This is a genomic window from Nonomuraea sp. NPDC049486 (assembly GCF_040676925.1).
Taxonomy (GTDB): domain Bacteria; phylum Actinomycetota; class Actinomycetes; order Streptosporangiales; family Streptosporangiaceae; genus Nonomuraea; species Nonomuraea ferruginea.
This window is the reverse complement of sequence record NZ_JBFAPV010000007.1, coordinates 56,504-113,206: the sequence shown is the minus strand read 5'-3', so window position 1 is coordinate 113,206 and position 56,703 is coordinate 56,504. Positions and strand designations below refer to the sequence as shown.

Annotated in this window: 49 protein-coding genes (2 of these 49 only partly in view); 21 read left to right on the top strand and 28 right to left on the bottom strand. The window is 71.4% G+C overall.

What is annotated here, in order from left to right; all coding sequences use genetic code 11:
• A protein-coding gene (locus AB0K05_RS21405) for a M3 family metallopeptidase (protein ID WP_364231052.1) crosses the window boundary here: on the top strand, window positions 1–1,832 show its 3' portion. Its footprint begins 136 nt before the window's first position; 1,832 of the gene's 1,968 nt are visible here — the last part of the coding sequence; its start codon lies off the left edge, out of view; its stop codon occupies window positions 1,830–1,832.
• 4 nt (window positions 1,833–1,836) lie between these two features.
• Here the strand turns inward: AB0K05_RS21405 and AB0K05_RS21400 are convergent, their stop codons facing one another.
• Window positions 1,837–2,652: an NAD(P)H-binding protein gene (locus AB0K05_RS21400; RefSeq protein WP_364231049.1), complete on the bottom strand. Its 816-nt coding sequence runs from the start codon at window positions 2,650–2,652 to the stop codon at window positions 1,837–1,839.
• A gap of 59 nt (window positions 2,653–2,711) precedes the next feature.
• Window positions 2,712–4,343, bottom strand: a complete 1,632-nt coding sequence (locus AB0K05_RS21395) for a heparinase II/III family protein (protein ID WP_364231046.1) — start codon at window positions 4,341–4,343, stop codon at window positions 2,712–2,714.
• Between the two features lie 129 nt (window positions 4,344–4,472).
• On the opposite strand from AB0K05_RS21395, the gene AB0K05_RS21390 reads away from it, so the two are divergent.
• A complete protein-coding gene (locus AB0K05_RS21390) occupies window positions 4,473–5,072 on the top strand; it encodes an HD domain-containing protein (RefSeq protein WP_148029498.1) in 600 nt (199 codons plus the stop codon).
• Window positions 5,073–5,082: 10 nt separating this feature from the next.
• Here AB0K05_RS21390 and AB0K05_RS21385 read toward each other — a convergent pair whose 3' ends face one another.
• On the bottom strand, window positions 5,083–5,445 hold the full coding sequence (locus tag AB0K05_RS21385) for an antibiotic biosynthesis monooxygenase (RefSeq protein ID WP_271277435.1): 363 nt from the start codon (window positions 5,443–5,445) through the stop codon (window positions 5,083–5,085).
• 124 nt (window positions 5,446–5,569) lie between these two features.
• Here AB0K05_RS21385 and AB0K05_RS21380 point away from each other — a divergent pair, with 124 nt between their 5' ends.
• Window positions 5,570–6,346 carry a fumarylacetoacetate hydrolase family protein gene (locus AB0K05_RS21380; RefSeq protein WP_219552330.1) on the top strand — a complete coding sequence of 259 codons (777 nt, stop codon included), beginning with the start codon at window positions 5,570–5,572 and terminating at the stop codon, window positions 6,344–6,346.
• Complete coding sequence (gene gltX, locus AB0K05_RS21375) at window positions 6,339–7,712, top strand: glutamate--tRNA ligase (protein WP_271277434.1); 1,374 nt, start codon at window positions 6,339–6,341, stop codon at window positions 7,710–7,712. Before AB0K05_RS21380 ends, gltX begins: the two co-directional genes overlap by 8 nt.
• 84 nt (window positions 7,713–7,796) lie before the next feature.
• Here gltX and cimA read toward each other — a convergent pair whose 3' ends face one another.
• Entirely contained in the window at window positions 7,797–9,371 is a 1,575-nt protein-coding gene (gene cimA, locus AB0K05_RS21370; RefSeq protein WP_271277433.1) for a citramalate synthase, read from the bottom strand.
• 192 nt (window positions 9,372–9,563) lie between these two features.
• A complete protein-coding gene (locus AB0K05_RS21365) occupies window positions 9,564–10,211 on the bottom strand; it encodes a thioredoxin domain-containing protein (protein WP_148029493.1) in 648 nt (215 codons plus the stop codon).
• A gap of 90 nt (window positions 10,212–10,301) precedes the next feature.
• On the opposite strand from AB0K05_RS21365, the gene AB0K05_RS21360 reads away from it, so the two are divergent.
• The 4 genes from AB0K05_RS21360 to AB0K05_RS21345 all read left to right on the top strand — a co-directional run bounded on the left by AB0K05_RS21360 (window position 10,302) and on the right by AB0K05_RS21345 (window position 13,256).
• A complete protein-coding gene (locus AB0K05_RS21360; protein ID WP_271277432.1) occupies window positions 10,302–10,958 on the top strand; it encodes an O-methyltransferase in 657 nt (218 codons plus the stop codon).
• Window positions 10,959–11,040: 82 nt separating this feature from the next.
• A complete protein-coding gene (locus AB0K05_RS21355) occupies window positions 11,041–11,391 on the top strand; it encodes a YciI family protein (protein WP_148029491.1) in 351 nt (116 codons plus the stop codon).
• Window positions 11,392–11,396: 5 nt separating this feature from the next.
• The gene (locus AB0K05_RS21350; protein WP_271277431.1) at window positions 11,397–12,635 is read left to right on the top strand and encodes a DUF6596 domain-containing protein; all 1,239 of its coding nucleotides are present in this window, start codon (window positions 11,397–11,399) and stop codon (window positions 12,633–12,635) included.
• Between the two features lie 75 nt (window positions 12,636–12,710).
• On the top strand, window positions 12,711–13,256 hold the full coding sequence (locus AB0K05_RS21345) for a Uma2 family endonuclease (protein ID WP_271277430.1): 546 nt from the start codon (window positions 12,711–12,713) through the stop codon (window positions 13,254–13,256).
• A 3-nt stretch (window positions 13,257–13,259) separates the two neighbouring features.
• Here the strand turns inward: AB0K05_RS21345 and AB0K05_RS21340 are convergent, their stop codons facing one another.
• Complete coding sequence (locus tag AB0K05_RS21340) at window positions 13,260–14,438, bottom strand: DUF418 domain-containing protein (protein WP_271277429.1); 1,179 nt, start codon at window positions 14,436–14,438, stop codon at window positions 13,260–13,262.
• Between the two features lie 81 nt (window positions 14,439–14,519).
• Between AB0K05_RS21340 and AB0K05_RS21335 the strand changes: the two genes are divergently transcribed.
• Window positions 14,520–15,143: a TetR-like C-terminal domain-containing protein gene (locus AB0K05_RS21335; protein ID WP_219552343.1), complete on the top strand. Its 624-nt coding sequence runs from the start codon at window positions 14,520–14,522 to the stop codon at window positions 15,141–15,143.
• A gap of 13 nt (window positions 15,144–15,156) precedes the next feature.
• On the opposite strand, the gene AB0K05_RS21330 is transcribed toward AB0K05_RS21335, so the two are convergent.
• Entirely contained in the window at window positions 15,157–16,254 is a 1,098-nt protein-coding gene (locus tag AB0K05_RS21330) for a branched-chain amino acid aminotransferase (protein WP_271277428.1), read from the bottom strand.
• Window positions 16,255–16,429: 175 nt separating this feature from the next.
• Entirely contained in the window at window positions 16,430–17,476 is a 1,047-nt protein-coding gene (locus AB0K05_RS21325; RefSeq protein ID WP_148029485.1) for a 3-isopropylmalate dehydrogenase, read from the bottom strand.
• 107 nt (window positions 17,477–17,583) lie between these two features.
• Here AB0K05_RS21325 and AB0K05_RS21320 point away from each other — a divergent pair, with 107 nt between their 5' ends.
• Window positions 17,584–18,399 carry a class I SAM-dependent methyltransferase gene (locus AB0K05_RS21320; protein WP_271277427.1) on the top strand — a complete coding sequence of 272 codons (816 nt, stop codon included), beginning with the start codon at window positions 17,584–17,586 and terminating at the stop codon, window positions 18,397–18,399.
• Window positions 18,400–18,804: 405 nt separating this feature from the next.
• Here the strand turns inward: AB0K05_RS21320 and serA are convergent, their stop codons facing one another.
• The gene (gene serA / locus AB0K05_RS21315) at window positions 18,805–20,394 is read right to left on the bottom strand and encodes a phosphoglycerate dehydrogenase (protein ID WP_148029483.1); all 1,590 of its coding nucleotides are present in this window, start codon (window positions 20,392–20,394) and stop codon (window positions 18,805–18,807) included.
• A gap of 238 nt (window positions 20,395–20,632) precedes the next feature.
• On the opposite strand from serA, the gene AB0K05_RS21310 reads away from it, so the two are divergent.
• Entirely contained in the window at window positions 20,633–21,487 is an 855-nt protein-coding gene (locus tag AB0K05_RS21310; RefSeq protein WP_219548453.1) for a hypothetical protein, read from the top strand.
• Window positions 21,488–21,537: 50 nt separating this feature from the next.
• Window positions 21,538–22,920, top strand: coding sequence for an MFS transporter (locus tag AB0K05_RS21305; protein WP_148029481.1), 1,383 nt, complete (start codon window positions 21,538–21,540; stop codon window positions 22,918–22,920).
• On the opposite strand, the gene AB0K05_RS21300 is transcribed toward AB0K05_RS21305, so the two are convergent.
• From AB0K05_RS21300 to AB0K05_RS21290, 3 genes are read right to left on the bottom strand one after another with little or no spacing between them, the layout of a single operon-like run.
• On the bottom strand, window positions 22,877–25,531 hold the full coding sequence (locus AB0K05_RS21300) for an FtsX-like permease family protein (RefSeq protein WP_271280018.1): 2,655 nt from the start codon (window positions 25,529–25,531) through the stop codon (window positions 22,877–22,879). The genes AB0K05_RS21305 and AB0K05_RS21300 overlap by 44 nt on opposite strands.
• Window positions 25,528–26,208 carry an ABC transporter ATP-binding protein gene (locus tag AB0K05_RS21295; protein ID WP_271280017.1) on the bottom strand — a complete coding sequence of 227 codons (681 nt, stop codon included), beginning with the start codon at window positions 26,206–26,208 and terminating at the stop codon, window positions 25,528–25,530. The genes AB0K05_RS21300 and AB0K05_RS21295 overlap by 4 nt, the downstream gene beginning before the upstream one ends.
• Window positions 26,205–26,717: a PadR family transcriptional regulator gene (locus AB0K05_RS21290; protein ID WP_148029478.1), complete on the bottom strand. Its 513-nt coding sequence runs from the start codon at window positions 26,715–26,717 to the stop codon at window positions 26,205–26,207. The genes AB0K05_RS21295 and AB0K05_RS21290 overlap by 4 nt, the downstream gene beginning before the upstream one ends.
• 89 nt (window positions 26,718–26,806) lie before the next feature.
• On the opposite strand from AB0K05_RS21290, the gene AB0K05_RS21285 reads away from it, so the two are divergent.
• From AB0K05_RS21285 to AB0K05_RS21275, 3 genes are all read left to right on the top strand, one after another.
• Window positions 26,807–27,364, top strand: a complete 558-nt coding sequence (locus AB0K05_RS21285) for a DUF1707 and FHA domain-containing protein (protein ID WP_271280016.1) — start codon at window positions 26,807–26,809, stop codon at window positions 27,362–27,364.
• Between the two features lie 94 nt (window positions 27,365–27,458).
• Window positions 27,459–29,000 carry a D-alanyl-D-alanine carboxypeptidase/D-alanyl-D-alanine-endopeptidase gene (dacB, locus tag AB0K05_RS21280; RefSeq protein WP_364231036.1) on the top strand — a complete coding sequence of 514 codons (1,542 nt, stop codon included), beginning with the start codon at window positions 27,459–27,461 and terminating at the stop codon, window positions 28,998–29,000.
• 213 nt (window positions 29,001–29,213) lie between these two features.
• Window positions 29,214–30,044 carry a CAP domain-containing protein gene (locus tag AB0K05_RS21275; RefSeq protein WP_271280014.1) on the top strand — a complete coding sequence of 277 codons (831 nt, stop codon included), beginning with the start codon at window positions 29,214–29,216 and terminating at the stop codon, window positions 30,042–30,044.
• A gap of 140 nt (window positions 30,045–30,184) precedes the next feature.
• Here AB0K05_RS21275 and AB0K05_RS21270 read toward each other — a convergent pair whose 3' ends face one another.
• Entirely contained in the window at window positions 30,185–31,024 is an 840-nt protein-coding gene (locus AB0K05_RS21270) for a LysR substrate-binding domain-containing protein (RefSeq protein ID WP_364231034.1), read from the bottom strand.
• Between the two features lie 108 nt (window positions 31,025–31,132).
• On the opposite strand from AB0K05_RS21270, the gene AB0K05_RS21265 reads away from it, so the two are divergent.
• The gene (locus tag AB0K05_RS21265) at window positions 31,133–31,645 is read left to right on the top strand and encodes a nuclear transport factor 2 family protein (protein ID WP_364231032.1); all 513 of its coding nucleotides are present in this window, start codon (window positions 31,133–31,135) and stop codon (window positions 31,643–31,645) included.
• A gap of 90 nt (window positions 31,646–31,735) precedes the next feature.
• On the opposite strand, the gene AB0K05_RS21260 is transcribed toward AB0K05_RS21265, so the two are convergent.
• The 6 genes from AB0K05_RS21260 to AB0K05_RS21235 all read right to left on the bottom strand — a co-directional run bounded on the left by AB0K05_RS21260 (window position 31,736) and on the right by AB0K05_RS21235 (window position 39,560).
• Window positions 31,736–31,987: a hypothetical protein gene (locus tag AB0K05_RS21260; RefSeq protein ID WP_219548433.1), complete on the bottom strand. Its 252-nt coding sequence runs from the start codon at window positions 31,985–31,987 to the stop codon at window positions 31,736–31,738.
• Between the two features lie 314 nt (window positions 31,988–32,301).
• A complete protein-coding gene (ilvC, locus tag AB0K05_RS21255) occupies window positions 32,302–33,285 on the bottom strand; it encodes a ketol-acid reductoisomerase (protein WP_219548465.1) in 984 nt (327 codons plus the stop codon).
• A 23-nt stretch (window positions 33,286–33,308) separates the two neighbouring features.
• The gene (gene ilvN / locus AB0K05_RS21250; RefSeq protein ID WP_148029472.1) at window positions 33,309–33,833 is read right to left on the bottom strand and encodes an acetolactate synthase small subunit; all 525 of its coding nucleotides are present in this window, start codon (window positions 33,831–33,833) and stop codon (window positions 33,309–33,311) included.
• A complete protein-coding gene (locus AB0K05_RS21245; RefSeq protein ID WP_148029471.1) occupies window positions 33,830–35,566 on the bottom strand; it encodes an acetolactate synthase large subunit in 1,737 nt (578 codons plus the stop codon). The genes ilvN and AB0K05_RS21245 overlap by 4 nt, the downstream gene beginning before the upstream one ends.
• A 215-nt stretch (window positions 35,567–35,781) precedes the next feature.
• The gene (locus tag AB0K05_RS21240) at window positions 35,782–38,400 is read right to left on the bottom strand and encodes an EAL domain-containing protein (RefSeq protein WP_271276417.1); all 2,619 of its coding nucleotides are present in this window, start codon (window positions 38,398–38,400) and stop codon (window positions 35,782–35,784) included.
• A 239-nt stretch (window positions 38,401–38,639) separates the two neighbouring features.
• Window positions 38,640–39,560: a 2-hydroxyacid dehydrogenase gene (locus AB0K05_RS21235; RefSeq protein WP_148029470.1), complete on the bottom strand. Its 921-nt coding sequence runs from the start codon at window positions 39,558–39,560 to the stop codon at window positions 38,640–38,642.
• 38 nt (window positions 39,561–39,598) lie between these two features.
• On the opposite strand from AB0K05_RS21235, the gene AB0K05_RS21230 reads away from it, so the two are divergent.
• Complete coding sequence (locus tag AB0K05_RS21230) at window positions 39,599–40,648, top strand: PQQ-dependent sugar dehydrogenase (protein WP_364231027.1); 1,050 nt, start codon at window positions 39,599–39,601, stop codon at window positions 40,646–40,648.
• A 3-nt stretch (window positions 40,649–40,651) separates the two neighbouring features.
• Here AB0K05_RS21230 and AB0K05_RS21225 read toward each other — a convergent pair whose 3' ends face one another.
• From AB0K05_RS21225 to AB0K05_RS21215, 3 genes are all read right to left on the bottom strand, one after another.
• Entirely contained in the window at window positions 40,652–42,535 is a 1,884-nt protein-coding gene (locus AB0K05_RS21225) for a VanW family protein (RefSeq protein WP_364231024.1), read from the bottom strand.
• A gap of 179 nt (window positions 42,536–42,714) precedes the next feature.
• On the bottom strand, window positions 42,715–43,377 hold the full coding sequence (locus tag AB0K05_RS21220) for a response regulator (protein ID WP_148029467.1): 663 nt from the start codon (window positions 43,375–43,377) through the stop codon (window positions 42,715–42,717).
• Entirely contained in the window at window positions 43,374–44,921 is a 1,548-nt protein-coding gene (locus AB0K05_RS21215) for a sensor histidine kinase (protein WP_261808327.1), read from the bottom strand. The genes AB0K05_RS21220 and AB0K05_RS21215 overlap by 4 nt, the downstream gene beginning before the upstream one ends.
• A 142-nt stretch (window positions 44,922–45,063) precedes the next feature.
• Here AB0K05_RS21215 and AB0K05_RS21210 point away from each other — a divergent pair, with 142 nt between their 5' ends.
• Genes AB0K05_RS21210 through AB0K05_RS21195 form a run of 4 tightly spaced genes read left to right on the top strand, consistent with a single transcriptional unit; the run spans window position 45,064 to window position 48,070 of the window.
• Window positions 45,064–45,219: a hypothetical protein gene (locus tag AB0K05_RS21210; protein WP_364231472.1), complete on the top strand. Its 156-nt coding sequence runs from the start codon at window positions 45,064–45,066 to the stop codon at window positions 45,217–45,219.
• Window positions 45,186–46,022 carry a tripartite tricarboxylate transporter substrate-binding protein gene (locus AB0K05_RS21205; protein ID WP_364231457.1) on the top strand — a complete coding sequence of 279 codons (837 nt, stop codon included), beginning with the start codon at window positions 45,186–45,188 and terminating at the stop codon, window positions 46,020–46,022. Before AB0K05_RS21210 ends, AB0K05_RS21205 begins: the two co-directional genes overlap by 34 nt.
• Window positions 46,022–46,549, top strand: a complete 528-nt coding sequence (locus AB0K05_RS21200; RefSeq protein ID WP_148029464.1) for a tripartite tricarboxylate transporter TctB family protein — start codon at window positions 46,022–46,024, stop codon at window positions 46,547–46,549. Before AB0K05_RS21205 ends, AB0K05_RS21200 begins: the two co-directional genes overlap by 1 nt.
• Window positions 46,550–48,070 carry a tripartite tricarboxylate transporter permease gene (locus AB0K05_RS21195; protein WP_364231020.1) on the top strand — a complete coding sequence of 507 codons (1,521 nt, stop codon included), beginning with the start codon at window positions 46,550–46,552 and terminating at the stop codon, window positions 48,068–48,070.
• Window positions 48,071–48,109: 39 nt separating this feature from the next.
• Here AB0K05_RS21195 and AB0K05_RS21190 read toward each other — a convergent pair whose 3' ends face one another.
• From AB0K05_RS21190 to ligA, 6 genes are all read right to left on the bottom strand, one after another.
• Complete coding sequence (locus AB0K05_RS21190; RefSeq protein ID WP_261808326.1) at window positions 48,110–49,429, bottom strand: MFS transporter; 1,320 nt, start codon at window positions 49,427–49,429, stop codon at window positions 48,110–48,112.
• A 112-nt stretch (window positions 49,430–49,541) separates the two neighbouring features.
• Window positions 49,542–51,047 (bottom strand): Asp-tRNA(Asn)/Glu-tRNA(Gln) amidotransferase subunit GatB, encoded by a 1,506-nt coding sequence (gene gatB, locus AB0K05_RS21185; RefSeq protein ID WP_364231017.1) that lies wholly within the window; start codon window positions 51,045–51,047, stop codon window positions 49,542–49,544.
• Between the two features lie 38 nt (window positions 51,048–51,085).
• Window positions 51,086–52,579 (bottom strand): Asp-tRNA(Asn)/Glu-tRNA(Gln) amidotransferase subunit GatA, encoded by a 1,494-nt coding sequence (gene gatA, locus AB0K05_RS21180; RefSeq protein WP_148029461.1) that lies wholly within the window; start codon window positions 52,577–52,579, stop codon window positions 51,086–51,088.
• Window positions 52,576–52,875: an Asp-tRNA(Asn)/Glu-tRNA(Gln) amidotransferase subunit GatC gene (gatC, locus tag AB0K05_RS21175; RefSeq protein ID WP_049556801.1), complete on the bottom strand. Its 300-nt coding sequence runs from the start codon at window positions 52,873–52,875 to the stop codon at window positions 52,576–52,578. The genes gatA and gatC overlap by 4 nt, the downstream gene beginning before the upstream one ends.
• A gap of 109 nt (window positions 52,876–52,984) precedes the next feature.
• The gene (locus tag AB0K05_RS21170; protein ID WP_364231014.1) at window positions 52,985–55,045 is read right to left on the bottom strand and encodes an EAL domain-containing protein; all 2,061 of its coding nucleotides are present in this window, start codon (window positions 55,043–55,045) and stop codon (window positions 52,985–52,987) included.
• Window positions 55,046–55,206: 161 nt separating this feature from the next.
• Window positions 55,207–56,703, bottom strand: the 3' portion of a protein-coding gene (gene ligA / locus AB0K05_RS21165) for an NAD-dependent DNA ligase LigA (protein ID WP_364231454.1). 666 nt of this gene lie beyond the right edge of the window; only the last 1,497 of its 2,163 coding nucleotides appear in the window; the start codon falls outside the window, past its right edge; its stop codon occupies window positions 55,207–55,209.

Genomic DNA, 56,703 nt, shown 5'->3' with positions numbered 1-56,703 from the left:
CCGGCAGCGACGAGCCGCCCACGTTCGACAACACGATCGCCGCTCTGGAGCGCTCCGGCCGGATCCTCGACCGCACGGCCACGGTGTTCTTCAGCGTGGCCGCGTCCAACACCTCCGACACCCTCATGGAGATCGAGAAGCGCGTCTCCCCCGAGCTGACCCGCCACAGTGACGCGATCCGGCTCAACCGGGCGCTGTGGGCCCGCATCAAGCGGGTGACGACGGACGACCCCGAGCAGGCGTGGCTGCTGGAGAAGTACCGCGAGGACTTCATCAGGGCCGGCGCCGACCTGACCGAGCCCGAGCAGGAGCGGCTGCGCGGGCTCAACGAGGAGCTGTCCAGGCTGTCGACCGAGTTCTCGCAGAACCTGCTGAAGGCGTCGACCGAGTCGGCGCTGGTGGTCGACGACGCCGCGGAGCTCGACGGGCTGGACGAGGCCGCGATCAGGTCGCTGGAGAAGGACGGCCGCTACGTGCTGCCGCTGCTCAACATCACCAACCAGCCCGCCCTGGCCCAGCTCACCGACCGCGACGTGCGCAGGAGGCTGTTCGAGCTGAGCGTCGGCCGCGCGCCGGTCAACTTCGGGCTCGCCGTCCGCATGGCCACCCTGCGCGCCGAGCGCGCCGCGCTGCTCGGCTTCCCCGACCACGCCTCGTACGTGGTCGCCGACCAGACGGCCAAGACCGTGGCGGCGGTCGAGGAGATGCTGGGCCAGCTCGTCGGCCCGGCCGTGCGCAACGCCAAGGCGGAGGCCGAGGCGCTGGCCGGGCAGGCCGGGTTCCCGATCGAGCCGTGGGACTGGTCCTACTACGCGGAGAAGGTGCGGCGGGCCCGCTACGACTTCGACGCCGACGCCATGCGCCCCTACTTCGAGCTGGGCCGGGTCTTCCGCGACGGGGTGTTCGAGGCGGCGACGCGGCTCTACGGGGTGACGTTCACCGAGCGGCCCGACCTGTCGGGCTACCACGAGGACGTGCGGGTCTTCGAGGTGTTCGACGAGGACGGCTCCGCCCTCGGCCTGTTCCTGCTCGACCCGTACGCCAGACCGGGCAAGCGCGGCGGGGCGTGGATGAACAACCTGGTCGACCAGTCGTTCCTGTTCGGCGAGAAGCCGGTGGTGATGAACAACCTCAACATCACCAAGCCGACCGAGGGGCCGACGCTGCTGTCGTACGACGAGGTGAACACGGCCTTCCACGAGTTCGGGCACGCGCTGCACGGGCTGTTCAGCGCGGTGCGCTTCCCCCGGGTGTCCGGCACGAGCGTGCCGCGCGACTTCGTGGAGTATCCGTCGCAGGTCAACGAGATGTGGGTGACCTGGCCGGAGATCCTGGCCAGCTACGCCCGCCACCACGAGACCGGCGAGCCGATGCCGGCCGAGCTGGTGGAGAAGCTGAAGGCGGCGGAGAGGTTCAACCAGGGCTTCAGGACGGTCGAGTATCTCGCGGCCACGCTGCTCGACTGGGCCTGGCACAGGCTGGCGCCGGGCCAGGAGGTCACCGACGCCGAGGCGTTCGAGCAGGCGGCGCTGGAGGCCGCCGGGATCGCCTTCCCGCCCGTCCCGCCGCGCTACCGGACCAGCTACTTCATGCACATCTTCTCGGGCGGCTACAGCGCCGGCTACTACTCCTACATCTGGAGCGAGGTGCTGGACGCCGAGAGCGTGGAGTGGTTCAAGGAGAACGGCGGGCTCAAGCGGGCGAACGGCGACCACTTCCGGCGGGAGTTGCTGTCGCGGGGCGGCAGCGTCGACCCGCTGGCGTCCTTCCGCGCCTTCCGCGGCCGCGAGCCGGGCATCGGCCCGCTGCTGGAGCGGCGCGGCCTGATCTAGGGCCTCACAGGAACGCCTCGGCGTGCTCGGCCGCCCACTGCGCGAACGTGCGCGGCGGGCGGCCGGTGACCGCCTGGACGGTGTCGGTGACCTGGTAGACGCCGTCGGGCACGTCGAACGCCTCGACCTGGAAGGCGATCAGCTCCTCCGGCACGCCCCGCGCCCGGTAGCGTTCGCACATCTCCGCCACGCCGAGCTCCACGTACGCGATCTCGCGTCCGATGGCCTCGCCCAGGATGCGCACCTTGGCGGGCATGTCCAGCAGCTCCGGCCCGGTGAGCCCGTAGGAGTGGCCGGCGTGCCCGTCGCCGGTGAGCACGGTCGCGATCACCGCGCCGATGTCGGCCTCGTGGACCATCGCCGTCTTCGTGGCCCCGAACGGCTCCTCGACCACGCCTGCCGCCCGCACCGAATCGGCCCAGGCCATGGCGTTGACCATGAACTCGGTCGGCTGCACGTACGTCCAGTCGAGGTCGCTGCCGGTCACCGCGGCCTCCAGGGTGCCGGTGGACCACCCGCTGAGCAGGGTGACCTTGCGCACCCCGGCCTCGCGGACGAGCTCCACAACCTCCTTGCCGTGCGGCTGCGGCGCGTAGTCGGGCCCGCCGACGTCGATGAGGTGCACGCCGGTCACCCCGCGCAGCGCGGGGACGAGCGTCTCGGGGCGCGCGAGGTCGCCGCGGACGACCTGCACGCCCGCGGGCAGGCCGACCCCGGCGGGGTCGCGGGTGAGCGCCCGCACGGGCGCTCCCATCCTGAGCAGCTCGTCGACGACGTGCCGGCCGACGGACCCGGTGGCTCCGGTGATGAGGAAGGTCATGGGAGCGACCGTACGGATCAATGCGGAAGGTTCGGTTCCGCGATGCGCCGGCGGAGCGGTCAGAGCACCTTCGCCGGGAAGGTCACGCCGTTGACCTTGACCTTCCCGCCCGTGCAGGACACCTTCGGGTCGTCGGTGCCGGGCACCACGATCGTCAGCAGCTCCTTCGCCGCGGGCGAGACCACGACGTTGGTGCGCTGCTTGGACAGGTAGGTCGGCGACATCCAGCCGAGCCTGCCGCCCCGCTCCACCTTCTGCCCGCCCACCGGCCGGCAGGAGGAGAGCTGCACCAGCGTGACCTTGAACGAGCCGTCGCCGAGCACGACCCGGCCTCCCTTGTTCGAGATCAGCTTCAGCTCGTCGTCGAACCGCCACAGGTTGCGGATCTTCTTGCCGCCGGACGCCGTGTCGTGCACCGCCATCACGTCCTCGCCGTGGTTGACGAACACGGACCGGGTGCGGGTGACGCCGTAGGCCTGGTCGGACAGCCTGAACGACTGGCGGTCCTTGCCGTAGCTGGTCTTGACGAGCTTGCTGGCGGTGCGCGGCCGGAACCGCTGGCCCACCACGGTCGGCACGTTGTGCGCCTCGGGGGAGAGCGTCCAGTAGCGGTACGAGGTCTTCTCGTAGGAGTGGAAGCCGGCGTCGACGAGCACGTCGCGGCCCTGGGCGTAATAGGTGACGCCCAGGTGGTCCTCGTGGCCGTGGTACTTCATGCCGGGGCCGTACCTGATCGAGTAGTACGCCGAGTCGCGCTTGTCCCAGTCGGTGCGGCCGTAGGCGTAACCGGCCCGGTAGGTGCGGACCTTCTCCTTCGGCGTGCCCGTCTCCATCTTGGGCTCGGTCTCGGCGCTGCCGTCGCCGATGGGCACCATGAAGCCGTTCGGCTGGGTGGAATGGGCGATGAAGTCCTTCAGCGCCTCGGCCCGCTTGCCGATCTCGCCGGGCACCTTGCGGCCGCACGCGCGCATGTTCGTCATCGCGACCTGGAGTCGCCCGTACACGTAGACGGCGTAGCGGGGGGCCTGCTCCATCAGCGCGCCCTGGGAGTCGACGTCCAGCTTCACGGTGCCGGTCAGCCGCCTGGAGGCCAGGTCGGACCAGTCCTTGCGGTTGTAGCGGCAGCCGATGGCCATGAGCGCGATGTCCTGATCGATGCCGTGGTTGTGGCCCTTCTTGTAGAGCCGGGGGTTGGACAGCAGCCTGGCGTGGACGGTCAGGCTCTCCTTCAGCCAGCTCTCGTTCACGTGCCTGCTCAGGCAGACGAGCGGCTGGGTGCGCAGCGAGACCGGGTGGTCGGTCCACACGTAGGACTTGGTGCCCCGGGCGCCGTGCTTGTTGCGGGCCACCCAGTCCTTGGTGATCTCCTTGGCGCGGTCCAGGTAGCGCTTCTCGCCGGTGTTCTCGTACTCGACGACGAGGGTGCCCATCCAGCGCAGCGAGTGGTAGACGTACTCCCACGAGCGGTTCCGGTACGGGCTCGCGTTCCAGTCGATCTTCTTGCCCAGCTTGTAGGCGGGCAGGCCGACCAGGGAGATCTCGCCCTGCATCACGTCCGCGGCCGTCGGCGTGCCGGGCAACCAGTCACCCTGGCACTCGGCGGTGCGCTTGACGGGGGTGTCCGCCTGCGCCGGGCTCCCAGCAGCGCCGAGGACGAGCGTGAGAGCAAGAGGGATCGCGAGGCGGCGCACGCCGATTCCTTTCGGGCCAAAGAGGTGAGGGTGAAACATGCTGGCCGAATCCGGATAACAAGGTCAAGTCGGGTGCGCGATCGTTAGCCGCCCGATGCGCTCCCCATCCGGGTCGGCCATGCTGATCTCATGAGATATGACGACATCGTGCTTCCCGACACCCCCGTGTGCCACGCCGCCCGCGAGATCGCCGCCAAGTACCACACGCCTTCCCTGATGAACCACTCGATCAGGGCCTACCTGTTCGCCGCCGCCTACGGGCAGGCGAACGGCATCGCGTTCGACGCCGAACTCCTGTACGTGTCCGCGATGCTGCACGACATGGGCCTGACGCCGGAGTTCGACAGTCACGCGGTGCCGTTCGAGGAGGCGGGCGGCCATCTGGCCTGGGCGGTCACGGCGGGCGCCGGATGGCCCGAGGAGCGGCGGGTGCGCGCCGCCGAGGTGATCGTCCGCCACATGTGGGACGAGGTGCCGGTGGACAGCGACCCGGAGGGTCACCTGCTGGAGCTGTCGACCGGCATGGACATCTCAGGCCGACGCACCGACGACATCCCGCCGGGCGTGCGCGAGGAGGTGCTGCGCCGCCATCCGAGGCTGGACCTGGCCCAGGAGTTCGCCGGGTGCATCGCCGAGCAGGGGCGGCGCAAGCCGTCGAGCATCGCGGGGGCCTTCCTGCGCGGCGGCGTGCTCGACCGGATCGCCGCCAACCCGCTGGACCGCCTCTGAGACGCGGGCGTCAGGACGCCGGCGCCGCGTGCTGGATCACCTCGAACGTCCACACCTGGGAACCGGACGCGGCCGGGCCCTGCCCGTGCCCGTGTCCCTGTCCGTGGCCGTGTCCCTGGCCGCCGCGCTCGGCGGCGGCCTCGGCGTGGCCGCGCTGGAAGGCCTGGCTCTCCTGCCAGCGCTGGAAGTCCTCCTCGCTGCGCCAGCGGGTGTAGACGAGGTACTGGTCGGTGCCCTCGACCGGGCGGAGCAGCTCGAACCACTCGAACCCGTCGGCCGACTCCACCAGCCCGGCCCGGTTGGAGAAACGCTTCTCCAGCGTCTCGCGCATCTCGGCGGGGACGGTCAGCACATTGATCTTCACCACGGACACGGGAGCTCCTCCAAGACGTTCCGGTGCTTGCCCGACAAGCAAATCACGGCGGCGGCCCGCTCGCCGGGCGGGCCCCGCCGGTTAATCGTCCGGACCCCGCCGGTGTCGGCGATAGCCTTGTCAGGTGCGTATAGCGAGGTTCTCCGCAGGCGAAGGCGTGGCGTTCGGCGTGGTCGAGGGCGGCCCCGGTGAGGAGATGGTGTCCGCCGTCGCCGGTCATCCGTTCAACCAGGTCCAGTTCACCGGCGAGCGGTTCCCCCTGTCGCAGGTGAAGCTGCTCGCCCCGATGCTGCCGAGCAAGGTCGTGGCGATCGGCCGCAACTACGCCGAGCACGCCCGCGAGATGGGCAACGAGGTGCCCGACGAGCCGCTGATCTTCATCAAGCCGTCCACCTCCGTGATCGGCCACGGCGAGTCGATCGCCTACCCGACGTCGCTGTCCCACCGCGTCGACTACGAGGGCGAACTGGCCGTGGTGATCGGCAGGCTGTGCCGCGAGGTGCCGGTCGAGCGGGCCAAGGACGTCATCTTCGGCTACACGTGCGCCAACGACGTCACCGCCCGCGACCTGCAGAAGAAGGACGTGCAGTTCACCCGGGCCAAGGGCTTCGACACCTTCTGCCCGCTCGGCCCGTGGATCCAGACCGACCTCGACGCGTCCGACCTGGCGCTCACCACGTCGGTCAACGGCGACATCCGGCAGAGCGGCCGCACCAGCCAGCTCATCCATGACATCCCTGCGCTCGTCGCCTACGTCAGCGCCGTCATGACACTGATCCCCGGCGACGTCATCCTGACCGGCACGCCCGCGGGCGTGGGCCCGCTGGAGATAGACGACGAGGTCAGCGTCGGCATCGAAGGCATCGGCACTCTGACGAACAAGGTGGTTGCTCGTGACTGATCTACGGGTGCGCTTCGCCCCGTCCCCGACCGGCATGTTCCACGTGGGCGGCGCCCGCACGGCCCTGTACAACTGGGCGCTGGCCCAGCAGTCCGGCGGCCGGTTCGTGCTGCGCGTCGAAGACACCGACGCGTCGCGCAACCGGCCCGAGTGGACCGAGGGCATCATCTCCGCCCTCGACTGGATCGGCGTCAACGGCACCAACCCGGCGTTCGAGGGCCCCTACTTCCAGTCGGCGTTCGAGCCGCAGCACCGCGAGGCGGTGGCCAAGCTGCTGGCCGACGGCAAGGCCTACTACTGCGACTGCACCCGCGAGCGGCTCGTCGCCCGCACCGGCTCCGAGCACCGCGGCTACGACGGTCACTGCCGCGAGCGCGGGCTGACCGCGGGCGCCGTCCGCTTCCGCACCCCCGACGAGGGGGTGACCGTGGTCGCAGACCTGATCAGGGGCAACGTGGAGTTCCCCAACGAGGCGCAGGAAGACTTCGTCATCGCCCGCACCGACGGCTCGCCTCTTTACGTGCTGGCCAACGCGGTCGACGACATCACCCAGGGCATCACCCACGTGGTGCGCGGCGAGGAGCATCTCGGCAACGCCGCCAAGCAGGAGCTGCTGTGGCCGGCGCTGGGCGCCACCCCGCCGGTCTGGGCCCACCTGCCGGTGATCGTCAACGAGCAGCGCAAGAAGCTGTCCAAGCGCCGCGACAAGGTCGCGCTGGAGGACTACCGCGCCGAGGGCTACCTCGCCGAGGCCATGGTCAACTACCTCATGCTGCTCGGCTGGGGTCCGGGGGACGACCGCGAGATCATGCCGTGGTCGGAGATGGTGCCGCTGTTCCGGCTTGAGGACGTCAACTCCTCCAGCGCGTTCTTCGACGAGAAGAAGCTGCGTGCCTTCAACGGCGAGTACATCAGGGCGCTGCCGCTGGAGACGTTCGAGGAGCGCTGCCTGCCCTACCTGGAGCCGTCCTGGGACCGCGAGCTGTTCAGCAAGGTCGCCCCGCTGGCGCAGACCCGGGTCGGGGTGCTGTCGGAGATCCGGCAGAACGTCGACTTCCTGTTCCTGGAGGAGCCGGTGTTCGACCAGGCCTCCTGGGACAAGGCGATGAAGAACTCCCCCGAGGAGATCCTGAGCGGCTACCTCGACCGGCTCGACACCGTGAGCTGGGACCCGGAGTCGCTCAAGGAGGCGCTGGAGGAGGTCGGCGCCGCCAACGGCCTCAAGCTGGGCAAGGCGCAGGCCCCGGTGCGGGTGGCGGTCACCGGCCGGACGGTCGGTCTGCCGCTGTTCGAGTCGATCGAGGTGCTCGGCCGCGAGCGCGCCAAGGAACGCGTCCGCGCGGCGCTGGCGCGCCTGCGAGGCTGAGTGCTGGTGTAACCGCCGCGCTCTGGGGCTTCTCCTCGAGGGTTGGAGGGGCGCCGCGGGACGCCCCTCCAACGGTTCAGCCGCTCAGCACTCGTGTCCGGCGCGGAGCAGGCCGTACGTGACCGCCTGCTCCAGCGCCTGCCAGGAGGCGTCGATGATGTTCTGGCCGACGCCGACCGTGGACCACCCGGTGGTGTCGTCGCTGGAGGTGATGAGCACGCGGGTGATGGCGCCGGTGCCGTGGGTGCCTTCGAGGATGCGCACCTTGTAGTCGACCAGCTCCACCTTGGCCAGGTCGGGGTAGAGCTTCTCCAGCGCCAGCCGGACCGCCTTGTCGAGGGCGTTGACCGGGCCGTTGCCCTCGCCGGTGGCGACGATCCGCTCGCCCTTGGCGTGCAGCTTGACCGTGGCCTCGCTGACCAGCTCACCGCCCTTGGTGTGCTCGACGATGACGCGCCAGGACTCGACCTCGAAGTGGCGCCTGCGCTCGCCGTGGACGGTGTCGCGCAGCAGCAGCTCGAACGAGGCGTCGGCGGCCTCGAAGGTGAAGCCCTTGGACTCCAGGTCCTTGACCCGGTCGACCAGCTCCTTGGTGTTGCCGGGGGTGAGCTCGTAGCCCAGCTCGCGGCCCTTCAGCTCGACGGACGCGCGCCCCGCCATGTCGGAGACCAGCATGCGCATGTCGTTGCCGACCTCGGCGGGGTCGATGTGCTGGTAGAGGTTCGGGTCGACCTTGATGGCGCTGGCGTGCAGGCCGGCCTTGTGGGCGAACGCCGAGGCGCCGACGTACGGGGCGTGCGAGTTGGGGGTGACGTTGGTGACCTCGGTGATCGCGTGCGCGATGCGGGTCATGTCGGCCAGCGCCTGCGGCGGCACCAGCTCGAACCCGCGCTTGAGCTGCAGGTTGGCGACCACCGTGAACAGGTTGGCGTTGCCGGAGCGCTCGCCGTAGCCGTTGGCGCAGCCCTGCACGTGGGTGACGCCGGCCTTCACCGCGGCCAGCGTGTTGGCGACCGCGCAGCCGGTGTCGTCGTGGCAGTGGATGCCGACCCTGGCGCTGGTCTGGACGGCGCCGTGGACGATCTCGGCCAGTTCGTCGGGGAGCATGCCGCCGTTGGTGTCGCACAGGGCGATCACGTCCGCCCCGGCCTCGGCGGCGGTCCTGACGACCTCCAGCGCGTAGGCTGGGTTGGACTTGTAGCCGTCGAAGAAGTGCTCGGCGTCAAGGAAGACGCGCTGACCCTCCGCACGAAGGTGAGAGACCGTGTCGCGGATCATCGCGAGGTTCTCCTGGAGAGTCGTGCGGAGGGCCAGCTCCACGTGCCGGTCGTGACTCTTGGCGACAAGGGTCACGACCGGCGCGCCGGATTCGCGCAGAGCGGCGACCAGGGGGTCGTCGGCCGCCTTCACACCTGCCCGGCGGGTCGCGCCGAACGCGGCTAGCTGCGCGTGCCTCAGGTCGAGCTCTGTTCGAGCGCGCCTGAAGAACTCGGTGTCCTTGGGGTTGGCGCCGGGCCACCCTCCTTCGATGAAGCCGACGCCCAGCCCGTCCAGGTGGCGCGCGACAGCGAGCTTGTCGGCCACCGTGAGGTTGAGGCCTTCCTGCTGTGCGCCGTCACGCAGCGTCGTGTCATAGACGTGGAACCGGTCGTCGGCCATGGATTCTCTTTCTGAGAGTGGAGGAAAACAAAAAGACCCCTCACGGACGTGAGAGGTCTGCGCGCTGGCGGTGTCCCTGCGTTAGCCAGCGCGCCTGCCGATAATGAGCAGACCGTAGAACATGGTGCTCCCGAGTCTGCCATACGAATCCAGTGCCCGGGACATCGATCTCACAGTACGGACGAGATCTGGTCAGACGGTTACCCCGTCACCGCCCGTGATGGCCTTCTCCAGCGCGGCCGGGTCGAACGCCTCGTTGCCCATCACCCGGCCGTCGAGCACCAGGGTCGGCGTGCCCTCGACGCGGATGCCTGCGGTGTCGCGCAGGTGCGCCTCCGCGTACGCCTGGGAGTTGACGCACGACTCGGCGGAGGCGGCGCCGGCCTTGCGCGCGGCGGCCACCAGCTCCTCCACGGTGAACCCGGTGGCCACGCCGTGCGGCACCGGCTGCATCGCGTACAGCTCGTCCCGGAAGGCCAGCCAGCTCGACTCGGGGACGCACCGGGCGGCCGCGGCGGCCCTGATGGAGTTCGACCGCGACGGCTCGTCCCGGAAGATCGTGACGGGGTGGTAGACGACCTTGACCTTGCCCTCCCTGGCCAGGCGTTCGATCGTGTCGTCGACCCGGGAGTGCAGCTCTCTGCAGACGGGGCATTCGAAGTCCTCGTACAGGACCAGCACCGGCGCCTGCCCGCCGCGGTCGGCCAGCACCATGGACCCGTCGGCCTGCCGCATCAGCCGCACGCCGTCGGAGGACGGCCCCGACTGGACCAGCGTCACGAATCCCATCACGGCCAGCACCGCAACGGCGGCCACGATGGCCGCCACCCTCTTGTTCATCCCCGCCCGCTCTCGTCCGCCGATCGCCGCGACCCTATCGGAACTGGGAACATAGGTGTTATCCGGCCACACCAGGCCAGAATCACCCTCATGAAGGCATTTCTCCTCGACCAGGCCATGGCCCGGTACATCCTCGACCTCTCCACACCGCCCGACCCGCTGCTGGAGGAGCTGGCCGCGGAGACCGTCGCGGCCACCGGCGACCACGCGGGCATGCAGATCTCGGCCGACCAGGGCACGTTCCTGACGATGATCACCCAGCTCGTGGCGCCTGAGGTGGCCGTGGAGGTGGGCACGTTCACCGGGTACTCCTCGCTCTGCATCGCCCGCGGGCTGTCCGGCGGCACGCTGCACTGCTTCGACGTGAGCGAGGAGTGGACGGCCGTCGCCCGCCGGTACTGGGAGAAGGGCGGGGTCGCCGACCGGGTCACGCTCACGCTGGGGCCGGCGCTGGAGTCGCTGCGGGACTTCACCGAGCCGATCGACCTGGCGTTCCTGGACGCCGACAAACCGCGGTATCCCGCGTACTACGAACTGCTCGTCGGCAAGCTGCGGCCGGGCGGGCTGATCATGGTGGACAACACGCTGTGGTCGGGGCACGTGGCCGACCCCGGTAAAAATGACCCGGCTACGGTGAACATGCGCGAGTTCAACGCGCTGGTGCGCGAGGACCCCCGGGTGACCGTGGTCATCCTGCCGGTCGCGGACGGGCTGACCCTGATCCGCAAGCGGGTCACGCCGGCCTGAGGAAAATCCTGCCGGCCTCGTGTCCATCGGGCGGGGTCCCGTTCGTAGACATGGCACAAGCACGGCAGAAGGAGCCAGAACCATGAAGTACATGCTGCTGATCAACAGCGCCGGGACCGACCAGGCGCAGGAGGGCTGTGAGGCGTCCTTCGAGGACTGGATGGCCTACGACAAGGCCGTTCAGGAGGCGGGGATCTTCGTGGCCGGCCACTCGCTGGCCGACCTGACCACCGCGACCACCGTGCGGGTCGACGCCAAGGGCGAGCGGGCCATCACCGACGGGCCGTTCGCGGAGACCCGCGAGGTCCTCGGCGGCTACTACGTGATCGACGTCCCCGACCTGGACGTGGCGCTCGACTGGGCGGCCCGCTGCCCGGGCGCCACCGGCGGCGGCTCGGTGGTGGTGCGGCCGATCGCCGACTTCGAGGGCTGACCGTCATGACCGGCCCGTGCGCGGAGAACGTGGAGGCGGTCTTCCGGGAGGAGCGCGGCCGGCTGCTCGCCGCCCTGGTGCGCCGCTTCGGCGACCTGGATCTGGCCGAGGAGGTCACGTCGGATGCCATCGAGGCGGCGCTGGTGCGCTGGCCGGTCGACGGCGTGCCGCCCAAGCCGGGCGCGTGGCTGATGACCACCGCCCGGCGCCGGGCGGTCGACCGGCTGCGGCGCGACAGGACGTACGCCTCCCGGCTGGCCCTGCTGCAGGTGGAGGCCGACCGGGCGGCGCCCTCGCCCACCGGCGCGGGCGACGAGCTGCCCGACGAGCGGCTGCAGCTGTTCTTCACCTGCGCACACCCGGCGCTGAACGCCGACGACCGCGGGGCGCTGACGCTGCGCTGTCTCGGCGGACTGGCCACGCCGGAGGTCGCGCGCGCCTTCCTGGTGCCGGAGGCCACGATGGCCAAGCGGATCGTACGGGCCAAGAAGAAGATCCGTGAGGCCCGCATCCCGTTCCGCGCCCCCGGCCCCGACGAGCTGCCCGCGCGGCTTCCCGGGGTGCTCCAGGTCATCTACTCGATCTTCACCGAGGGGTACGCGGCCAGCGCCGGACCCGACCTGCAACGGCTCGACCTCGCCGAGGAGGCCATCCGGCTGGCGCGGATCCTGCGCCGTCTGCTGCCCGCGGAGCGGGAGGTCGCGGGCCTGCTCGGGCTGATGCTGCTGATCCACGCCCGGCGCGACGCCCGCACCGGGCCCGGCGGCGAGCTCGTCCTGCTGGACGAGCAGGACCGGGGCCGCTGGGACCGCGCGATGATCGAGGAGGGCCTGCGGCTGGTGCCCGCCGCGCTGGCCGGCGGCCCGCCCGGCCCGTACGGGGTGCAGGCCGCGATAGCCGCGCTGCACGACGAGGCCGCGGACGTCGCGACCACCGACTGGCCGCAGATCGTCGCGCTCTACGACGTCCTGCTCGCGCTCGCGCCCTCACCGGTCGTCGAGCTGAACAGGGCCGCGGCGGTGGCGCTGCGCGACGGCCCCGAGGCCGGCCTGGCGCTGCTCGACGCGCTGGCCGGCGAGCCCCGGCTGCGCGCCTACGCGCCCTATCCGATGGCCAGGGCCGACCTGCTGCAGCGCCTCGGCCGGCTCCCCGAGGCCGCGGCCGCCTACCGTGAGGCGCTCGACCTGGCGGGCACCGAGCCCGAACGCGCCCACCTGCGCCGCCGCCTGGCCGCCGTCACTTGACCTGCTCTTTGCCGTTCCCGCGCCCTGGTATTACGCTCTGTCGCGCATCGATCACCCAGAGTCGGGAGCGGAGACATGATCAGGCCTGTCGAAGAGCGCTACCGCACCGTGCGGGACGTCTTCCCGGAGCTCCGCGTCGAGCTGGTCAACGGCCGCATCGTGGTCAACGAGCCCGGCACCTGGCAGCACAACACCATCATCGCCCAGCTGATCGCCCAGCTCGCGCCCGTGGTCGCCGGGCGGGGCTGGGAGATCTGGCCGAACATCACCGTCCACCTCGGCGACGAGGCCGACCGGTACGTCCCCGACCTGACGATCGTCCCGCAGGAGCCGGTCATGGAGACCGACGAGGCCGTCCACGGCGCCAGCACCCTGCTCCTGGTCGACGTGGTCTCGGCCGGCAACGCCTACGACGACCATGTGATCAAACCGATGGGCTACGCCCCGGCCGGGGTGCCGCTCTACCTGGTGGTCGACCCGTTCCAGCGCCTGCTCAAGCTCCACAGCGACCCGGCGCCGAGCGGCTACGGACGCGAGACGGTGGAGCCCGCCGGCGCTCCCCTGACGCTGCCCCACCCGTGGGACTGCGCGATCGACACGACCTGCCTGCTGAACCTCTGATCCTCAGCCCGCGCGGCGGTAGGTCAGGCGGCGCAGCAACGTCTCGGCCGGTCCGCGCCGGCCCGTACGGGACAGCGACGCCGCCAGCACCACGGTGGCCAGCCAGGTGATCACGGCCACGGCGGAGGCGGCCGCGTCGCCGACACGGGTGCCGAGCCCGCCCAGGTACGGCACGAAGACCACGGTGAAGACCACGGACTGGAGCAGGTAGCACGTCAGCGACCATTGACCGCACGCGGCCAGCGCCCTGGCCACCGGGCCCGGCGCGGCGCGGCGGGCTCCACCGGCCACGGCGAGTCCTATCAGCGCGGCGTACGCGAGACCGCCGGCGATGCCGCTGACGCTGTGCAGGGCGTACGCGGACACGCCGATCGCGTCCGAGGGCGCCCAGAGCCGGGTGTCGACGAGCATGAGCGGCACGCCACCGGCGACCGCGATCGCGGTGCCCACGACGCCGGTCCGGAGGAGCAGCGTCCGGTGCGCCCACGGCTCCTCCAGCACGCGGCGGCGGGCCGCCCAGATCCCGAACAGGAAAGCGGGCACGACGCTCGCGGCGAAGTACGTGGGCGTCATCCCGGACCAGCCGACGACCCGCATCATGAGGGCCTCCGCCGGGTCGCCCATGCCGGCGATCGAGTCGCCCTTGTCGGCGCTCACGGTGAGCAGCCCGAACAGGGCGAGGACGGCGACGTGCAGAACAGTCGTGAGGCCGGCGGCCCACAGCAGGGCGCGGTCGCCGCGCCGGATGAAGCCCACGAGCACCAGGCCGACCAGGCCGTACGCGCCCAGGATGTCGCCGAAGAACAGCAGGAGGGCGTGGCAGAACCCGAACGCCAGGAGCCACAGGCTGCGGGCGCGCAGCACCCGCCGCACGTCCGGCCATGCGCGACCGGCGGCGAGCTGCCGGCTCGCGAGCTGCACCAGGCCGTAGCCGAAGAGGGCGGCGAACATCGGCAGCGCCCGCCCGTCCACGAGGAGGATCTGGATCCCGGCCACCAGCCGGTCGAGGGCGCTTCCGTCCAGCGTGTAGCCGCGGAACCCGACCGGGTGACCGGACAGGTACATGTGTGCGTGCGCCACCGCGATGAGCAGGAGCATGAGACCTCGGGCGAGGTCGGGGGCCAGGGACCGGCGGGCGAGCGGCACGGCCCTTCGGTCGGCGGGCATGGTGGTGGTAGACATGACTATCCCCAGGATTAGATACACGAGTGTAGCTTAGGATGAAGGTAAGATACACCGCTGTAGCCAACCAAGGGAACAGCCGTGAACAACAGCCGAACGCGGCGGCGGGGCGAGGAGCTGATCGCGGCCATCCACGCCGCGGTGATCGAAGAGGTGATGGAGGTCGGCGTCGGACGGCTGACCATGGACGGCATCGGCAAACGGGCGGCGACCGCCCGCACGACCCTCTACCGTCGCTGGTCAGATCCGATCGAGGTGCTGCTGGACGCGCTCTACCACGCGCATCCGGTCGAGGAGCCGAGCCCGGGGGCGGACGACCTGCGCGGTGACCTCATCAGGGCGCTCCGGCTCATGCGCGACTGGATGCTCAGCCCCGCGGGCCACGCCGTCGCCTCGATCCTGACCGACCCGGTGAGCGCGTCCAAGATCTCCGAGGAGCTCGTCGACCGGGTCTTCGCCGTACGGGGCGGCACGTTCACCAACACCGTGCTGCGCCACTACGCGGAGCGCGGCCACTTCCCCGCCGAGCTCCTCACCCCGGTCGTGGCCGACATCGGGGAGGCGCTCGTCACCAAGCGGCTGATCGACACCAGGACGCCGCCCAGCGACGCCGACCTGGCGGACATGGTGGACCAGGCGATACTGCCGGCGATCGGGCTGGGCCCGGACGTGCGGGGAAGGCGCCGTCCGGACCCTGAGGCGTGATGCCGGCGGGCGGCTAGGCGATCTTGTGGATCCAGTCGCGGGTGTCGGGGCGCGAACCGTACTGGATGCCGATGAGCTCCTCGCGGATGCGCATCGTCACGGCGCCGGCGTTCCCGTCGCCGACGGTCCAGGCGCGGTCGGCGCCCTTGACCGAGCCGACGGGGGTGACGACCGCGGCGGTGCCGCAGGCGAACACCTCCGTCAGCTCGCCGGACTCGCACCCGGCCTGCCACTCCTCGACGGTGATGAGCCGCTCCTCCGTCTCAAGACCGAGGTCGGCGGCGAGGGCGAGGATGGAGTCGCGGGTGATGCCGGGCAGCAGGGTGCCGGTCAGCGACGGGGTGACGAGCTTGCCGCCGATGACGAAGAACAGGTTCATCCCGCCCATCTCCTCGACGTAGCGGTGCTCGGCGGCGTCCAGCCAGACCACCTGGTCGCAGCCGTTCTCGACGGCCTGCCGCTGGGCGACGAACGCGGCCGCGTAGTTGCCGCCGCACTTGGCGAAGCCGGTGCCGCCGGGGGCGGCGCGGGTGTACTCGGTGGACAGCCAGACCGAGACGGGCTTGACGCCGCCGGAGAAGTAGGACGCCGCGGGCGAGGCGATGGCGAGGTAGCGGTACGTCTTGGAGGGCCAGTTCACGCCCAGCCCGACCTGGGTGGCGATCATGAAGGGCCGCAGGTAGAGGCTGTGGCCCTCGGTGGTGGGCACCCAGTCCCTGTCGGTCTGGACGAGGAGTTCGAGCGACTCGACGAAGGCGTCCTCGGGGAGCTCGGGCATGGCCATGCGGGTGGCCGAGCGGTTGAACCGGGCGGCGTTGGCGTACGGGCGGAACATCACCACCGAGCCGTTGACCTGCCGGTAGGCCTTGAGCCCTTCGAAGAGCTCCTGCGCGTAGTGGAAGACGGAGGTGGCGGGGTCGAGGGTGAGCGGCGCGTACGGCTCCAGGCGGGCGTCGTGCCAGCCCTCGCCCTCGGTGTAGTCGACGGAGACCATGTGGTCGGTGAAGACCTGCCCGAATCCGGGGTTCGCCAGTACCTGCTCGCGCTCGGCCGCGGTGCGAGCGTGGCCGGAGAGCTGCACGTCGAAGCTGAGCTTCTGAGCGATGGTCATGACGCTGGGTCCTTCTCTCTGCGATTTCGGGCGGCACTGCCACAAACAGGGGCAGTCCGTACTTCCTATTGTCTCGCCATTTGGAATGGCAAGGGGAGGGCGGGGGTGGACACGAAAAAGCGCCCGGCGGGTCCTGGGGGAACCGCCGGGCGCTGCTCGTCGAGCTGGGGGCGGCCTAGCTCGATACTCGCTCGGTGATGTCGTCGCCGATCTCGCGGGTGGTGCGGCTGCTCCACCCGGTCAGGCGCTCGACGATGTCGTCGGCGACGGCCTGCTCGACCTTGGCGGCCTCGGCGGACAGGCCGAGGTGGTCGAGCATCATGGCGACGGACAGGATGGTGGCGGTCGGGTCGGCCTTGCCCTGCCCGGCGATGTCGGGGGCGCTGCCGTGGACCGGCTCGAACATGCTCGGCGCGGTGCCCTCGGGGTTGATGTTGCCGCTGGCGGCCAGGCCGATGCCGCCCGCGATGGCGGCGCCGAGGTCGGTGATGATGTCGCCGAAGAGGTTGTCGGTGACCACGACGTCGAACCGCTCGGGCTGGCTGACGAAGAACATCGAGGCCGCGTCGATGTGGCTGTAGTCGGTCGTGACGTCGGAGTATTCCTCCGCGACGCGGTCGACGGTGCGCTGCCAGAGGTCGCCGGCGTAGGTGAGCACGTTGGTCTTGTGGACCAGCGTGAGCTTCTTGCGCGGGCGGGAGCGGGCCTTCTCGAACGCGTAGCGCACGACCCGCTCGACGCCGTGGGCGGTGTTGAGCGACTCCTGGGTGGCGATCTCGTACGGGGTGCCGCGGCGCATGACGCCACCGGTGCCGGCGTAGAGGCCTTCGGTGCCCTCACGGACGACGATCATGTCGATGTTCTCGACGGGGGTGTCGGCCAGCGGCGTCTCGACGCCCGGGAAGAGCTTGACCGGACGCAGGTTGACGTAGTGGTCGAAGGCGAACCGGATCTTGAGCAGCAGGTCGCGCTCCAGCACGCCGGGCGGGACGCTGGGGTCGCCGACGGCGCCGAGCAGGATGGCGTCGTAGCCGCGCAGCTCCTCGAGAACGGCATCGGGCAGCGTTTCGCCGGTGCGGTGGTAGCGGGCGGCGCCCAGGTCGTAATGGGTGGCATCGATCTTGGTGCCGACGGCCTCCAGGACCTTCAGACCTTCGGCCACCACCTCGGTGCCGATGCCGTCTCCAGGGATGACGGCCAGGCGGATGTTGCGCGACTCCATGGGCGTACCTTACCGGCTCGTCTCGGCTGACGAACACTTGATCTCATTGTGTGGACAGGTGGTGCTGCTGACCCAAATCTTTCACACCGCGGGGGTACCGTGGCGTCATGGCTGCCGAGAAGGTGTGTCTCGACGGCGAGAAGGCCACGCTCCTCGCCACCCTGTACGGCCGGGCGCTGGACGCCCGCTCCCCCGAGCCGATCCTGAACGACACGATGGCCGCGCGGGCGGTCGAGCGGATCGACCACGACTTCACCAAGATAGGCATGAGCCCCCGCAACGCCGGAGCGGTGGCGTTCCGGGCCAGATTCCTGGACCGGTGGGCGGCCGAGTTCCTCGCCGCCCATCCCGGTGCCACCGTGCTGCACCTAGGGTGCGGCCTCGACACCCGGGTCCACCGGATGGACCCGCCGCCGGAGGTCGCCTGGTTCGACGTCGACTTCCCGGAGGTCGTCGAGCTGCGCGACAGGCTGTTCCCGGGGCGTCCCGGATACACGACGATCGGCTCGTCCGTCACCGAGACCAGCTGGCTGGACCGCGTCCCCGCCGACAGGCCGGTGCTCGTGCTCGCCGAAGGGCTGGTCTACTACCTCGACGAGGCGGGCGGCCGGGAGCTCTTCCGGCGGATCGTGGACCGCTTCCCGCACGGCGAGTTCGTCTTCGACGCCCTGAGCCCGTTCGGGCTGCGGCTCCAGGTGCTCAACAGCCCGGTGCGCAAGGCCGGGGCGCGGATGCACTGGGCCGTCGGAGGCCCGGGGGACCTCGAGTCGATCCACCCGCGCCTGCGCTGCCGCGACGCGATCAGCGCGCTCGACCTGCCGGGCTACGACCGGCTGGCCAGAGGACTGCGCCTGGCCACCCGGCTGATGAGAGCGGTGCCCGCGATGCGGCGGGCGGCCGTCTTCTACCGGCTGGAGTTCTGAGGCGCGCCGCCGTTGTCGCGGCGGTCCAGGGCGGTCTGCAGGGCCTCGGCGGCCTCGTCACGGTGCTCGTCGGCGGCGTACTCGCGCATGGCAATCATCTCGTTTCGCGGGGTGTGTGCTTGCAGTGAGTCGGAACCCCGGTCGCGGACCCGACCGGGCCTGATCTCGCCAGTCCGGGTCACGGACTGGGCGATGGGGCTTACCGGCCGACGCGACGCCGCTCACCGCGGCGGGTCGTCGACCTGCCCTAACAGGCCCCGCCGCGGCAGGCAATGAGTACGAGCACCTGACGCATCACCAGCCAGGTTACCCGAGCATCTCGTTGGATGTCCTAGCATCTCGCATCGTGAGACAACGAAACGGCCGCCGCCGGAAGCCCGGCGGCGGCCGTCGTCACTGGAGCCGTCAGTCCTCCAGGTCGACCGAGCGCCCGGTGTCGGCGCCGATCTCCTGGCCGATCTGCTCGACCACCTCGGCCGGGATGGCCGTGTCGACGGTCAGCGCGATGAGCGCCTTGCCGCCCTTGGCGTGGCGGGAGACCTGCATGGAGGCGATGTTGATGCCCTGCTCGCCGAGGATGCGGCCGACCACGCCGACGATCCCCGGACGGTCGGTGTAGGTGAAGAACGACAGGTGGGCGGTCGGCTCGATCTCCATCTCGTAGCCGTTGACCTCGACGATCTTGGTGATCTGCCGGGGGCCGGACAGCGTGCCGGAGACCGAGACCTGGCGGCCGTCGGCCAGCACGCCGCGCACGGTCACCACGTTGCGCCAGTCAGGGCTGTCGGAGCTGGTGACCAGGTCGACGCCGACGCCCCGGTCCTTGGCCAGCAGCGGCGCGTTGACGTACGTGACCTGCTCCTCGACGACGTCGGAGAAGACGCCCTTGAGCGCGGCCAGCTCGATGACCCGCACGTCCTGCGCGGCGATCTCGCCGCGCACCTCGATGTCGAGCTTGGTGGCCACCTCGCCGGCCAGGGCGGTGAAGACCCGGCCCAGCTTCTCGGCCAGGGGCAGGCCCGGCTTGACGTCCTCGGCGACCGCGCCGCCCTGGACGTTGACCGCGTCGGGCACGAACTCGCCGGCCAGCGCCAGCTTCACGCTCCTGGCGACCTGGGTGCCGGCCTTCTCCTGGGCCTCATGCGTGGAGGCGCCCAGGTGGGGCGTGACGACGACCTGGTCGAGCTCGAAGAGCGGGCTGTCGGTGCAGGGCTCCTTGGCGAACACGTCGAGGCCGGCGCCGGCGACGCGGCCTTCCTTGATCGCGGCGTAGAGTGCGGCCTCGTCGACGATGCCGCCGCGGGCCACGTTGACGATGCGCACCGACGGCTTGACCTCGTGGAGCTCGCGGTCGCCGATGAGGCCGACGGTCTCCTTGGTCTTGGGCAGGTGGACGGTGAGGAAGTCGGCCTGCTTGAGCACCTCTTCGAGGCTCAGGAGCTGGACGCCCATCTGCGCGGCGCGGGCCGGCGGCAGGTAGGGGTCGTAGGCGATCAGCTCGACGCCGAACGGCTGCAGCCGCTGCGCCACGAGCTGGCCGATCTTGCCCAGGCCGAGGATGCCGACGACCTTCTCGTCGAGCTCGACGCCGGTGTACTTGGACCGCTTCCACTCGCCGTTCTTCAGCGCGGCGTGGGCCTGCGCGGTGTTGCGGGCGCTGGCCAGGATGAGCGCGACGGTCTGCTCGGCGGCGCTGGTGATGTTGGAGGTGGGCGCGTTGACCACCATGACGCCGGCCTTGGTGGCCGCCTCGACGTCGACGTTGTCGAGGCCGACGCCGGCCCTGGCCACGACGCGCAGCTTGGGCGCCGCGGCGATCGCCTCGGCGTCCACCTTGGTGGCGGATCGGACGATGAGCGCGTCCACGTCGGCGAGGGCGGGCAGCAGCTGGGACCGATCGGCGCCGTCGGTGTGGCGGACCTCGAAATCGGCACCGAGCACGGCCAGGCCGGCCTCGGAGAGCTCCTCTGCGACCAGTACGACGGGCTTGTTCACGAGCGTGAGTCCTTAGTAGCGTGCGGCGGGCGTCAGGGACACGTCGATGGGTCCCCCGGTCACCTGAGAGTCTATCGGTGGCTTGTGAACGCTTTCACGAAGGATCAGCATCTGAGATGACGCGGTGCGTACCCCTGGACGGGACAAGTCATCCACACCGCAGCCATCTTCATCTTGATCCGGAGAATTATTCGCCATTAGCCTGATAAGCCGTGGCCGACTACCTATGGTTCGTCATATGAGCATCGGGAATCCTGCGCTTGCCGACGTGCTCGCCCAGCATGGTGCTCCGCACCGGTTGCTGGCGGCTCTCGCTGACGGTGGAGTCCTGGTGGCCGTGCGACCGGATCGATCCGTCGTCCTGGGCACGACCCAGGCCGGTGACCGCGTGCTGCTCGGATACACCAGCGCGGCGACCTACGCCAGACACCACGGCAGCCATTCGCTCTCGGCCTGTGACGCCGACACCATCCTCGACATCGAGCGTGTCACCGGCGTCCGGGAGATCGTGATCGACGCCGCAGGCCCGGCCGCGGCCGCCGTTCCCATCGACGACCTGCAGCGTTTCCTCACCTCGACCCGCACCGGGCCCACCCCCGTCCTGTCCGGGGCCGCCCCCGCCGCCTACGCGACGGGCGCGATGGCCACGGTGTCGCGGAGCGGCGCGATCGCCCAGGCCGCGCCGCGGTCGCAGGAGGCGCCCCCGCTCCCGTGGATCCCGGCGCCCAGACCGCATCTGTCGGGTCCGATGCAGCAGGTCGACCCCGGCTACCGCCGGTGCGCGCACCCGATCCTGCCCGCGCTGCGCCAGGCCGTCGCGCAACTGCTCATGGACTTCCCGCTGGTCCACCACGTGTGGATCTCCGAGGCCCGCACCGCCTCCGGCGCTCCCGGCATCATGCTGCACGTGAAGGTCCACATGACGGCCGCCGAGGACGTGGTGCGCGACCTCCACCGGGGCGTGCGCGCCCGGCTGCCGCAGCTCGCGGCGAGCGGGGCGCCGATCCTCATGGCCAGGGTGGCCGACTCGCTCAGCGAGCGCCGCATGGTGGAGATCGGCGCGCATGTGGTATGCGCCAACGTGAACGAATAGCGTGGATCCGTCGAACTAGGCCCTACCGAACGGTCTTCCGCTCGGCTTCAATGAGTTCCGTGATCGCACCCGCCGTGGCCGCCCCCACGGTCCCCAGAGGCGTGCGGCTGGGCTACGGTGTCGGCTCCTTCTGCACCGCCACCTTCGGTTCCGTGCCCGGACTGCTGCTGCTGTTCTACATGACCAACTTCCTGGCGGTGCCCGCGTGGCTGGCCGGGATCGTGGTGACCGCGCCCAAGGTGTGGGACCTGCTGATCAACCCGCTGGTGGGCCGCTGGTCCGACCGGACCGTGTCGCGGCTCGGGCCGCGCCGGCCGTGGCTGCTGGCCGGCGCCTGCACGCTGCCGGTCGCCTTCTTCCTGGTGTTCGCCGGCCCGCCGCTCACGGGCATCCCCGCCGCCTTGTACGTGGGAGCCTGCTTCATGGCGGCGGCCACGGCCTACGCGCTGTTCGAGGTGCCGTACAAGGCGATGCCCGCGGAGATGACCGACGACTACCACGAGCGGACGTCGCTGCTGCAGTGGCGGATGGTGTTCGTCGGCGCGGCGACGGCGATCGCCGGCGTCGCGGCCCCCGCGATCGTCAACAGCCAAGGCGAGAGCGGCACGCTGGCGAGCTACCGCCTCATGGGCGTGGTGATCGCCGTGGTGCTGTTCGCCGCCATGCTGGGATCCTTCTTCGGTACGGCACGCGCCCCCATGACGGGTGCGCCAGAGGCCGACACCGGCAGCCTGATCAAGCAGTTCGCGGTGGTCAGGGGCAACAAGGCGTTCATCTGGCTGACGGCGCTGAGCTGCACGCAGCAGCTCGCCGTGGCCATCATGCTGGCGGCCGCCCCCTACTTCGCCACGTACACGATCGGCGATCCCCGGGCCACCACCACGCTGTTCGCCGCGCTGGTGGTGCCGATGATGCTGACGATGCCGATGTGGACGTGGCTGTCCAAGCGCTTCGACAAGCGGAACGCGATGATCATGGCGGCCTCCACCTTCGCCACCGGCACGGCGCTGGCGCTGGCCACCCCGATCTTCGGCGGCTGGTACGCGCACGTGATGATCCTGCTGGTCGGCACCGGGGTCGCGGGGGTCACCCTGCTGCAGTTCTCGATGCTGGCCGACGTCATCGCGGTGGACGCCGCCACCACGGGCAAGCGGCGGGCGGGCGTGTTCACCGGCCTGTGGACGGCGATCGAGAGCGGGGTCAGCGCGTTCGGCGCGCTGATCCTGGGATCGATCCTGAGCATCGGCGGGTTCCTGTCGTCCGTGGCGAGCCAGCGGGTCGAGCAGCCGGACAGCGCCGTGACCGCGGTGCTCATCGGGCAGACCGCGGTCCCGGCGCTGATCATCCTGCTGTCGGTCGTGATGACGCTGCGCTACCAGCTCAGGGACCCTAAGCGAACCGTCTCCCCGGCGGTCCCTGACGCGACCGTGTGACGAGCCCGGCCACCAGCGCCGCCAGCAGCGGCGGCCCGAGCACCACCAGGGCCGTGGCCGCCCACGGCACGGCGATCACGGCAGGCCCCAGGCCGTCCAGGGCACCCAGCGGCTGTCGCTCCCTGGTCAGCGGCACGGCCATCGCCGCGCCCATGACCGCGCCGCCGGCCGCGCCCACGAGGGCGCCGATCCCGGCGATGAAGCCGGCCTGAGCGGCCAGGATCGCCCTGCGCGTCCTGGGCGGCCCGCCGACCGCCGACACGATGTCCAGGTCGCGGCGCAGGTCGGCCGCGGCCAGCCCGGTGGCGGCCAAGGTGCCGCCGAGGCTGAGGAGCAGCGCCAGGCCGAACACCCACCAGAACATGCCCAGGGTCGAGGGCGCCTCCCTGTCCAGGACGGCCACGTCCGCGCGCGCGGACGGCATGCTGAGCTGCCGTTGCAGGCGCTGGACGTCGGCGGACCGGTGCGTGGCGTACAGCACCCGCTCGGCCACCGTGTACCCGGCCTTCTCCAGGGCCGCGGGCGGGATCACGACACCGGTCCTGCCCGGGTCGCCGGACGCCGCCGCCACGGCGGGGATCCGGACGAGACTGCCTCCTCCCCCGCCGTCCGCGGTCAACTGGAGGGCGAGGGTGCCGTTCTGGAGCAGCGCGGGATCGAACACCACCGCTTTGCCGTCGGCCAGCGCCTCGGCCGCCCGCGGGTCGGGCCGTCCCTGGAAGAAGGCCAGCAGGCGGGCGTCGCCGATCGGCGGGTCCACGAGGAAGTAGCCGATCCGGGGATTCTCGTCCGCCAGGATCTGCACGGCCCTCCCCTCGCCGTCGAACGCCTTGCCCGCGGGCACCAGCGGCACGCCCGGCAGCGCCTTGGCCGCGGCCGCGCGCAGGTCGGCCCATCCCCGGTCGTCGACCTGCCTGGCCGCGATCCGCAGCGTGTCCGGCGGCTGCTGGGCCCGGTGCGTCGTGAGGGCGACGGTGATCGAGCTCTCCACCCCGATGCCCAGCGTGACGGCCCCCATCGTGGCGGCCATCACCGCCGCCGCCGCGGACGCCGTACGGGTCCGGTGGCGGGCGGCGTCGCGTACGGCCAGCCGGAGCGGGAGCGGCAGCCGCGCGGCGAGCCCGCCGAGGGCCGTCACCATGACCGGGATGAGCGCGACCAGTCCCAGCACCACCAGAACACCGGCCGGCAGGAGAAACGCGTCGGCGATCACCCCGTACGGACGCCCGCCACGCAGCGCGTACACGGTCACGGCAAGCCCGCCCACCAGCAGGAGTCCTGCCAGCACGGGAAGCCGCCCACGCCGCGAGCCGGCGAGCGCGGGACGCCGGGCACCGCGCGGGTTGATGACCCCGAAACGCCGGGCACGGCGCGCGACGACGCCGGCTCCCGCGCTCTCCTCGCGGTCGGCCAACACGCGGGCCGGGTCCTGGCGCCCGGCTGACACGGCGGGGACGAGGGCCGCGACGAGCGCGCCCGCCACGCCGAGGGCCGTCACGCCGAGGACCGGGCCCCAGGGCACGTCCGCCGGGCCGGACTGGCCCAGCAGCCGCTTGAGCAGCGGCATGAGCGCCAGCGTGCCGCCGGTGCCGAGCGCCGCGCCGAGCAGGGCGGCCACCCCGCCCAGCACCAGCCCGTCGGCCAGCACGATCACCTTCAGATGACGGGCGGAGCCGCCCTGCGCGGCGATCAGCGCCAGTTCCCTGCGCCTGCGCCGCAGCCCGACGGCGAAGGCCGGGCCCGTCAGCAGGGCCATCTCCATCACGACCAGCACCGCCATGGCGGCGAGCGTCATCAGGGCGGGCGCGCCGAGCGCGCGGTCGAACGGGTCACCGTACGCGCCGGCCACCGGCGGGCCGGTCAGCACGGCACGGGAGGTCACGAGCATGCCGATGCCGTTCAGTCGCTGCACGTCCTCCCACAGGACCGGCCGCGCGGAGTCGGCGAGCCACCCGGGACCGTGCCCGCCGCGCTTGTCCAGCAGGAGCGTGTGCTGGAGGCCGACCACCTCCTGGATCTCCACGTTGTGCGGGTGCTCGACCACGCCGACCACGCGGACCCGCCGGTCCCTGGCCGTCACCGTGATCGTGTCGCCGACGCGCAGGCCCGACCCCCGGGCCAGGGCGGGTGTCACGGCCACCTCATCCGCGGAGGCGGGGAAACGGCCCTCGGCCAGGAGGCGGATGCCCTGGGTCATCGGGTCGCGCAGGTCCAGCTCCAGCGCACTGACCTCGTGGTAGCGGTCGGTGTCGCGGATCTCCACCGATCCCACGTCATAGGGGATGAGCCGGGCGTCCAGCAGCGCGGTCACCTCGTCCGCGGTCCGCACCGTGCCGTCCGTCGCGGGGCCCTCGGCCGCCAGCATGAACCAGCCGTGCACGGGCTGGGAGACGCGGCCGTCGTGGGCCGTGGTGACGATCCGCGCGTCCGCGGCGCCCAGCTCGGCCGTGATGTCCTCGCCGGGTGCGACGTCCACGGTGGCGTCGTAGGTGAGCAGGGCGGTGAAGACCAGCACGGGCAGCCCGATCATGGCCATGACGAGCGCGGTGCGGCCCTTGGCGCGCAGCGCCTCCCTGCGGGACAGGCGCAGCGCCGCCAGGAACGCGCTCATCTCGCGCTCTCCAGGGGCTCCGCGGTCGAGTCGGCCACCCGGCCGTCACGCAGGTAGACCACGCGGTCGGCCCAGGCCGCGTAGCGCGGCTCGTGCGTCACCAGCAGCACGGCCGCGCCCGCGTCGCACCGCTCGCGCAGCAGCCGCAGGATGTCGTCGCCCGTCGCGGTGTCGAGCGCGCCGGTCGGCTCGTCGGCCAGCAGCAGGCGTCGCTCGCCGACCAGCGCCCTGGCGATCGCCACCCGCTGGCGCTGGCCGCCGGACAGCTCGCCGGGGAAGCGGCCGGCCACCTCGCCCGCGCCCACCTCGCGCAGCGCGGCCTCGGCCTCCTCGCGGGCCCGACCGGCGCGCACGCCGTCGAGCTCGCGCGGCAGCATGACGTTCTCGGCGGCGGTCAGCGACGGGATCAGGTTCAGGTCCTGGAACACGTACCCGATGCCGCCGCGCCGCAGCGCGGCCGGATCACGCACCGAGGCCAGGTCGGCGCCCTCGACGGACACGCTCCCCGAGGTGGGCCGGTCGAGCCCGCCGGCCAGGTTGAGCAGGGTGGACTTGCCGGACCCGGACGGGCCCATCACGGCCAGCAGCTCGCCGCGTCCCACCGCCAGGGTGACGCCGCGCAGCGCGGGCACGTCCCCGAACGTCCGGGTGACCTCCCGCATCTCCAGCACGCTCATGCCTTCCTCTCCTTGAGTACGGCCTCGCAGTGGTCCAGCCAGCGCTGTTCCGCCTCGGCCTTGAAAATCATGGAATCCAGGACGAGCCGCTGGGCGGCCCCGTCCGCGGCGCCGCGCTTGGCCCTGGTCAGCTCCTGCAGCGTGCGCATGGTGGCCATCCGCTGGGCCAGGATCACGCCGGCCACGTCCACGTCGGCGGCGGCGACCGCCATGGCGATCTTGATGACCAGCTCGTCCCTGGGCCTGTCGGTCTGGCCGACAGGGGTGGCGAACCACGTCGCCAGTTCTTCCCGGCCCGCCTCGGTGATCGCGTAGAGGGTGCGGCCCTGATCGTCGGCGCCGCCCGGCGCCACCAGGCCGTCGCGTTCCAGGCGGGAGAGCGTCGTGTAGACCTGGCCGATGTTCAGCGGCCAGGTCGCCCCCGTCGACGCCTCGAACTCCACCCTGAGCTGGTAGCCGTAGCGTGGCTCGCCGCTCAGGAGGGCGAGCAGTCCGTGTCTGATCGACATGCATACTGAGTATGCATACTCGGTATGCATGTCGTCAACAGATCCGCGTATTCTGGACAGGGTGCGCACTCGCGGCCGATACTCGGGAGATGAGCTCGACGCACCCACCGTTCCGCGCCTCTGATGGCGAACGGGATCGCGCGATCGACGAGCTCCGCGAGCGCGCCGCCGAGGGGCGGCTCTCGCACGACACCTTCGTGGTCCGCGTCGACCAGGCGCTGCGCGCCCGCAACCAGCAGGAGCTCGACGCGCTCGTGGCCGACCTGCCGCGGCGGCTCACGCTGCGCCGGCGGGTGACGAACGCGGTCACCGGCGCGGTGTCGGCGGTCTCCGGCTTCACCACCAGCCTGCAGTCCGCCTGGCGCAAGCCCCGGCTGCCCCGCCTCGCCCTGCCCGACGACGCCCGCCGGCGATACGTGGTCGGCCGCGGGTCCGCGTGCGACCTCGTCCTGTCGGACCTGACGGTCTCCCGGGTCCACGCCGAGCTGCGCCGCGACGACGACGGCGAGTGGATGCTGGTCGACCTGGGCTCGCTCAACGGCACCCGGCTCAACGGCTGGCGGCTGGTGGGCCCGGCCCGGGTCAAGCCCGGCGACGAGGTCTCGTTCGGCGACTGCGGGTTCGTCATGAACGCCGAAGGGCCCTAGTTCCACAAAGATACGGATATTTGCGGATTACACCGTGCGCCGCCTGGTTCATGATCACAGGCGAGCCCCTGTCGCATCCCTTTGGAGACCCCCTATGCGGCGCACCTCAGCATCCCTCGTCGCGGGCGCGCTCGTCGCGGCCCTCGCGTGGGCGTCCGGCCCCTCCTCCCCCGCGGTCGCGCTCGAACCCTCGCCCGGCGTGGCCGACCTGGCCCAGGACATCAACCAGATCCTCGCCGACTCCCGGCTGACCATCGCCCAGGCCGGTGTGATGGTCAAGAGCGCGGCGAACGGCGAGGAGCTCTACTCGACCGACGCGGGCAAGCTCCTGATGCCGGCGTCCAACACCAAGCTGTTCACGTCGGCCGCGGCGGCGGAGGTGCTCGGCCTCGACTACCGGTTCACCACCAGCGTGCTGAGCTCCGGGCGCAAGGCCGGTTCCGTGCTCACGGGCGACCTGGTGCTGCGCGGCACCGGTGACCCGACCATGCTGGCCGACGACTACGACGCGCTGGCCGCCGAGGTCGCCGGCTCGGGCGTCAAGCTGGTCACCGGCAAGCTCGTGGCCGACGACACCTGGTTCGACGCGGTCCGGCTCGGCCAGGACTGGGCGTGGGACGACGAGACGGCCTACTACGCGGCCCCGATCTCCGCGCTCACCGCCTCCCCCGACCGCGACTACGACGCGGGCTCGGTGATCGTCACCGTCGCGCCCGACGGCGGCAAGGTCAAGGTGACCACCACGCCGGACACCGACTACCTGGAGATCGTCAACAAGGCCACGGTGGGATCGTCCACCGATGTGCTCATCGAGCGCACGCACGGCACGAAGACCGTGGTCATCACCGGCACGGTCGCGTCCACGTACAACGAGTGGGTGTCCGTGGACGACCCGGCCTCCTACACCGCGGCGCTGTTCCGCGACGCGCTCAAGAAGCACGGCGTGCGGGTGCTGGGCAAGACCGTGGCCGGCGCGGCCCCCGGCGGCGCCAAGGAGCTGGCGAAGAAGGAGTCGATGCCGCTCAGCGAGCTGCTCGTGCCGTTCATGAAGCTGAGCAACAACATCCACGCCGAGATCCTCACCAAGGCGATGGGCCGCAAGGTCGCCGACCAGGGCACCTGGGCCGCCGGGCTCAAGGCGAGCTCCGACTTCGCCCGCGCCAACGGGGTGCAGGTGCTCAACCTGCGCGACGGCTCCGGCCTGTCGCGCCGCGACGGCATCACGCCCGCCTCGATCGCGCAGCTGCTGCTCGCCGTGCGTGACAAGCCGTGGTATCAGGCGTGGTACGACTCGCTGCCGGTCGCGGGGAACGCGGACCGGTTCGTGGGCGGCACCCTGCGCAGCCGGATGCGCGACACTCCGGCGGCGAACAACGTGCGCGCCAAGACCGGGTCGCTCACCGGCGTCACGGCGCTGTCCGGATACGTGACGAGCGCCGACGGGGAGCCGCTGGTGTTCTCCATCATGCTGAACCAGTATCTGTCGTCCTCGCCGAAGGACATCGAGGACAAGATCGCGATCCGCCTCGCGCAGTTCTCCAGGACCGCGACGGTGGACGCCGCGGTCCAGCTCAAGTCGGCCGCCGAGGAGTCGCCCGACCTGGAGTGCTCGTGGCTCAAGCCCGCGCAGTGCTAGCACGATCACTTTTCTGACCGGGTGCGCCCCAACGGGCGCACCCGGTTTTTTGTGCCCTGGACGCGTGATCCAGACGTTGGGTTTACCGAGGCCAGCGGGTTAATTGTTACGATTGGGTCACGTGGAGCTCCAGATATAGAGGAGTTTTTCCGGACATCAACGACGCGGAGGGCCAGAATGCGGTCTCGACGCTCAACTCACCGGAGGACAGCGATGCGAAGACGGCTCCAGGCACTGGCCTGCCTCGGAAGTCTCGCGGCGACGGGCATTCCCGCGTCGAGCCCGGCGGCCGCGCAGACCGCGTACACGGCGCAGGCCGTGGGGACCGCGGCGGGCGCCGCGGTCCCCACGATGGCGGCGTGCCGCGTGGTGGCCGCCAGGCCGGCGCTGGACCCGGGCGGGACGATCACGGCCACGGCCGTGCGGACCGGCTGCGACGACGAGTCCCTGCTCCGCCTACGGATCAGGGAGGCAGGACCCGGCCCCGACCGCACCCTCGGGAGCGACTCCCGGGTGCTGGTGAACGGCCGCGTCACGGTCAGGCTGCGCTGCTCCCCCGCTCCGCGCCGCTACTACGTCACGGCCATGGACTTCGAGGGCCGCCCCGCCACGTCGCGCAGCGTGGTGCTGTCCTGCGGGTACGGGCGAGGGTCCGGCTCGGACGCCTCCGCCACCGAAGCCGCGGTCGTCAGGCTCACCAACCAGGCCCGCGCCGGCCGGGGCTGCCGGCCGCTGCTGCACGACCGCAGGCTGCACAGGGCGGCCGAACGGCACTCGGCGGACATGGCCGCCAGGGGCTACTTCGACCACACCGGCCGGGACGGCCGCTCCGGGGGCGACCGCATCCGGGCCGCCGGTTTCGCGCCGCTCCGCGGCTGGGGCGAGAACATCGCCGTGGGCCCGCACTCCGCGGCCCAGGTGGTGCGGGGCTGGCTCGACAGCCCCGGTCACCGCAGGAACATCATGGACTGCTCGTACACCCACATCGGCGTCGGCCAGCACCCGCGCGGCCCGCACTGGACCCAGACCTTCGCCAGCCACTGAGCCTCGGGCGCCGAGACCACCGGAGCGCCGGGCGTACCGGCCCCACCCGTGCCGGTTCCCACCGCACGCCCCGCGCTCCCCTCCGGCGGGCCCGGCCGCGGCTCCGTATCGGACCGCGGCCGGGCCCGCACCCAGGCGGGTCAGTCGCTCAGAAGGTCCACCGCGGCCCGGCCGAACGCGCGCACCCTGCCCGTCTCGCCGCCGGCCCGCCACACCAGCCCCCATTCGACCCGGGGCGCGTCGCGTACCAGCACGTAGGCCACGTCAGGGCGGGCGTAGTAGCGCCGCGTCTGCGCCCTCACCGGCAGCACCCCACGCCCCGCGCCGACCAGCGTCAGGGCCTCGTGCAGGGTCGCCGCCCGAGGCCCCGGCGAGCCCGAGGCGGCCCGGCCGCCCGCCAGCTCCACCACCGTCACCCGCTCCAGGTCGGCCAGCCCCACGGACTCCCGGCGGGCGAACGGATGCCCCGCCGGCACCGCCGCCATCAGCGCCTCCCGCACCAGCACCGGCCCCGCGTCCGCGCCCGGCACCGGCAGCGTCGTCAGCACGACGTCCACCTCGCCGTCGCGCAGCCACGGCGCCACCTCTCCCGGCTGCGCCTCCCTGATCACCACCTCGCAGCCCGGCACCCTGCTCCGGAACAGCTCCTCCACCCCGGCCAGCAGTTGCCCCGCGGCCGCCCCGGTGAAGGCCGCTCGAAGCGTCCCCGTCAGCCCGCGGCCCGCGTCGGCCGCCCGCTCGTACGCGGCCCCGATGGCCTCCCAGGCGGGCCGCACCTCCTCGTGGAGCCGGCGCCCCACCGGGGTGAGCGCGACGCGGCGGCTGGTCCGGTCGAACAGCGGCGCGCCCACCCGCCGCTCCAGCTTCCTGATCGTCTGACTGACCCGCGCGGTGGACACGCGCAGCCGCTCGGCGGTGTGCCCGAAGTGCAGCTCCTCGGCGAGGGTCAGGAACGCCTCGATCTCGTGCCTCTCCAGCACCCCGCCCTCCCGTCCTTAAGCCCGGCTTCACGATCGTGGCACAGAGCGGCGTTGATCACCGCCCGCCGGAACCGGAGGCTGGAGGCCCGTTCGAAGGGAGCACCACGCATGTACGTCACCGAGCACCGCGCCCTGTCCGGCGCCCCGCGCGAGCTGGAGGACCGGACGGAGATCACCGACGCCCTCCTCCGCTTCGCCCTGGGCCAGGATCTGCGGGACGAGGGCCTGTTCGCGTCCTGCTTCACCGAGGACGCCGAGCTGGACTTCCGCCCGGCAGCCGCCCGCTGGGGCGCCGCGCCGCCGCTGATGAAGGGCCGGGACGCGATCGTCACGACGATCCTGTCCGGCTTCAGCGGACGGGTCGACACCACCCACCAGGTCACGAACCCGCGCATCGCCGTCACCGGCGACACGGCGCGCCTCACCGCCCTGGTCGAGGCGCAGCACCTGCTCACCGCCGACCACGACACGCACGCGCTGCTGAAGAACCGCTACGACGTCGAGCTGGTACGGGACGGCGGCCGATGGCTGATGAGCCGGATCCGCATCGAGAACGTCTGGTACACCGGCGACCCGGCGGCCATCTTCACGGACAGTAACCGGCCCGGCGGCGTCACGTAGAGAGGGAGGGGAATGGGGAAAGGGGCGGAAAACGGTGACGGGGCCCACCTCGTCGATGAGGTGGGCCCCGCTCTAACGACCTGTTATGCCTCAGCGGTTGGTGAGGATGTCCAGGACATCGTTGAGGACGTCGAGGTCGAGGAAGTCATTGTCAGAACCGTTGTTGGTCCACTCGCCATCCTGCGACCTGTTGTACCTGATGTCGTCGCCGTCGTCGTCGTGGTCGTGGTCGTAGTTGGCCACTACCGGTGCGGTGGTGTAACCCTGAGCGAGCGCGGGAGCGCCGCCCAGCATGACCATGCCGCCGATCAGACCGGTCAGGACAAGTCCCGTCTTGTACATCGGATCTCCTCTGTTACCTCTCGACTACTCTCCGTAGGTAGCGGTCGGAAGTATCCCCGAAGGCCTCTCCGAACAAACGCCGAGAATCACGCTTTGACGTACGAAGAAGCCTCCCTTGGCGGAACCTAGACGAAAGCCGGTCCTCCATGACGATCGGACTACCCACAGGCGACGCCGTCCGGATGAGACGGGGACGGCCACGGCGGCGCCGGAAAAGCGGCAAAAAGGGTGCGGCCCCGGCCGGAGGATCACCCCGGCCGGGGCCGCGCACGCGGACTCACGCGGCTCTGTCAGCCGCGTGACGTCATGAAAAATCAGGCCTTGAGCCAGCTCATCATCGGACGGAGCTTGGCGCCGGTCTTCTCGATCGGGTTCTCCGCCAGCTCGTCACGGTGACGCTGGAACTCCTTCTGGCCGCCGTCGAACTCCTCCACCAGCTCGCGGGCGAACCGGCCGTCCTGGATCTCGGCGAGGATCTCGCGCATCGCCTGGCGGGTCTGCTCGGTGACGACGCGCGAGCCGCGGGTGTAGCCGCCGTACTCGGCCGTGTCGGAGACCGACCAGTACATCTTCGAGATGCCGCCCTCGTACATGAGGTCGACGATGAGCTTCATCTCGTGCAGGCACTCGAAGTAGGCCACCTCCGGCTGGTAGCCGGCCTCGATCAGGGTCTCGAAACCGGCCTTGATCAGCTCGGAGACGCCGCCGCACAGCACGGCCTGCTCGCCGAACAGGTCGGTCTCGGTCTCCTCGGTGAACGTGGTCTTGAGCGCGCCGGCGCGGGTGCCGCCGATGCCCTTGGCGTACGAGAGCGCCAGGTCGAGGGCCTTGCCGGAGGCGTCCTTCTCCACCGCCACCAGGCAGGGCACGCCGCGCCCCGCCTCGAACTGGCGGCGCACCAGATGGCCGGGGCCCTTGGGCGCGACCATGCACACGTCGACGCCCTCGGGCGCCTCGATGAGGCCGTAGCGGATGTTGAGGCCGTGGCCGAAGAAGAGCGCGTCGCCCTCCCTGAGGTTCGGCGCGACGTGCTCGGCGTAGAGGTGGCGCTGGATGTGGTCCGGCGCCAGGATCATCGTGACGTCGGCCTCCTTGACCGCCTCCGACGGCGTGAGCACGCGCAGGCCGTCGTTCTCGGCCTTCTCGCGGCTCTTGGAGCCCTCGGGCAGGCCGACGCGCACGTCGACGCCGGAGTCACGCAGGGAGAGCGCGTGGGCGTGGCCCTGGCTGCCGTACCCCAGCACGGCCACACGGCGCCCCTGGATGATCGACAGGTCGGCCTGGTCGTCGTAGAAAATCTCGGTCACTTGCGAATAACCTTTCAGGCGGTACGGTCCAGTGCCCTGAGGGACCGGTCGGTGATGGAACGGGCGCCGCGGCCGATGGCCACCATGCCCGACTGGACGAGTTCTTTGATGCCGAAGGGCTCGAGCACCTTGACGAACGCGTCGAGTTTGTCGGGGGTGCCGGTGACCTCGATGGTCACCGCGTCGGAGGCCACGTCGATGCAGCGGGCCCGGAAGAGCTGGACGAGCTCCAGCACGTGGGAGCGGCTGTCGGCGTCGGCCTTGACCTTGATCAGCGTCAGCTCGCGCTGCACGGACTGGGACGGGTCGAGCTCGACGATCTTGAGCACGTTCACCAGCTTGTTGAGCTGCTTGGTGACCTGCTCCAGCGGGAGCTCCTCGACGTTGACCACGATCGTCATGCGGGAGATGTCTTCGTGCTCGGTGGGCCCGACGGCCAGCGAGTCGATGTTGAAGCCCCGCCGGCTGAACAGCGCGGACACCCGCGCCAGGACACCCGGCTTGTTCTCCACGAGCACTGACAGCGTGTGTCTGCTCATTCTTCGTTCTCCCACGTAGGCGCCATGTCACGGGCGTACTTGATCTCGTCGTTGCTCGTCCCTGCCGCGACCATGGGCCAGACCATGGCGTCCTGGTGGACGACGAAGTCGACCACCACCGGCACGTCGTTGATCTCCATGGCCTTCTTGATGGTCGCGTCGACGTCTTCGGGACGCTCGCACCTCAGGCCAACACAACCATAGGCCTCCGCCAGCTTGACGAAGTCGGGGATCCGGCGGGTCGCCTGCAGGTCGGTGTTGGAGTAGCGCTCGTCGTAGAAGAGGGTCTGCCACTGGCGGACCATGCCGAGGTTGCCGTTGTTGATGACGGCGATCTTGATCGGCACGCCCTCCAGGGTGCACGTGGCCAGCTCCTGGTTGGTCATCTGGAAGCAGCCGTCGCCGTCGATGGCCCACACGACCGCGTCGGGGTCGCCCATCTTCGCGCCCATCGCGGCCGGGACCGCGAAGCCCATGGTGCCGGCGCCGCCGGAGTTGATGAACGCGCCCGGCCGCTCGTGCGCGATGAACTGGGCGGCCCACATCTGGTGCTGGCCGACCCCGGCCACGTAGTAGGCGTCGGGCCCGGCGATCGCGCTCAGCCGCTGCATCACGTACTGAGGAGCCAGCGAACCGTCGTCGAACTCGTCGTAGCCGAGCGGGTAGGTCTCCTTGTAGCCGTTGAGTGTCGTCCACCAGTCGGCGTAGTCGCCCTGCTGGCCGGACGCCTCGACGGCGGCGATCAGGTCGCCGATGACCTCCTTGCAGTCGCCCACGATCGGCACGTCGGCGTGGCGGTTCTTGGAGATCTCCGCCGGGTCGATGTCGGCGTGCACGATCTTGGCGTACGGGGCGAACGTGGAGAGCTGGCCGGTGACCCGGTCGTCGAACCGGACACCCAGGCCGACGAGCAGGTCCGCCTGCTGCAGGGCGCCCACCGCGGAGACCGAGCCGTGCATGCCGGGCATGCCGAGGTGCTGGGGGTGGCTGTCGGGGAACGTGCCGCGCGCCATCAGCGTGGTGACGACCGGGATGCCCGTCAGCTCGGCCAGGCGGAGCAGCTCCTCGGAGGCGCGGGCCTTGTGGACGCCGCCGCCGACGTACAGCACGGGCCGCCGGGACTCGGCGATCAGCTTGGCCGCTTCGCGGATCTGCTTGGAGTGCGGCCGGGTGACGGGGCGGTAGCCGGGCAGCTGCATGACCGGCGGCCAGCTGAACAGGGTCTCGGCCTGCAGCGCGTCCTTGGAGATGTCGACCAGCACGGGCCCGGGGCGGCCGGTGGCGGCGATGTGGAACGCCTCGGCGATCGTCCGCGCGATGTCGTCGGCGTCGGTGATGAGGAAGTTGTGCTTGGTGATCGGCATGGTGATGCCGGAGATGTCGGCCTCCTGGAAGGCGTCCGTGCCGATCGCCCCGCTGGCCACCTGCCCGGTGATCGCCACGATCGGCACCGAGTCCATGTAGGCGTCGGCGATCGGAGTCACCAGGTTGGTCGCACCCGGCCCGCTGGTCGCCATGCACACGCCGACCTTGCCGGTGGCCTGCGCGTATCCCTCGGCCGCGTGGCCGGCGCCCTGCTCGTGCCGTACAAGCACGTGCCGGACCTTGGCCGAGTCGTACAGGGGATCGTAGGCGGGGAGGATGGCGCCGCCAGGGATCCCGAACACGGTGTCGACTCCCACGTGCTCCAAGGCCCTGACCAGGGCCTGTGCACCTGTCATCCGTTCGGTCATCGGCTCGTTCCTTGTGTGATCACACGTCAGGACATAAAAAATGCCCCTCCCCACGGGAAGTGGGAGCGGGGCGGCGCGCAGGTCGGAGTGCTTCGCTAACGGCCTGCGCGCCGGCGAAGTACTACGAGAATCTCACTGCGAAGCATGGCTTACACGATAGCCGCTCTGAACCGCCCGGTGTCAACTTGGTGGGACACAGGTCTCACACGCTGAGATCAAACGGTGAGACTGGTCCGCATCAGCGAGTCGACGCCCCTGGCCGCCATGGGCCGGGCCACGAGGAAACCCTGACCGCGGGTGCAGCCCATCTCGCGCAGCAGGTCGAGCTGCTCGGGCCGCTCGATGCCCTCGGCCACCACGATGAGCCCGAGGTCGTGGCCGAGCCGCACGATGGTCCGGGTGAGCAGGGTCAGCGTGTCGTCCTGGCCCAGCCCGGACACGAACGACGGATCGATCTTGATCATGTCGACCGGGAGCTGACGGAGGAAGGCCAGCGAGGCGTAGCCGGTGCCGAAGTCGTCGATGGCCAGCCGCACGCCCAGGGCGCGCAGCTCCGACAGCCGCTTGACGGTCTCGTCGGCGTCGTCGACGAGCATTTCCTCGATCACCTCGAGGGTGAGCGCGCAGGCGGGCAGCCCGCTCTCCTCCAGCGCCTCCTCGACCGTCTGCACGAACCGGGGGGCGGTGATCTGGCGGGCGGACAGGTTGAGCGACAGGCCGATGTCCCAGGACTCGGCCCGCCAGGCGGCCACCTCGCGGCACGCCTCGCGCAGGATCCACTCCCCCAGCGGCACGATGAGGCCGGTGTCCTCGGCCGGGCCGAGGAACTGGTCGGGCGGCACGAACACCGAGCCGCGGCACCACCGCACCAGCGCCTCGACCGCGGTCACCCGGGAGGTGGCCAGGTCGACCACGGGTTGGTACTCGATCGCGAACTGGTGCTCGATCAGCGCCCGCTGCAGGTCGGCGGCGAGCTCCAGCCTGCGGACCACGTCGGCGTGCATCTGCGCGGCGAACACCTCGACCCGGCGCCCGCCGAGCTCCTTGGCCCGCGCCATGGCCACGTCGGCGTTGCGGATCAGGTCGCCGGCGGGCACGTCGTCCTCGGCGAAGGCGACCCCGACGCTGCCGGTGAGCGCCACGTCGCGGTCGGCCACCCGGAACGGCTCCTGCGAGACCGCCCGCAGCAGGCGCTCGGCCAGGTCGACGGCGAGCTGGGCGTCGCCGCCGGTCTCGATGAGCACGGCGAACTCGTCGCCGCCCCACCGGGCGAGCGTGTCGTCGGGGCGTACGGCGCCGCGCAGCCGGCGCGCGGCCTGGCCGAGGAGGTAGTCGCCGCTGGCGTGGCCGACGGAGTCGTTGACGGAGGTGAACCCGTCGAGGTCGAGGAATATGACCGCGACGTGGCCGGAGCCGCCGAGCACCTCGCGGGTGCGCTCCTCGAAGTAGGCGCGGTTGGGCAGGCCGGTGACGCCGTCGTGGAAGGTCAGGTGGGCGACCTGGTTGCGCAGCGCCTCCTCGTCGCTGATGTCGCGGGTGGTGACCAGGATCTGGTCCTCGCCGCTGGCGTGACGGGTGGCGACGGACTCGGTGGGCCGCCAGGTGCCGTCGGCGGCGCGTACGCGGCAGGCGATGAGGCAGGCGCCGGGATTGGCGTCGTCCTCGTCGTCGAGGCCCATCGCGCGCAGCGACGACTGGATCTGGGGCACGTCCTCGGGGTGGATGTAGTCGAAGATCGATCCGCCGACGAGCTGCTCGGGGCGGTAGCCGTAGGTCTCCTCCACCCCGGCCCCGATCTCGTGCACGGTGCCCTCGTGGTCGCAGATGAGCACCACGTCGCCGGTGCTCTCGGCCAGGTCGCGCAGCTGCTTCTCACCGCGCGAGAGCAGCGTGCGCAGCCGCAGGTTGACGCCCGACAGCACGAACAGGCGCAGCAGCAGGAGCAGCACCATCGAGGCGGCGACCACCACGACGCCGGTGACGGGCGCCTGCCGCCCCCCGCCCGACAGGTGGACGACCATCGTCACGGTGGCCACGGCGACCAGCGCCAGCGGCAGCAGGGCGACGAGGCTGCCCATGAGCGGCCAGGCCGTCACCTCGCGGGGGCGTGCCCAGGGCACGACGGTCAGCAGCAGGAACGCCGCCGGCGCGAGCGCCAGGCTCCATCCGGGCGGCCCGCCGCCGTCGAGCCTGGCCACGGCGCCGGCCAGGCTGGAGGTCGTGGTGGCCGCGAGCACGCACAGGCCCGCCACGCCGAGCGGCAGGGCGACGGCCCTGCCGGTGACCACGGAAGGCACCACCGCGCACGTCACCAGCAGCGCCAGCATGGGCGGCAGCATCGAGAAGGTGAACAGCGCCGGGTCGGCGGTGTTGTCGTAGACGTGGCGCAGCGCCACCACCCAGCCGACCACGAACAGCGCGGCGGCGGACAGGTAGGAGTCGGTGACGTGGCGGAGCACGACCAGGGCGGGCGGGCGGCGACCGCCGGCGACGAGCGCGCCCCCGCCGATCAGCACGGTGCCGAGCAGCACGAGCAGGTCGGCGAAGCTCACCATGAGGCTCGAGCTGTCGGTGAACGGGCGCACGGCCACGCCGAGTGCCCAGACCGCGGCGCCGCCGCCCATCCAGCGGATGCCCCTGGACATGGACCGGCGCTCGGCCGGCGGCCCGGAGGCGAGCAGCAGCGAGGCGGCGGCGAGCATGGCCGCGAGGAATCCGGCGACAGCGCCGATGTAGAGGGCCGGGCCGCCCGCAAGGAGCGCAGCCGCGACCCCGGCCGCGCCGATCGCCGCTCCGGCGGTCAGCGATGCCCGTGGATCACGCCAGCGGATCACAGTCGTTGCCCATCCCGTCCTCGAACCCTGCTCCCGTGGCCGCCGAAGCCCGGCGGGTCCACATCGCCAGTGTGTGTGGTCTCGGCTGCGCGGGTGGTGACAACGCCGATGTCGTCACCGATCTGATAACCACACGGACCAATTGCCGCCAAGAATTCCTTGACAGGAAGTCAGGAAACCTTGGATAGACGCAACCGTACGCACCGAAGGTCACGGCCCAGCCACGTTCCGGATTCTCCTCAGTACGCGTCGGTGATGATGTTGTCCAGCGGCTCGCCGCGGAGGTGCCTGGAGATTTGCGCCCGGATGAGCTTCAGCGTGCGCCGGCCGGATGCGGGCGTGCTGCCGGCCACGTGGGGGGTGATCAGCACGCCGGGGGCGCTCCACAGGGGGTGGCCCTCGGGCAGCGGCTCCGGATCGGTCACGTCGAGCGCGGCCCGCAGCCGGCCGGCCTCCAGCTCGGCGACCAGCGCGCCGGTGTCGACCACCCCGCCCCTGGCGGCGTTGACCAGCACGGCGCCGTCCTTCATGCGGGCCAGGAATCCGGCGTCCACCATGCGGGCGGTGGCGGGGGTGGAGGGCACGAGCAGCACCACCACGTCCGCTTCCGGCAGCAGGCCGGGCAGCTCGTCCATGCCGTGGACGGGCCCGTACTCGCTGTCGCGGGCGCTCCTGGCCACCCGGACGATCTCCACCTCGAAGCCCGCCAGGCGGCGCTCCAGCGCGCCGCCGATGGAGCCGTAGCCGACGATCAGCACGGTGGAGTCGGCGAGCGCCCCGGTGTGGCGGTAGGTCCACGCGCCGCGCCGCTGCGCGCCGGCGAACTCGGGGAACTCGCGGACGACCGCGATCATCGCTCCCGCCGCCCATTCGGCGGTGCCGGCGTCGTGCACGCCGCGCGCGTTGCACAGCACCACGCCCTCCGGCAGGTGAGGGCGGTACGGGTCGACGCCCGCGGTGACGGTCTGGAGGAGGCGCAGCGAGCGCATGCGGGCGAGGATCCCGGGCACGTCGGACACCACCACGAGAGGCGGGACCCACACCTCGACGTCCTCGATCCCGGGCGGCTCCGGCACGTCGCGGTGGAACACCGCGCACTCCACGCCGGGCAGCTCGGACAGGACGTCGGCGACAGCGTCGGAGGGCACCCAGATCTTCATGCGGGAAACCTTAAGGGTCGGGAGTGAGTATGGGACACATGAGGCACATCTGGATGATCATCTTTCTGGCGGCGCTCACCGCCTGTTCAGGCGCGGACGGGGTGGCGACCACGCCCACGGCCTCCGTCAGCCCCGGGCGCTCCCCGGGCGAGCCCACGACGGTGGCGGAGAACCTCGCGGTGCCGTGGTCGATCGCGTTCCTGCCCGGCGGGGACGCGCTGGTGACCGAGCGCGACACCGCCCGGCTGGTCCGCGTGAGCGCCTCCGGCCAGGTCACCGAGGTGGCCAAGATCGACGGCGTCGTCCCCGACGGCGAGGGCGGGCTGATGGGGCTGGCGGTCAAGGACGACCAGGTGTTCGTCTACTACACCGCCGCCGAGGACAACCGGATCGTCCGCTACCGGTTCACCGGCGACGGGGTGTCGGATCCGCGGGTGATCGTCCAGGGCATCCCCAAGGGCGGCATCCACAACGGCGGCAGGCTGGCGTTCGGGCCCGACGGCCACCTGTACGCGAGCACCGGCGAGATCGGCGACCGGGAGCTGGCGCAGCAGCGCGACTCGCTCGCGGGCAAGATCCTGCGGATGACCCCCGACGGCGAGCCCGCGCCCGGCAACCCGTTCGGCACGCTCGTCTACAGCCTCGGCCACCGCAACGTGCAGGGCCTGGCCTGGGACGACCAGGGCAGGCTGTACGCGTCCGAGTTCGGCGCCAACAGCTTCGACGAGCTCAACCTGATCAAGCCGGGCGCCAACTACGGCTGGCCGGAGGTCGAGGGCCGCGGCGACGACCCCGATTTCGAGAACCCGATCGTCACCTGGGACACCTCGGAGGCGTCACCGTCGGGGCTGGCCTACGCCGACGGGTCGCTCTGGATGGGCGCGCTGCGCGGCGAGCGCCTGTGGCAGATCCCGCTGGCCGCGGACGGCTCGCCCGGCGAACCGGTGGCCCACTACTCCGGCGTCTACGGCAGGCTCCGCGCGGTCTCCACGGCTCCCGACGGGAAGCTCTGGGTGGGCACCAGCAACAAGGACGGCCGGGGCGACGTACGTGACGGCGACGACAGGATCATCGCCGTCACGCCGTGACGGTCAGCTTCCGGAGGCGCAGACGACCTCGGCCCGAGGACGGTACTTGGTGGTCAGCTTCTTGTCGCGCTTGACCACCTTGCCGTCGTTGTGGAAGACGCGGGTGACGTCGATGGTGAAGCCCTGCTGGCCGGGGCCGGCCACGCAGTCGGGGGCGTCGCTGGTCTCGCGGCGGAACGGGGTGAAGTCCCGCTTCTCGGACTCGACGGCCTCGACCTTCTCGTACCGCTTGGTGCTGTAGAGGGTGACCGTGACGGACGTCTCGGTGGAGGCCGTCTTGATCAGCACGCCGTGGTCGGAGTCGTTGCGCCACTTCAGGTCGAGGTCGGGGTAGAGCAGCGCGGCGTCGCGGCCGGCCGGGTAGCGGGTCGAGTGGTAGTCCATCGGCGTGTGCGCCACGTCCTCGAAGCCGCCGTAAAAGACCGCGTTGTAGAGCGCGGTGGCGAACTGCGACGAGCCGCCGCCCATGATGGTGAGCAGCCGGCCGCCGACGATCTGCGGCGCCGGCACGTAGCCGCCTTCGGTGGTGCGCTCGCCGACCAGGTCGTTGAGCGAGAACGTCTGGCCCGGCCTGACCAGGTGGCCGTCCACGTCCGCGGCCATCTGCCTGATGTTGGTGACCCGCGGCTGGCAGCAGTCGAACATGGAGGTGAACGAGCCCACGGCCTCCTTGATGCCGAGCCCGCTCACCTGCTCGGTGGTGACGTCCGGCGGCGCGGCGGACAGGGTGACGGGGACGACCCGCTCGCCGCCGCGCCGCAGCATGCCGGTCACGTCGCGGGCGAGGCGCTCCTCGTCGATGCCGCGCCCCGCGCGGGAGGTGACGAGCCGGGGGCTGCCGTCGACGATCTCGTACGTGGCGTCGCGTGGCGCCTGGGCCGCGTCCACCAGGACGCTCTCCACGGGGCCGAGCGCCTTCGCGGCGTCGAACCGGGGCTTCAGCGCCCCCTCGTCGTCGGCCACGAAGGTCAGGCTGGCCGCGATGGCCGCCGGGGTGAGCTGGGCCTGCTTGCCGTCGAGGGTCAGCGTGATCGGGCCGGCGACGGCGCGCCTGGCCTGGGTCCTGGCCCGGTTCACGGCCTCCTGCGTGGTGGCGGGCTCGGCCGGTTTCAGCGACAGCGACGCCTTGCCGCTGCCGGTGAGGAAGGCGGCGCTGATGGCCTTGACGGCCTCGCCCCGGTCGAGCAGCGCGCCGGGGCGCGGCTGGGTGACGACGGGCCGCAGCTCCTTGAAGGTCACCTTGCCCTCGGTCGGAGGCTTGTCGACGGTCCCGGCCAGCGCCTCGACGGTCCTGGCGAGCTGGGAGGCGTCGACGGTTACCTGGGGTTCCAGCTCGGTGGTGCCGGTCAGCGCCCGCCACACCTCACCGGGGCTGGGGAAGCCGCTGGGCACCTGGTTGATCGTGCTGACGACGTCCAGTTGCAGGCCGGCCTCGTCGGGCTGGACGGTGTCGCGGTGCTTGCCGACGGTCACCACGACGGGCTTGCTGAGCTCGGCGGCCAGCTCGGCGCGGAGCTTCTCGGCCGCCTGCGTGACGGTCAGGCCGCCGATGTCGACGCCGTCGACGCGGGTGCCTGGCAGCACGGTGCCGGACATCAGCACGGCCGGCACCAGGTAGGCCAGGAGGACGGCGAGGACCACGAGCACACCGACGGCGGGCAGCAGGCGGCGCCGCCTGGACGGCTCGGGGTCGGTGTAAGTGGGCGGCTGCGGCTCGGTGAAGGCCGGTGCGGGATTCACGCTGACCGGCCACGGCTGCGACTGCTGCGGGGCCGGGGGCGGCCCGCCGTTCGCGGCGGCCTGGGGGCCCTGGCCCGCGGGCGGGGACTCCGGCCGGCCCTGGGGGCCGAAGATGTCCCTGGACACACCGGGTGGAAGGCCTTCCACCTTCGGCTTCCTCGAAGTGGCGCGCGAGGGTAACGGCACCGAGGCGAACGGGTCGGTCGGTGATTCGATCGGTCCCGCGTTACGCACGCCTCAATCTCCTCCCTCTCCGCAGCCACTTCTCAGGAAACAGTAAGGCACGCGGGTACGGATATGTCACGAGAAACGACTACGGAAGTGTGTCAGCCGATCCAGCGGTATCGGTGTTCCGGTCTGCCCGCCGTCCCGTACCTGGGCCGCAGCTCGGCCCGGCGGGCGCCGCACAGGTACTCCAGATAGCGGCGCGCGCTGACCCGCGACAGTCCCGTCAGGGAGGCGGTCTCCACGGCCGACAGGTCGCGGCCCGCCTCCCGCAGCACCGTGGCGACCAGTGCGCAGGTCGCCTGCGACAGGCCCTTGGGCAGCGCCGGCGGGGTGCCGGTGACGCCGAAGAGCCGGTCCACGTCGTCCTGGTGGGCCTCCGGCCCGATGGCGCTGAGCTGCCTGCGGGTATGGGCGTACTGCTGGAGCCGCTCGGTGAGCGCGGCGGCGGCGAACGGCTTGATCAGGTAGTTGACCGCCCCGCCGCGCATGGCCTCCCTGACCGTCGGCACGTCGCGGGCCGCGCTGATGACCAGCACGTCCACGCCGCTGATCGCCTTGAGCACTTCCAGGCCGGACATGTCGGGCAGGTAGATGTCGAGCAGGACGAGGTCGGGCCGCGACCCGGCGACGGCCGTGATCGCGTCGGCCCCGTTGTGGGCGGTGGCCACCACCTCGAAGCCCGGCACCCTGGCGACGTAGCCGGCGTGGATGCGGGCCACCATGAAGTCGTCGTCCACGACCAGCACCCGGATGTCGCTCACGTCGCCGCCTCCTCGGGCAGCAGGGCGGTGAACACCGCGCCGCCGGAGTTGCGCACCCGCACCCAGCCGCCGCGGCGCAGGCAGGCCTGACGGGTGAGCGCCAGGCCGAGCCCGCGCGGCCCCGAGTGGGCCGCCTTGGTGGTGAACCCCTCACGGAAGACCTCCTCCACCAGCTCCGGCGTGATGCCCGGCCCCGAGTCGCGCACCCGTACGCGCAGCCCGCCGTCCCCCGCCACGACCGAGACCTCGATCGTGCCGGCCCGGCCGTCGAGCGCGTCGATGGCGTTGGCCACCAGGTTGCCGACGACCAGGACCGCGTCCTGCGGGTCGCCGAGCGCCCCCTCGGGCACCGTGGAGTCGTCCGACAGCACCAGCCGGGCGCCGCGCTCGGCCGCCTCGGCCGACTTGGCCAGCAGCAGCGCGGCCAGCGTGGGGTCCTGCACCCGCTCGCGCAGCTCGCCCGCCTTCACGCCCGGGGTGGTGCTGGTGATGAACGCGATGGCGGCGTCGTGTTCGCCCATCTCCAGCAGCCCGACCACGGTGTGCATGCGGTTGGCGAACTCGTGCGCCTGGGCCCGCAGCGCCTCCGTCGCGCTGCTGGTCGACTCCAGCTCGCGGGCGAGCCGGACCAGCTCGGTGCGGTCGCGCAGGGTGATCACCCAGCCGCTCTGCCGGCCCCGTACGGACACCGGGGTGCGGTTGAGCACCAGCACCCGCTCGCCGTGCAGGACCACCCGGTCCTCGCCGGGGTCGGCGCCGCCGAGCACGTCGCGCATGCGGTCGGAGACGGGCATCCGGGTCAGGTCGTCGCCGACGTCGCCGAGCAGCTCGCGGGCGGCGTCGTTGACCAGCGTCACCCGGCCGTCGAGGTCGAGCGCGAGCACGCCTTCCTTGACGCCGTGCAGCACGCCCTCGCGCTGTTCCAGCAGGGCGGCGATCTCGCGCGGCTCCAGCCCGAACGTCTGCCTGCGCACCCTCGCGGTGATCAGGGCGGCCGCGGCGAGCCCGGCGACGAGCACGGCCGTCGCGGTCCACAGCAGCGGCGGCAGCGCGCCCGCCACCTCGCCGATGACCGTGGTCTCCAGCACGCCGACCGAGACCAGGCCGATGACCTCGCCGTACTCGTCGCGCACCGGGGTCTTGCCGCGGACCGTGATGCCGATCGTGCCCTTCTGGGTGCCCACCCAGTCGCCGCCGGTGGTGAGCACGTAGCTGCCGTCGGTGGACAGCCGGTGGCGGATCAGCGAGGCGTTGGGGTGGGCGTAGCGGACCTGGTCGGCGTTGGCGATCACCACGTAGTCGGCGCCGGTGGTCTGCTGCACGCTCAGCGCGAGCGGCTGCAGCACGGTCTCCGGCCGGCGCAGCTTGAACGCCTCGCGCACCTGCGGCAGGGCGGCGACCGACTGGGCGATGGCCAGCGCCCGCTGCTCGTAGCGGGAGTCGTACTGGTTGCGGGTGTGCTGTGCCCAGACAGCGGCGGTGCTGCCGACGGCGAGCAGCACGATCGCCATCTGGAGCACGAACAGCTGGGTGCCGAGTCTCACGCAGCACATGCAAACAGCGCCAGGTCACGGGCCGGTTGCGACCAATACGACCACTACGACCGCTACCTGCAGAGTCTCGACGCGACGGCTCACGGGCCGCACGATCCAGGGTTCATAGATGTGAAACCCCCTGGAGTTGATCATGCGTTTGCGCATCATCGCCGCGCTCGCGGCGTTCTCCGTCGCGCTGGCCGGCTGCGGCGGCGGCAGCGGCGGCGGCACCACGACCCTGCGCATCATGGCCCCGGCCTCGCCCGGCGGCGGCTGGGACCAGACCTCACGCACCGCGGAGCGCTGAAGTCCGTCGCGCCGGACCGCGGCGTCGAGGTCTTCAACGTCCCCGGCGCCGGCGGCACGATCGGGCTGGCCCAGCTCGCCGGTGAGAAGGGCAACGGCAACCTGCTGATGACCATGGGCCTGGTCATGGTCGGCGCCATCGAGCAGAACAAGTCCAAGGTCACGCTGGCCGAGACGACCCCGATCGCCAAGCTGACCGAGGAGTACGAGATCGTCGTGGTCCCTGCGGAGTCCCCGCTCCAGTCGCTGCAGGACCTGGTGGCCGCGTGGAAGGCGGACCCGGCGAAGGTGTCGGTCGCGGGCGGCTCGGCCGGCGGCACCGACCACATCGTGGCCGGGCTCATGGCCAAGGCCGCGGGGGTCGACCCCAAGCAGGTCAACTACATCGCGCACTCCGGCGGCGGCGAGGCGCTCAACGCGCTGCTCGGCAACAAGGTCACGATCGGCGTCTCGGGCGTCGGCGAGTTCGCCGAGCACGTCAAGTCCGGCAAGCTGCGCGCGCTCGGCGTCACCTCCGGCGAGCGGCTGCCCGAGCTGGACGCGCCCACGCTGAAGGAGGGCGGCCTGGACGTGGAGCTGGCCAACTGGCGCGGCTTCGTGGCCCCCGGCGGGCTCGCCGACGCCGACCGGCAGGCGCTGACCGACCTGGTCACCAAGATGCGCGACTCGCAGCCGTGGAAGGACGCGGTGGCCAAGAACGGCTGGATCGACTCGTTCATGACCGGCCAGGAGTTCGACGCCTACCTGAAGTCCGAGGAGACCCGGGTCAAGGGCATCATCGCCGAGATGGGGCTCGTGTCCTGATGTCCTCACCCGAGGAGCCCACTCTTCAGGAGACCGGGCGCAAGCGCGGCCTTTGGCGGCCCGAGCTGGGGCTGGCCCTGGTGGTGCTCGGTCTCGGCGTGTTCGTCGTCGTGGGCACGCTCGACGTGTCGGCCGCGGCCTCCCGGCTCGGGCCGGGGCCGCGGTTCTTCCCCATGCTGGTCGGCGGGGCGATGATCCTCATCGGCCTGTTCTACGTGGCCGACGTGCTGCGCGGCGGGCGCGGCGACCCGGAGGAGAGCGAGGACGTGGACGCCGAGGCGCCCGCCGACTGGCGCGGCGTCGGCCTGGTGAGCGGCGTCTTCCTGGCCTTCACCGCCGTGCTGGACGTGCTCGGCTGGATCATCGCGGCGAGCCTGCTGTTCTTCGGGCTGTCGCTGGCGCTCGGCGCCGAGCACAGGGTCCGCGCGGCCCTGATCGCGGTGGTGCTGGCCGTCTCGACGTACCTGACGTTCGTCGAGGGGCTGGGCGTCACGCTGCCCGCCGGGCTGCTGTCGGGGGTGATCTGAGTGGAGTCGCTGGGGCTGCTGCTCGACGGGTTCGCCGCCGCGCTGACGCCGGTCAACCTGCTGTACGCGCTCGTCGGCGTCACGCTCGGCACCCTGGTCGGCGTGCTGCCGGGCATCGGGCCGGCGATGACCGTGGCGCTGCTGCTGCCGATCACCTTCACGGTGCCGCCGGCCAGCGCGTTCATCATGTTCGCCGGCATCTACTACGGCGGCATGTACGGCGGCTCGACCACGTCCATCCTGCTCAACACGCCCGGCGAGTCCTCCTCCATGATCACCGCGCTGGAGGGCAACAAGATGGCCAGGCGCGGGCGGGCCGCGCAGGCGCTGGCCACGGCGGCCATCGGCTCGTTCGTGGCGGGCACGATCGCCACCGCGCTGCTGGTGTTCGCGGCGCCTGCCGTGGTGAGCTTCGCGATCTCGTTCGGTCCCGAGGACTACTTCGCGCTGGCGATCCTGGCCTTCACCGCGGTGTCGTCGGTGCTGTCGCGGTCGGTCGTGCGCGGGCTGGCCTCGCTGGTGCTGGGGCTGGCGATCGGGCTGGTCGGCATCGACCAGCAGACCGGGCAGGCCCGGCTCACGCTGGGCGTCCCGCAGCTCCTCGACGGCATCGACGTGGTGATCGTCGCGGTCGGGCTGTTCGCCGTGGGCGAGGCGCTGTACGTGGCCTCCCGGCTGCGGCACGCCCCGCCGGACGTCGTACCCGTCGGGCGGGCCTGGATGGGCCGCTCGGACTGGGGCCGGTCGTGGCGGCCGTGGCTGCGCGGCACCGCGCTCGGCTTCCCGTTCGGCGCGCTGCCCGGCGGCGGCGCCGAGATCCCCACGTTCCTGTCGTACGCGGCCGAGAAGCGGCTCGCCCGCGGCGTGGCGCGGGAGGAGTACGGGAAGGGCGCGATCGAGGGCGTGGCCGGGCCCGAGGCGGCCAACAACGCCTCGGCGGCGGGCACCCTCGTGCCGCTGCTCACGCTGGGGCTGCCGACCTCCGCCACGGCCGCGATCATGCTGGCGGCCTTCCAGCAGTACGGGCTGCAGCCCGGGCCGCAGCTCTTCGACCACAACCCGGCGCTGGTGTGGGCCATGATCGCGTCGCTGTTCATCGGGAACACGATGCTGCTCGTGCTGAACCTGCCGCTCGCGCCGGTCTGGGCCAAGCTGCTGCGGATCCCGCGCCCGTACCTCTACAGCGGGATCATCCTGTTCGCCGCGCTCGGCGTCTACGCGCTGAACGCCAGTGCGGTGGACCTCGTGGTGCTGTTCGTGCTCGGGCTGCTCGGGTTCGCCATGCGCCGGTTCGGGCTGCCGGTCGCGCCCGCGGTGATCGGCATGATCCTGGGGCCGATGGCGGAGATCCAGCTGCGTCGGGCGGTGGCCATCGGCGCCGGCGACGTGACCGTGCTGGTGGGCAGCCCGGTCGCGGTGGTGCTGCTCGTGCTGTCGCTGCTGGCCCTGCTGACGCCGCTGCTGCGGGGCTTCATGGCCAGACGGCGGATGCCGCCGCTGCCGGTCTCGCACGAGGACTGAACGACGCGGCCCCGGACACCACCCGGGGCCGCGTCCGTCTCAGACCGCCGCGGTCGCGGGGACGGGGGTTCCGGCCCGCACGGCGCGGGGCACGATCAGCAGCCCGGCCGCCGCTATGACCAGGGTCGCGGTGAACACCGTCCAGTAGGCCCCGCCGGCCGCGATGAACAGCGCGGAGGTGACGGCGACCGCCACCACCGAGAACACCGACTCGCCCAGGTGCAGCGCCCCGCTGTTCTCGCCGGCCTCGCCGGGGGCCGACAGCTCCAGCGTGAGCACCGACAGCGTCGGGTAGATCAGCCCCATCCCGAACCCGGCCGCGATCCAGGCCGGATAGGCCAGCTCCAGCGGCACCCCGGGGAACGTCACGGCCCCCATCGCCACGATGCCCGCCGACAGCGCCACCGAGCCCAGCCGCAGGTTCGTGCTCCGGCTGAACACCTCGCGCCCCTGCAGCCAGGAGGCGAGCGACCAGGTCAGCGCGCCGCCGGTGAGCGCGATCCCGGCGGTGAACGGCGACATGCCGCGCTCCTCCTGCAACATGAGCGGCACCATCACCTCGGCCGCGAAGAACGCTCCGGTGGCCAGGCCGCGCAGCCCCACCACCGCCGGCAGCCCTCTGGCGGCCCTGAGCGTCCCGGGGGGCAGCAGCCTGGGCAGCGCCACGGCCAGGATCACCAGCCCGATCGCCAGCAGCGCGAACCGCCCGTCGCTCCCGTACTGCATGAGGGCCGCCGCCACGGCCGTCACCGCCGCCCACGCGATCTTGCCCATGAGCCCCGGCGCCGGGGCGCCCTGACCGCCGCGCACCGGCTGCCCGGCCAGCCCGCGCGCCAGCACCAGCCCGGCCGCCACGGTCAGGAACGGCACCAGCAGGAACACCCACCGCCAGCCCAGCGTCTCCACGATCACGCCGACGATCGCCGGCCCCACCATCGACGGCACCACCCACGCGGTCGCGAACAGCGAGAACACCCGGGGATGCAGCTCCTCGGGATAGACCCGGGCCACCACCACGTACAGCGCCACGTTCACCAGCGCCCCGCCGAACCCCTGGATCAGCCGCCCGGCGATCAGCACCTCCATGGCCGGCGCCAGCCCCGCCAGCGTCAGCCCGCCGATGAACGCGGCCGCGCCGGTCCAGAGCGGCGGGAGCGGCCCGCGCACGTCCGCCCACCGGCCGCCGAGCACCGTGCCCACCACCCCGGCCGCCAGCGCGCTGCTGAAGGCCAGCCCGTAGAGCTCGAACCCGCCGAGCTCACGCGCCACCACCGGCATCGCCACCGCGACCGCCACATATTCGAAGGCCACCAGTGACACCATCGCCACGAGGCCCGCGGTCAGAGCAGATGTCTTCATACCGGAGACGGTAGATCCGCTCCTCGCGGAAAACCTCCAGCCACGGCCGTAGGCCGGGGTACGCGGATCGTCCTAGGTCCCGCCCCCACGCGCGGAGGGCGGGACCTAGGACCTACTCGGAGACGCCCAGCTTCTCCAGGATGAGCTGACGGGCGCGGGCCGCGTCGGCCTTGCCCCGGCTGGCCTTCATCACGCCGCCGACCAGCGCGCCGACGGCCGCGATCTTGCCGGAGCGCACCTTCTCGGCGGCGTCGGCGTTGCCCGCCAGGACCTCGTCGATCATCGCCGACAGCTCGCCCTCGTCGTTGACGATCTTCAGGCCGCGCTTCTCGACCACCTCGTCGGGGGCGCCCTCGCCGCCGAGCACGCCCTCCAGCACCTCGCGGGCCAGCTTGTCGTTGAGCGCGCCTGAGGCGACCAGCTCGGTCACCTTGGCCACCTGCGCGGGCGTGATCGGCAGGTCGGCCAGCGCCACGCCGGTCTCGTTGGCGCGGCGGGCCAGCTCGCCCATCCACCACTTGCGGGCGTCGGCCGCGGGCGCGCCCGCCGCGACCGTGGCCTCCACCAGGTCGATGGCGTCGGCGTTGTGCATGGCCCGCATGTCGAGGTCGGACAGCCCCCACTCGGCCTGCAGCCGCTTGCGCTTGACCGTCGGCAGCTCGGGCAGCCCCGCCTTGAGCTCCGCCACCCACGCCGGGTCCGGCGCGATCGGCACCAGGTCGGGCTCGGGGAAGTAGCGGTAGTCCTGCGCCTCCTCCTTGGACCGGCCGGACGTGGTGGTGCCGGTGTCCTCGTGGAAGTGACGGGTCTCCTGCACGATCCGGCCGCCGTCGGCGAGGATCGCGGCCTGCCGCTCGATCTCGCCGCGCACCGCGCGCTCGACGCTGCGCAGCGAGTTGACGTTCTTGGTCTCGGTACGGGTGCCCCACTCGGACGCGCCGCGCGGCATGAGCGAGACGTTCACGTCGCAGCGCAGCGAGCCCTCCTCCATGCGCACGTCGGAGACGCCCAGCGAGCGCATGATCTCGCGCAGCTCGGTGACGTAGGCCTTGGCCACCTCGGGCGCGAGCCGGTCGGTGCCGGGGATCGGCTTGGTGACGATCTCGACCAGCGGGATGCCGGCCCGGTTGTAGTCGACGATCGAGTAGTCGGCGCCGTGGATGCGGCCGGTGGCTCCGCCCACGTGGGTCGACTTGCCGGTGTCCTCCTCCAGGTGGACCCGCTCGATCTCGATCCGCACGGTCTCGCCGTCGACCTCCACGTCGAGGTAGCCGTCGAAGCAGAGCGGCTCGTCGTACTGGGAGATCTGGTAGTTCTTCGGCATGTCCGGATAGAAGTAGTTCTTCCGAGCCATGCGGCACCACTCGGCGATCGAGCAGTTGAGCGCCAGGCCGATCCTGATCGTGGACTCGATCGCCATGGCGTTGGCCACGGGCAGCGCCCCCGGCAGCGCCAGGCAGGTCGGGCACACCTGCGTGTTGGGCGGCGCGCCGAAGGTGGTCTTGCAGCCGCAGAACATCTTCGACGCGGTGCCCAGCTCGACGTGCGTCTCCAGCCCGAGCACGGGCTCGAAGCGAGCGAGCGCCTCGTCGTACGGCATGGCCGTCTCGACAGTCATGATGAGGTCCTTCGTTCAGATCGCATGCGAACCAGCTCCTAGAGCGCCGGGGCCTTGGCCAGCAGGCTGCCGCCCCAGCGGCTTTCGAGGGCCTGCTCCACGGCGGCGCCGACCCGGTAGCAGCGGTCGTCGCCCAGGACCGGGGCCATGATCTGCAGGCCCACCGGCAGGCCGTCCTCGTCGGCCAGGCCGCACGGCACCGAGATGGCCGCGTTGCCCGTCAGGTTGGACGGGATCGTGTAGAGGTCGGCGAGGTACATCGCCATCGGGTCGTCGGCGCGCTCGCCGATCGGGAACGCCGTCGTCGGCGTCGTCGGCGAGACGAGCACGTCGACCTGGTGGAAGGCGGCCTCGAACTCGCGCGAGATGACCGTGCGGACCTTCTGCGCCTGGCCGTAGTAGGCGTCGTAGTAGCCGCTCGACAGGGCGTACGTGCCCAGCATGATGCGCCGCTTGACCTCGGGACCGAAGCCGGCGGCCCTGGTCAGCGCCATGACCTCCTCGGCGCTGCGGTCGCCGTCGTCGCCCACGCGCAGGCCGTAACGCATGGCGTCGAAACGGGCCAGGTTGGAGGAGCACTCCGACGGCGCGATCAGGTAGTAGGCCGGCAGGGCGCTCGCGAACGCCGGGCAGGACACCTCGACGACCTTGGCGCCGAGCGACTCCAGGAGCTGCACGGTCTCGTTGAAGCGGGCCAGCACGCCGGCCTGGGCGCCCTCACCCGCGGCGAACTCCTTGACGACGCCGATGCGCATGCCGGAGACGTCGCCGTGGCGCGCGGCCTCGACGACGGACGGCACCGGGGCGTCGATGGAGGTCGAGTCCATCGGGTCGTGGCCGGAGAACACCTCCTGCAGCAGCGCGGCGTCGAGCACGTTGCGGGCGAACGGGCCCGGCGTGTCGAGCGAGCTGGCGAAGGCGATCAGCCCGTAACGGGACGAGCCGCCGTAGGTGGGCTTCATGCCGACGATGCCGGTGACGGAGGCTGGCTGGCGGATCGAGCCGCCGGTGTCGGTGCCGGTCGCCAGCGGGGCCTCGTAGGCGGCCACGGCGGCGCTGGAGCCGCCCGACGAGCCGCCGGGCACCCGGGTCAGGTCCCACGGGTTGTGGGTGGCGTGGTAGGCCGAGTTCTCCGTGGAGGAGCCCATCGCGAACTCGTCCAGGTTGGTCTTGCCCAGGATGACCAGCCCGGCCTCGCGCAGCCGCCGGGTGACGGTCGCGTCGTAGGGCGGACGCCAGCCTTCGAGGATCTTGGACGCGGCCGTGGTCGGCATGTCGTGGGTGGTGAAGATGTCCTTGTGCGCGATGGGCACCCCGGCCAGCGGCCCGAGCTTCTCGCCCGCCCGCAGCCGGGCGTCCACGGCCCGCGCCTGCCCCAGCGTGGTCTCGCGGTCGACGTGCAGGAACGCCTTGACCTGGGGCTCCACCTCGGCCATCCGATCGAGGTGGGCCTCGGCCACCTCGACCGCGGACACCTCACCGGCGGCGATCATCGCGCCGAGCTCGGCGGCGGTCTTGCGGATCAGGCTCATGCCTCCTCCCCGAGGATGCGCGGCACCCGGAAGCGGTCGTCCTCGACGGCGGGAGCGCCCGACAGGGCCTGCTCGGGCGTCAGGGACTGTCGCACCTCATCGGGACGGAAGACGTTGGTCAGAGGCAGAGCGTGCGACGATGGCGGCACGTCCTCGGCGGCGACCTCGGCCACCTTCGCGACCGACTCGATGATGGCATCGAGCTGCGTGGCGTAGTGGTCGAGCTCGTCGTCGGTGAGCGCCAGCCTGGACAACCGGGCCAGATGCGCGACCTCGTCGCGGGTTATGGCGGACATGAGTCGTTGAACCCGTTTCGTGGATGGAGTTTGGACACTCACATCCTAGGGGCCTTGACGGATCGCCTCAGAACCCTTAACCACCTGGTAACACCAGTGGCGTGACGCCTCAGACGGTCTGGGGGAACTCCTCGCCGTACTCGTACTCGCGCTCCTGACGCTCGCGGAGCCAGGCGGTGGCGTCGGCGGCCGGCATCGGCTCGCAGAACAACCACCCCTGGCCCAGGTCGCAGCCGATCTCGGCGAGGCGGAGCGCGACCGTCTCGGACTCGACGCCCTCCGCCACGGAGCGCAGGCCGAACGAGCGGACCAGGTCGACGATGGAGCGGACGATGCGGTCGTCGTCGGCGGAGTCGGCCATGCGGCGCACGAAGGAGGAGTCGATCTTCACTTCGGAGATCGCCAGCCGCTGCAGCCGGATGAGCGACGAGTAACCGGTGCCGAAGTCGTCGAGCGCGAGCGGCACGCCGAGCGCGGCCAGCGCCTTGATGGTCTCCTGGGTGTAGACCTGCTCGCCGGTCAGGATGCGCTCGGTGACCTCCAGCTGGATCGCGGCCGGCGGCAGCCGGTGCCTGGCCAGGCCGGCTTCGAGCTGCTCGGGCAGGGCGGGGCCGAGCAGGTCGCGGGCGGAGATGTTGACCGAGATCTGCACCCGCAGGCCGGTCTGCCACCAGCGGGCGGCCTGCTCCAGCGCCTCGTCGACGACGTAGGCGGTGAGCTGGCGCATCAGGTAGGACTGCTCGGCCAGCGGGATGAAGTCCGACGGCCCGATGGCGCCGTGGACCGGGTGGTGCCAGCGCAGCAGCGCCTCGACCCCGTCGACGGCGCCGCCGGCCAGGGCGACCTTCGGCTGGTAGTGCAGGCGCAGCTCGCGGCCGTCGAGCGCGCGGCGCAGGTCGCCCAGCAGGTTGAGGCGTTCGGGCGAGTTGCGGTCCTTGTCCGGCTGGTAGATCTCGACGCCGGTGCGGCCCTCCTTGGCCAGGTACATCGCCACGTCGGCGCGCTGGAGCAGCAGCTCGAAGTCGGGCGCGTGGTCGGGGTAGAGGGCGATGCCGACGGAGCCGTCGAGGTCGAACGACATGCCTTCGAGCCGCACCGGCTCGGTGAGCGCGGCCCGCAGCCGGGCGGCCACCTCGCGGGCGGCGTGGGCGTCCCTGATGGACGGCAGCAGCACGGCGAACTCGTCGCCGCCGAGCCGGGCCACCACGTCGCCGGGCCGCACGGAGTGGGTGAGCCGGTGGGCGACGAGCTGCAGCAGCCGGTCGCCGACCGGGTGGCCCATCGTGTCGTTGACCTCCTTGAACCGGTCGAGGTCGATGAGGAACAGGCCGACCCGCTCGTCATGGCGGGCCTCGGCCAGCGCCTCCTCGGTGCTGACGATGAGCATCTTGCGGTTGGGCAGCCCGGTCAGCTCGTCGTGCAGCGCCTGGTGGTCGCGGCGCATGGAGAGCGTGGCGGTGAAGTAGACGGCCGCGAGCGGGGCCACGAACAGCGGCACCAGCCCGGGTGAGTGGTTCATCACGACGACGACCAGCGGGGCCAGCCCCAGCAGCCCGGCGTACACCAGGGCCTGCGGCCCGATCGAGGCGCGCAGCACCCGCAGGATGGAGCGGCGCTCGTGCAGCGCCACGGCGCCGCACACGAGGGTGGCCCGGGTGGCGAAGTAGGCGACCCCGGCCAGCGTGATGGCCGGCAGCGCGTCGCCGGTCGGCACCCACGGCACGGCCGGGTTCGGCGCGTGGCCGAACGCGCCGATCACGACGGCGGCGGCGGTGAGCGCGAGCGTCGACTGGGCGATGTTGAACATCACCCGGTGCCAGGCCTTGCGGGTGGCGATGCCGTTGACGGTGACGGCCACGGCCTGCAGGAGCACGGCCACGGGCAGGCCGAGGTAGAGCAGGACCGCGAAGGTGAACATGGCCGAGGGGTACGTGCCGCCCACCGCGGTGGCGGAGGACACCATGACCGGCCGCAGCTCGCCCAGGACGACCAGCACCGCGAGCACCCAGAACAGCGGCGTGCGGACGAGCTCCGTCAAGGGGCCCGGGTCCAGTCTCAGCACGGCCACGAGGAGCGCGGTGAAGCCGATCACGGTGACGCCCGCGAGGAACGCCCACAGGGGCGTGCCGGCGCGCGGCCCGGTGTCGCGGGTGTCGGTTGGGTCAGTCATCGTTAACGAAACCCCCATTAGTTCACTATGGGAGGGTACGACCATAACCCACTTCTCGCAGCCAAGTGCGTACGTTCCGTCACATCTCCTCCCCGGCCTGCACCCACCCTCCGTAGTTACCTGGTCAACGCCCTGTATTCGCAGAAACTTCCCGAGCGTCACTATTCGGGCGTGACCGCCAGCTCCGCGGCGGCGTCGGGCCCGTGTTCGAGCAGGGTCGCGAAACCTTCGTCGGTCAGAATGGGGATCTTGAGGCTGACGGCCTTGTCGTACTTGGACCCGGCGTTCTCGCCGGCGATCAGGAACGACGTCTTCTTCGACACCGATCCGGTCACCTTGCCGCCCCTGGCGGTCAGCTCCGCGCCCGCCTCGTCGCGGGTGTGGCCGGCCAGCGTGCCGGTGACCACGAACGTGAGCCCCGCCAGCGTCTGCGGCAGCTCGGAGACGGCCGGGGCCTCCTCCTCCATGCGGACGCCCGCGCGCCGCCACCGCTCGACGATCTCGCGGTGCCAGTCGACCTGGAACCACTCCTTGATGGTGACCGCCATCCGCGGGCCGATGTCCTCGACCGCGGCGAGCTCCTCCTCGGTGGCGTTCATGACGGCGTCGACGGAGCGCAGCTCGGCGGCCAGCTTCTGCGCGGTCGGCGGGCCGACGTGGCGGATCGACAGCGCGACCAGCACCCGCCAGAGCGGCGCCTCCCGCTTGACCCGGTCGAGTTCGGCGATGAGCTGGTGGGCGGCCTGGCTGGGCCTGCCGTCGGCGTTGGAGAACAGCGAGACGACCTTCTCCTCGCCGGTCTTCGGGTCGATCTTCGGCAGGCCGGACTCCTGGTCGCGGACCACCGACCTGATCGGCACCAGCCGGTCGAGCGTGAGGTCGAACAGGTCGGCCTCGGTGCGGACCACCGGCTCCTGCGGCGGCACCGGCTGGCTGAGCGCGGTCGCGGCGACGTAACCCAGGCCCCGGATGTCGAGCGCGTTGCGGTGGGCGGCGAAGTAGAGGCGCTCGCGGATCTGCGCGGGACAGCCTCGGGCGTTGGGGCAGCGCAGGTCGGCGTCGCCCTCCTGCTCGTAGGCCAGCTCGGTGCCGCACTCCGGGCAGTGGGTGGGCATGGCGAAGGCCCGCTCGGAGCCGTCGCGCAGCGCGGTGACCGGGCCGATGATCTCGGGGATGACGTCGCCGGCCTTGCGCAGGATCACCGTGTCGCCGATGAGCACGCCCTTCTTCTCGACGACGGCGGCGTTGTGGAGCGTCGCCCGGTTGACGGTCGAGCCGGACACCACCACCGGCTCCATCACGCCGAAGGGCGTCACCCGGCCGGTGCGCCCGACTCCGACCTGGATGTCGAGCAGCTTGGTGTTGACCTCCTGGGGCGGGTACTTGTAGGCGATGGCCCAGCGCGGCGCCCGCGAGGTGGAGCCCAGCTCGCGCTGGATGCGGAACCGGTCGACCTTCACGACCACGCCGTCGATCTCGTAAGCGGGATCGTGACGGTGCTCGCGGTAGTGCTCGATGTAGGCGTTGACCTCGTCGAGCCCGTCCACGACCCGGTAGAGGTCGCTCACCGGCAGCCCGAACCCGCGCAGCCGCTCGTAGACCTGCGACTGCGACCGCGGCTCCGCCGCGCCCTCCCAGACGCCCACGCCGTGGACGAG

Bases quoted from the DNA above. Each gene is read 5' to 3' on its own strand.
- AB0K05_RS21400 (WP_364231049.1), bottom strand. From the start codon at position 2,652: ATGACCTTCCTCATCACCGGAGCCACCGGGTCCGTCGGCCGGCACGTC.
- AB0K05_RS21390 (WP_148029498.1), top strand. From the start codon at position 4,473: ATGAGATATGACGACATCGTGCTTCCCGACACCCCCGTGTGCCACGCC.
- cimA (WP_271277433.1), bottom strand. From the start codon at position 9,371: ATGGCCGACGACCGGTTCCACGTCTATGACACGACGCTGCGTGACGGC.
- AB0K05_RS21365 (WP_148029493.1), bottom strand. From the start codon at position 10,211: ATGAACAAGAGGGTGGCGGCCATCGTGGCCGCCGTTGCGGTGCTGGCC.
- AB0K05_RS21360 (WP_271277432.1), top strand. From the start codon at position 10,302: ATGAAGGCATTTCTCCTCGACCAGGCCATGGCCCGGTACATCCTCGAC.
- AB0K05_RS21355 (WP_148029491.1), top strand. From the start codon at position 11,041: ATGAAGTACATGCTGCTGATCAACAGCGCCGGGACCGACCAGGCGCAG.
- AB0K05_RS21350 (WP_271277431.1), top strand. From the start codon at position 11,397: ATGACCGGCCCGTGCGCGGAGAACGTGGAGGCGGTCTTCCGGGAGGAG.
- AB0K05_RS21345 (WP_271277430.1), top strand. From the start codon at position 12,711: ATGATCAGGCCTGTCGAAGAGCGCTACCGCACCGTGCGGGACGTCTTC.
- AB0K05_RS21340 (WP_271277429.1), bottom strand. From the start codon at position 14,438: ATGTCTACCACCACCATGCCCGCCGACCGAAGGGCCGTGCCGCTCGCC.
- AB0K05_RS21330 (WP_271277428.1), bottom strand. From the start codon at position 16,254: ATGACCATCGCTCAGAAGCTCAGCTTCGACGTGCAGCTCTCCGGCCAC.
- AB0K05_RS21325 (WP_148029485.1), bottom strand. From the start codon at position 17,476: ATGGAGTCGCGCAACATCCGCCTGGCCGTCATCCCTGGAGACGGCATC.
- AB0K05_RS21320 (WP_271277427.1), top strand. From the start codon at position 17,584: ATGGCTGCCGAGAAGGTGTGTCTCGACGGCGAGAAGGCCACGCTCCTC.
- AB0K05_RS21310 (WP_219548453.1), top strand. From the start codon at position 20,633: ATGAGCATCGGGAATCCTGCGCTTGCCGACGTGCTCGCCCAGCATGGT.
- AB0K05_RS21305 (WP_148029481.1), top strand. From the start codon at position 21,538: ATGAGTTCCGTGATCGCACCCGCCGTGGCCGCCCCCACGGTCCCCAGA.
- AB0K05_RS21300 (WP_271280018.1), bottom strand. From the start codon at position 25,531: ATGAGCGCGTTCCTGGCGGCGCTGCGCCTGTCCCGCAGGGAGGCGCTG.
- AB0K05_RS21295 (WP_271280017.1), bottom strand. From the start codon at position 26,208: ATGAGCGTGCTGGAGATGCGGGAGGTCACCCGGACGTTCGGGGACGTG.
- AB0K05_RS21290 (WP_148029478.1), bottom strand. From the start codon at position 26,717: ATGTCGATCAGACACGGACTGCTCGCCCTCCTGAGCGGCGAGCCACGC.
- AB0K05_RS21285 (WP_271280016.1), top strand. From the start codon at position 26,807: ATGAGCTCGACGCACCCACCGTTCCGCGCCTCTGATGGCGAACGGGAT.
- dacB (WP_364231036.1), top strand. From the start codon at position 27,459: ATGCGGCGCACCTCAGCATCCCTCGTCGCGGGCGCGCTCGTCGCGGCC.
- AB0K05_RS21275 (WP_271280014.1), top strand. From the start codon at position 29,214: ATGCGAAGACGGCTCCAGGCACTGGCCTGCCTCGGAAGTCTCGCGGCG.
- AB0K05_RS21265 (WP_364231032.1), top strand. From the start codon at position 31,133: ATGTACGTCACCGAGCACCGCGCCCTGTCCGGCGCCCCGCGCGAGCTG.
- AB0K05_RS21260 (WP_219548433.1), bottom strand. From the start codon at position 31,987: ATGTACAAGACGGGACTTGTCCTGACCGGTCTGATCGGCGGCATGGTC.
- ilvN (WP_148029472.1), bottom strand. From the start codon at position 33,833: ATGAGCAGACACACGCTGTCAGTGCTCGTGGAGAACAAGCCGGGTGTC.
- AB0K05_RS21245 (WP_148029471.1), bottom strand. From the start codon at position 35,566: ATGACCGAACGGATGACAGGTGCACAGGCCCTGGTCAGGGCCTTGGAG.
- AB0K05_RS21235 (WP_148029470.1), bottom strand. From the start codon at position 39,560: ATGAAGATCTGGGTGCCCTCCGACGCTGTCGCCGACGTCCTGTCCGAG.
- AB0K05_RS21230 (WP_364231027.1), top strand. From the start codon at position 39,599: ATGAGGCACATCTGGATGATCATCTTTCTGGCGGCGCTCACCGCCTGT.
- AB0K05_RS21210 (WP_364231472.1), top strand. From the start codon at position 45,064: ATGCGTTTGCGCATCATCGCCGCGCTCGCGGCGTTCTCCGTCGCGCTG.
- AB0K05_RS21200 (WP_148029464.1), top strand. From the start codon at position 46,022: ATGTCCTCACCCGAGGAGCCCACTCTTCAGGAGACCGGGCGCAAGCGC.
- AB0K05_RS21190 (WP_261808326.1), bottom strand. From the start codon at position 49,429: ATGAAGACATCTGCTCTGACCGCGGGCCTCGTGGCGATGGTGTCACTG.
- gatB (WP_364231017.1), bottom strand. From the start codon at position 51,047: ATGACTGTCGAGACGGCCATGCCGTACGACGAGGCGCTCGCTCGCTTC.
- gatA (WP_148029461.1), bottom strand. From the start codon at position 52,579: ATGAGCCTGATCCGCAAGACCGCCGCCGAGCTCGGCGCGATGATCGCC.
- gatC (WP_049556801.1), bottom strand. From the start codon at position 52,875: ATGTCCGCCATAACCCGCGACGAGGTCGCGCATCTGGCCCGGTTGTCC.
- AB0K05_RS21170 (WP_364231014.1), bottom strand. From the start codon at position 55,045: ATGACTGACCCAACCGACACCCGCGACACCGGGCCGCGCGCCGGCACG.